51 protein-coding genes (1 of these 51 cut by a window edge) are annotated in these 56,545 nt (G+C 66.8%); 23 read left to right on the forward strand and 28 right to left on the reverse strand.

Annotation, left to right across the window (positions count from 1 at the left end):
- Positions 1–178 precede the first annotated feature (178 nt).
- The 4 genes from GH664_RS15030 to GH664_RS15045 form a co-directional block, all read right to left on the reverse strand.
- Positions 179–1,669, reverse strand: a complete 1,491-nt coding sequence (locus tag GH664_RS15030) for a DNA polymerase Y family protein (protein WP_153168903.1) — start codon at positions 1,667–1,669, stop codon at positions 179–181.
- A 3-nt stretch (positions 1,670–1,672) separates the two neighbouring features.
- Positions 1,673–2,410, reverse strand: a complete 738-nt coding sequence (gene imuA, locus GH664_RS15035; RefSeq protein WP_153168904.1) for a translesion DNA synthesis-associated protein ImuA — start codon at positions 2,408–2,410, stop codon at positions 1,673–1,675.
- Between the two features lie 46 nt (positions 2,411–2,456).
- The gene (gene lexA / locus GH664_RS15040; protein WP_153168905.1) at positions 2,457–3,065 is read right to left on the reverse strand and encodes a transcriptional repressor LexA; all 609 of its coding nucleotides are present in this window, start codon (positions 3,063–3,065) and stop codon (positions 2,457–2,459) included.
- Between the two features lie 85 nt (positions 3,066–3,150).
- Positions 3,151–4,149, reverse strand: coding sequence for a zinc-dependent alcohol dehydrogenase family protein (locus tag GH664_RS15045; RefSeq protein WP_228111548.1), 999 nt, complete (start codon positions 4,147–4,149; stop codon positions 3,151–3,153).
- Between the two features lie 210 nt (positions 4,150–4,359).
- Between GH664_RS15045 and GH664_RS15050 the strand changes: the two genes are divergently transcribed.
- The 3 genes from GH664_RS15050 (at position 4,360) to GH664_RS15060 (ending at position 7,530) form a co-directional block, all read left to right on the forward strand.
- Positions 4,360–4,842 (forward strand): peroxiredoxin, encoded by a 483-nt coding sequence (locus tag GH664_RS15050; protein WP_153168906.1) that lies wholly within the window; start codon positions 4,360–4,362, stop codon positions 4,840–4,842.
- A complete protein-coding gene (locus GH664_RS15055; RefSeq protein ID WP_153168907.1) occupies positions 4,832–5,317 on the forward strand; it encodes a peptidylprolyl isomerase in 486 nt (161 codons plus the stop codon). Before GH664_RS15050 ends, GH664_RS15055 begins: the two co-directional genes overlap by 11 nt.
- Positions 5,318–5,439: 122 nt before the next feature.
- Positions 5,440–7,530: a dipeptide ABC transporter ATP-binding protein gene (locus tag GH664_RS15060; RefSeq protein WP_153168908.1), complete on the forward strand. Its 2,091-nt coding sequence runs from the start codon at positions 5,440–5,442 to the stop codon at positions 7,528–7,530.
- Between the two features lie 84 nt (positions 7,531–7,614).
- Here GH664_RS15060 and GH664_RS15065 read toward each other — a convergent pair whose 3' ends face one another.
- The gene (locus GH664_RS15065; RefSeq protein ID WP_153168909.1) at positions 7,615–9,264 is read right to left on the reverse strand and encodes a transglycosylase SLT domain-containing protein; all 1,650 of its coding nucleotides are present in this window, start codon (positions 9,262–9,264) and stop codon (positions 7,615–7,617) included.
- A gap of 80 nt (positions 9,265–9,344) precedes the next feature.
- On the reverse strand, positions 9,345–10,118 hold the full coding sequence (gloB, locus tag GH664_RS15070) for a hydroxyacylglutathione hydrolase (RefSeq protein WP_153168910.1): 774 nt from the start codon (positions 10,116–10,118) through the stop codon (positions 9,345–9,347).
- Between the two features lie 28 nt (positions 10,119–10,146).
- Here gloB and GH664_RS15075 point away from each other — a divergent pair, with 28 nt between their 5' ends.
- The 3 genes from GH664_RS15075 to dnaQ are packed head-to-tail and all read left to right on the forward strand — an operon-like array spanning position 10,147 to position 12,111.
- A complete protein-coding gene (locus tag GH664_RS15075) occupies positions 10,147–10,884 on the forward strand; it encodes a class I SAM-dependent methyltransferase (protein ID WP_153168911.1) in 738 nt (245 codons plus the stop codon).
- Complete coding sequence (rnhA, locus tag GH664_RS15080; protein ID WP_153168912.1) at positions 10,884–11,342, forward strand: ribonuclease HI; 459 nt, start codon at positions 10,884–10,886, stop codon at positions 11,340–11,342. The genes GH664_RS15075 and rnhA overlap by 1 nt, the downstream gene beginning before the upstream one ends.
- A gap of 46 nt (positions 11,343–11,388) precedes the next feature.
- Positions 11,389–12,111 carry a DNA polymerase III subunit epsilon gene (gene dnaQ, locus GH664_RS15085; protein ID WP_153168913.1) on the forward strand — a complete coding sequence of 241 codons (723 nt, stop codon included), beginning with the start codon at positions 11,389–11,391 and terminating at the stop codon, positions 12,109–12,111.
- 6 nt (positions 12,112–12,117) lie between these two features.
- Here dnaQ and GH664_RS15090 read toward each other — a convergent pair whose 3' ends face one another.
- From GH664_RS15090 to GH664_RS15100, 3 genes are read right to left on the reverse strand one after another with little or no spacing between them, the layout of a single operon-like run.
- Positions 12,118–12,888 carry a fused MFS/spermidine synthase gene (locus GH664_RS15090; protein ID WP_153168914.1) on the reverse strand — a complete coding sequence of 257 codons (771 nt, stop codon included), beginning with the start codon at positions 12,886–12,888 and terminating at the stop codon, positions 12,118–12,120.
- A 20-nt stretch (positions 12,889–12,908) separates the two neighbouring features.
- Entirely contained in the window at positions 12,909–15,509 is a 2,601-nt protein-coding gene (gene mutS, locus GH664_RS15095; protein ID WP_228111549.1) for a DNA mismatch repair protein MutS, read from the reverse strand.
- A gap of 25 nt (positions 15,510–15,534) precedes the next feature.
- Positions 15,535–16,335, reverse strand: a complete 801-nt coding sequence (locus GH664_RS15100; protein ID WP_153168915.1) for an inositol monophosphatase family protein — start codon at positions 16,333–16,335, stop codon at positions 15,535–15,537.
- Between the two features lie 109 nt (positions 16,336–16,444).
- Here GH664_RS15100 and GH664_RS15105 point away from each other — a divergent pair, with 109 nt between their 5' ends.
- The 12 genes from GH664_RS15105 to GH664_RS15160 all read left to right on the forward strand — a co-directional run bounded on the left by GH664_RS15105 (position 16,445) and on the right by GH664_RS15160 (position 25,414).
- Positions 16,445–17,176 carry an RNA methyltransferase gene (locus GH664_RS15105; RefSeq protein ID WP_153168916.1) on the forward strand — a complete coding sequence of 244 codons (732 nt, stop codon included), beginning with the start codon at positions 16,445–16,447 and terminating at the stop codon, positions 17,174–17,176.
- A gap of 157 nt (positions 17,177–17,333) precedes the next feature.
- Positions 17,334–18,089 (forward strand): serine O-acetyltransferase, encoded by a 756-nt coding sequence (cysE, locus tag GH664_RS15110; RefSeq protein ID WP_153168917.1) that lies wholly within the window; start codon positions 17,334–17,336, stop codon positions 18,087–18,089.
- 116 nt (positions 18,090–18,205) lie between these two features.
- Positions 18,206–18,688, forward strand: coding sequence for a Fe-S cluster assembly transcriptional regulator IscR (iscR, locus tag GH664_RS15115; protein WP_194270421.1), 483 nt, complete (start codon positions 18,206–18,208; stop codon positions 18,686–18,688).
- 13 nt (positions 18,689–18,701) lie between these two features.
- The gene (locus GH664_RS15120; protein ID WP_153168918.1) at positions 18,702–19,850 is read left to right on the forward strand and encodes a cysteine desulfurase family protein; all 1,149 of its coding nucleotides are present in this window, start codon (positions 18,702–18,704) and stop codon (positions 19,848–19,850) included.
- Positions 19,851–19,897: 47 nt separating this feature from the next.
- Positions 19,898–21,106, forward strand: coding sequence for an IscS subfamily cysteine desulfurase (locus tag GH664_RS15125; RefSeq protein WP_228111555.1), 1,209 nt, complete (start codon positions 19,898–19,900; stop codon positions 21,104–21,106).
- Positions 21,107–21,162: 56 nt separating this feature from the next.
- Positions 21,163–21,546, forward strand: a complete 384-nt coding sequence (gene iscU / locus GH664_RS15130; protein ID WP_153168920.1) for a Fe-S cluster assembly scaffold IscU — start codon at positions 21,163–21,165, stop codon at positions 21,544–21,546.
- 14 nt (positions 21,547–21,560) lie between these two features.
- Positions 21,561–21,884: an iron-sulfur cluster assembly protein IscA gene (iscA, locus tag GH664_RS15135; protein ID WP_153168921.1), complete on the forward strand. Its 324-nt coding sequence runs from the start codon at positions 21,561–21,563 to the stop codon at positions 21,882–21,884.
- Positions 21,885–21,899: 15 nt separating this feature from the next.
- The gene (hscB, locus tag GH664_RS15140; protein ID WP_153168922.1) at positions 21,900–22,433 is read left to right on the forward strand and encodes a Fe-S protein assembly co-chaperone HscB; all 534 of its coding nucleotides are present in this window, start codon (positions 21,900–21,902) and stop codon (positions 22,431–22,433) included.
- Positions 22,434–22,455: 22 nt separating this feature from the next.
- On the forward strand, positions 22,456–24,324 hold the full coding sequence (hscA, locus tag GH664_RS15145) for a Fe-S protein assembly chaperone HscA (protein WP_153168923.1): 1,869 nt from the start codon (positions 22,456–22,458) through the stop codon (positions 24,322–24,324).
- A gap of 25 nt (positions 24,325–24,349) precedes the next feature.
- Complete coding sequence (gene fdx / locus GH664_RS15150; protein ID WP_153168924.1) at positions 24,350–24,691, forward strand: ISC system 2Fe-2S type ferredoxin; 342 nt, start codon at positions 24,350–24,352, stop codon at positions 24,689–24,691.
- Complete coding sequence (gene iscX / locus GH664_RS15155; RefSeq protein WP_153168925.1) at positions 24,691–24,885, forward strand: Fe-S cluster assembly protein IscX; 195 nt, start codon at positions 24,691–24,693, stop codon at positions 24,883–24,885. The genes fdx and iscX overlap by 1 nt, the downstream gene beginning before the upstream one ends.
- Positions 24,886–24,919: 34 nt before the next feature.
- Positions 24,920–25,414 (forward strand): glutathione peroxidase, encoded by a 495-nt coding sequence (locus GH664_RS15160; RefSeq protein WP_153168985.1) that lies wholly within the window; start codon positions 24,920–24,922, stop codon positions 25,412–25,414.
- Here GH664_RS15160 and GH664_RS15165 read toward each other — a convergent pair.
- From GH664_RS15165 to dapC, 6 genes are all read right to left on the reverse strand, one after another.
- Positions 25,408–25,866, reverse strand: coding sequence for a response regulator (locus GH664_RS15165; RefSeq protein WP_153168926.1), 459 nt, complete (start codon positions 25,864–25,866; stop codon positions 25,408–25,410). The genes GH664_RS15160 and GH664_RS15165 overlap by 7 nt on opposite strands.
- 83 nt (positions 25,867–25,949) lie before the next feature.
- Positions 25,950–26,918 (reverse strand): 50S ribosomal protein L3 N(5)-glutamine methyltransferase, encoded by a 969-nt coding sequence (gene prmB / locus GH664_RS15170; protein ID WP_153168927.1) that lies wholly within the window; start codon positions 26,916–26,918, stop codon positions 25,950–25,952.
- A gap of 83 nt (positions 26,919–27,001) precedes the next feature.
- The gene (gene dapE / locus GH664_RS15175) at positions 27,002–28,141 is read right to left on the reverse strand and encodes a succinyl-diaminopimelate desuccinylase (protein ID WP_153168928.1); all 1,140 of its coding nucleotides are present in this window, start codon (positions 28,139–28,141) and stop codon (positions 27,002–27,004) included.
- Between the two features lie 39 nt (positions 28,142–28,180).
- Positions 28,181–29,365, reverse strand: coding sequence for a PilT/PilU family type 4a pilus ATPase (locus GH664_RS15180; RefSeq protein ID WP_153168929.1), 1,185 nt, complete (start codon positions 29,363–29,365; stop codon positions 28,181–28,183).
- 105 nt (positions 29,366–29,470) lie between these two features.
- Positions 29,471–30,292 (reverse strand): 2,3,4,5-tetrahydropyridine-2,6-dicarboxylate N-succinyltransferase, encoded by an 822-nt coding sequence (gene dapD, locus GH664_RS15185; RefSeq protein WP_153168930.1) that lies wholly within the window; start codon positions 30,290–30,292, stop codon positions 29,471–29,473.
- Positions 30,293–30,303: 11 nt separating this feature from the next.
- The gene (gene dapC, locus GH664_RS15190) at positions 30,304–31,503 is read right to left on the reverse strand and encodes a succinyldiaminopimelate transaminase (protein WP_153168931.1); all 1,200 of its coding nucleotides are present in this window, start codon (positions 31,501–31,503) and stop codon (positions 30,304–30,306) included.
- A gap of 101 nt (positions 31,504–31,604) precedes the next feature.
- Here dapC and smc point away from each other — a divergent pair, with 101 nt between their 5' ends.
- The 4 genes from smc to galU are packed head-to-tail and all read left to right on the forward strand — an operon-like array spanning position 31,605 to position 39,337.
- The gene (gene smc, locus GH664_RS15195; protein WP_153168986.1) at positions 31,605–35,216 is read left to right on the forward strand and encodes a chromosome segregation protein SMC; all 3,612 of its coding nucleotides are present in this window, start codon (positions 31,605–31,607) and stop codon (positions 35,214–35,216) included.
- A 31-nt stretch (positions 35,217–35,247) separates the two neighbouring features.
- Positions 35,248–36,345, forward strand: a complete 1,098-nt coding sequence (locus GH664_RS15200; protein WP_153168932.1) for a cell division protein ZipA C-terminal FtsZ-binding domain-containing protein — start codon at positions 35,248–35,250, stop codon at positions 36,343–36,345.
- A gap of 11 nt (positions 36,346–36,356) precedes the next feature.
- Positions 36,357–38,384 carry an NAD-dependent DNA ligase LigA gene (ligA, locus tag GH664_RS15205; protein WP_228111550.1) on the forward strand — a complete coding sequence of 676 codons (2,028 nt, stop codon included), beginning with the start codon at positions 36,357–36,359 and terminating at the stop codon, positions 38,382–38,384.
- Positions 38,385–38,431: 47 nt separating this feature from the next.
- Complete coding sequence (gene galU / locus GH664_RS15210; RefSeq protein WP_153168934.1) at positions 38,432–39,337, forward strand: UTP--glucose-1-phosphate uridylyltransferase GalU; 906 nt, start codon at positions 38,432–38,434, stop codon at positions 39,335–39,337.
- 151 nt (positions 39,338–39,488) lie between these two features.
- Here galU and typA read toward each other — a convergent pair whose 3' ends face one another.
- Positions 39,489–41,306 (reverse strand): translational GTPase TypA, encoded by a 1,818-nt coding sequence (gene typA / locus GH664_RS15215; RefSeq protein ID WP_153168935.1) that lies wholly within the window; start codon positions 41,304–41,306, stop codon positions 39,489–39,491.
- Between the two features lie 228 nt (positions 41,307–41,534).
- Between typA and GH664_RS15220 the strand changes: the two genes are divergently transcribed.
- Complete coding sequence (locus GH664_RS15220; protein WP_153168936.1) at positions 41,535–42,275, forward strand: S-methyl-5'-thioinosine phosphorylase; 741 nt, start codon at positions 41,535–41,537, stop codon at positions 42,273–42,275.
- Positions 42,276–42,293: 18 nt separating this feature from the next.
- Here the strand turns inward: GH664_RS15220 and GH664_RS15225 are convergent, their stop codons facing one another.
- From GH664_RS15225 to GH664_RS15280, 12 genes are all read right to left on the reverse strand, one after another.
- The gene (locus tag GH664_RS15225) at positions 42,294–42,836 is read right to left on the reverse strand and encodes a hypothetical protein (protein ID WP_153168937.1); all 543 of its coding nucleotides are present in this window, start codon (positions 42,834–42,836) and stop codon (positions 42,294–42,296) included.
- Positions 42,837–42,846: 10 nt separating this feature from the next.
- On the reverse strand, positions 42,847–47,907 hold the full coding sequence (locus GH664_RS15230; RefSeq protein WP_194270422.1) for a DUF2235 domain-containing protein: 5,061 nt from the start codon (positions 47,905–47,907) through the stop codon (positions 42,847–42,849).
- A gap of 86 nt (positions 47,908–47,993) precedes the next feature.
- Positions 47,994–48,926, reverse strand: coding sequence for a TadE family protein (locus tag GH664_RS15235; protein ID WP_153168939.1), 933 nt, complete (start codon positions 48,924–48,926; stop codon positions 47,994–47,996).
- The gene (locus tag GH664_RS15240) at positions 48,923–49,282 is read right to left on the reverse strand and encodes a DUF192 domain-containing protein (RefSeq protein ID WP_153168987.1); all 360 of its coding nucleotides are present in this window, start codon (positions 49,280–49,282) and stop codon (positions 48,923–48,925) included. The genes GH664_RS15235 and GH664_RS15240 overlap by 4 nt, the downstream gene beginning before the upstream one ends.
- Positions 49,283–49,284: 2 nt before the next feature.
- Positions 49,285–50,175: a type II secretion system F family protein gene (locus GH664_RS15245; RefSeq protein WP_153168940.1), complete on the reverse strand. Its 891-nt coding sequence runs from the start codon at positions 50,173–50,175 to the stop codon at positions 49,285–49,287.
- Between the two features lie 12 nt (positions 50,176–50,187).
- Positions 50,188–51,042 carry a type II secretion system F family protein gene (locus GH664_RS15250; RefSeq protein WP_228111551.1) on the reverse strand — a complete coding sequence of 285 codons (855 nt, stop codon included), beginning with the start codon at positions 51,040–51,042 and terminating at the stop codon, positions 50,188–50,190.
- Complete coding sequence (locus GH664_RS15255; RefSeq protein WP_153168941.1) at positions 51,039–52,712, reverse strand: ATPase, T2SS/T4P/T4SS family; 1,674 nt, start codon at positions 52,710–52,712, stop codon at positions 51,039–51,041. Before GH664_RS15255 ends, GH664_RS15250 begins: the two co-directional genes overlap by 4 nt.
- A 5-nt stretch (positions 52,713–52,717) precedes the next feature.
- Positions 52,718–54,109, reverse strand: coding sequence for a type II and III secretion system protein family protein (locus GH664_RS15260; RefSeq protein WP_153168942.1), 1,392 nt, complete (start codon positions 54,107–54,109; stop codon positions 52,718–52,720).
- A 61-nt stretch (positions 54,110–54,170) separates the two neighbouring features.
- Complete coding sequence (gene cpaB / locus GH664_RS15265; RefSeq protein ID WP_153168943.1) at positions 54,171–55,091, reverse strand: Flp pilus assembly protein CpaB; 921 nt, start codon at positions 55,089–55,091, stop codon at positions 54,171–54,173.
- 14 nt (positions 55,092–55,105) lie between these two features.
- Entirely contained in the window at positions 55,106–55,303 is a 198-nt protein-coding gene (locus GH664_RS15270; protein ID WP_153168944.1) for a hypothetical protein, read from the reverse strand.
- Positions 55,304–56,029 carry a hypothetical protein gene (locus GH664_RS15275; RefSeq protein WP_153168945.1) on the reverse strand — a complete coding sequence of 242 codons (726 nt, stop codon included), beginning with the start codon at positions 56,027–56,029 and terminating at the stop codon, positions 55,304–55,306.
- On the reverse strand, positions 56,023–56,545 hold the 3' portion of the coding sequence (locus GH664_RS15280) for a hypothetical protein (RefSeq protein WP_228111556.1). It continues 164 nt past the right edge of the window; only the last 523 of its 687 coding nucleotides appear in the window; its start codon lies off the right edge, out of view; it ends in the stop codon at positions 56,023–56,025. Before GH664_RS15280 ends, GH664_RS15275 begins: the two co-directional genes overlap by 7 nt.

The raw sequence follows: 56,545 nt of genomic DNA on the forward strand, positions 1-56,545 counted from the left end.
CTTGCCGGCGTGAAGCCGCCCGCGCCTGCTTCGCCGCGATCACCTGTTGTTCCTCGACAGCCGGCAGGTCATCGAACAGGCTGGCCGGCGATCCGTTATGACCTTCGGTCTCGTTCATGTCTCGGAGCATGCCAGTCCCAGCACAACCTGGCGAGATTGGAGAAAAACTCTCACGCTCTCAGCCGAAATAGCCATGCACATACCAGGCGCCGGGAGGGTCCAGATCCTCAAAGATCCACCACAGGGCATCATCCGGGCCGCGGGCAAGATAGTAGTCGCGCCGGATGTCGGCCTGATCCCACCAGCCGCCTTCGATGCGCTCCGGGCCCTCGAGCAGGGTGACGACGCCGGGCGCAAGTGGACGTGGGTCGGGTAGCAACCACAAGGGCCGCTTCGGATGAGCCCGCTTTGCTCCGGCGCTTGCGGTGCGGGTGGGGGATGGCGAGGGCAATGGGGAAGGAAATGGGGAAGGAAATGGCGACGCCGATGGCAATGTCGCTGTTTTCCGGGCCCAGGCGACCTCCGGGCGATGGTCGGCGCGAGTGTCGAGCAGATGGATGGCGTCGGCACCCAGGCGGGCACGCAGGCGATCGAGCAACAGCATGGCGCTGTCCCGCGCCTGCCCGGGGCGGCCGAAAAGATCGTCCGGCTGGGGCGCGAACGCTTGCGGCGCGTCGGCGAGCAGGCGCAGTTCCTCGACCGGGGCAACGAGTTCCAGGCGGGCGAGATGTTCGCGGGCGAGCAGGACAAGGCGGCTGTCGTCGCGGCAGGGGTCGCCGCTGACGATGGTCACGCGGGTTGCCGGGTGCCGCTCATGGACCAGCTCGAGCACACACTGGTCGACTGCCGCATGGCGACGGGCCAGCCACGCCGCGAGGCCGGCGAACAGCCGCCGGGCAGCGAAGGCGAGCGCCTCGGTCTCGCACACCGGCGCAGGCAGTGCGAGGCGGTGGGCGTACTGCACAGGCGGCTGGAACCAGGGTTGCGGGTCGGGGATGTCGCCGCGGGCGCGTGACAGGGTCTCGATGACGGCGGTGGCCTGCCTGCGCGCAAGGGCCGCGCGGGGCAGCAGGGCGATTTCGCCGAGCGTTCGCACGCCGACGCCGGCGAGCAGTTCCAGGGTCGCAGGGGCCACCCCGGTGCCGTCAGCAAGCACGGTGAGGGGGAGCGAATCGAGATCGGCTTGCCAGCCCGGGAGGAGCGCGTCGTTCATTCCCGGGCGGGTGCGCGCAAACCAGCGCGCAGCGAGGGGGGTCGGCGCCGTCGCGAGGCTGGCCTGTAGCCCCAGTCGTGCAAGGCCTTCATGGATTGCGTCAGCGATGGCGCAGGCACCGCCAAAGAGCTTCAGGCTGGACTCGATCTCCAGCAGCACCGCATCCGGCGGGACGAGGCTGATGCGCGGGCTGTAGGCGCCCGCCCAGCAAGCCACTTCGGCCAGGGTCTCGGTCTCCAGCGCCGGTGTGCGTGCCTGCAACTGCAGCGCCGGTGCGATGGCCAGCGCTGCGGCGACACCCTGACCAGGCTCGACACCCAGCGCGCGGGCCTGGGGGCTCGTCGCGATCACGCACGGGTGCGGGTGACCAGCCACAACCGCGAGCGGAGCATCGATCCCGCTCCGGGTGTAGACCTGCAGGGGCAGCTCGGGCAGCAGCAGGGCGAGCCACAGCATGGCTCAACTCACGAGTTGCAGCGGCGCAGGTCTTGAAGAAGGGGCCTCGCCGATCGCGTTGCAAGCGATCAGTTCGGTGTCGTCCGCCTGCAGGCGGCGCACGGGCAGGTGCAGGGCCCTGGATGCGGGCGGCCCCCGCCGCTTCAGGATGCTGATCTGCAGCGTCTCGCCTGCGCCGGCAAGGATCAGCCGTAGCGGTGCCGGTGAGGCCTGGCGTGCGGCTGCGCGCGGACGGAACAGGAACAGGGGCGTGGCCGCCTCTTCGGCCGCGAGCTGGAGCCGGCGCAGGCCGGCGGTGTCGATGTGCTGCAACCAGGCGAGGACGGCCGAACAGCCTCCCGAGGCAAGGGCCTGGCGGGTTGCCCAGAGCGCGCGGGTCGCATCGGGCCGGATCAGCAACAGACGGGAAAGCGGCACCCCCGCCGCCGCCAGGGCCGGCGCATAAGGCAGGAAGGGCGGGGACACCCAGGCGAACCAGCGCTCGAACGGCGGGCGACTCAGCACCGGCAGCAGCAGCGACAGCTCGCCCACGCCGGGATGGTCGACCAGCAGTTCGATCAGCGCGTCCGCCGGCCAGCCGCCGCCGGGCAGCTCGGCGTCCAGCGCGTCGAAGCCGCTGGAAAGCACCGGCCCTTTGCCATGAGCCAGTCGGCTGGCCTGCCACACCGAGCCGGGCGGCAAAGCCGCGAGGGTGCTGCGCAGTTCTGCTGCGGAGGAAAGGGCGGTGGCTGCAGCGCTCATAGTGACCTCCCCGGCCATGTGCCGCCGGGGCAAATCCTTGCCGGGTTCAGTGATCCTTGCGGATCAGGCCGACCATCACCCCTTCGATCACCAGCGGCTCGCGGCGGGTATCGACGACGATGGGCTGGAAATCCGGGTTCGCCGGCAGCAGCTCGACCAGCGGGCCCTTGCGCTGCAAGGTCTTCACGGTGACGTCATCGTCGACCCGGGCGACCACGATCTGGCCGTTGCGCGCTTCGGCGCTGCGGTGAACGGCGATCAGATCGCCGTCGAGGATACCGGCGTCGCGCATGCTCAGGCCGCGTACCCGCAGCAGGTAGTCGGCACGCGGCGAGAAGAGCGAAGGATCGAGCTGGTAACGTGCCTCGACATGCTCGGCGGCAAGAATGGGGCTGCCGGCAGCGACGCGGCCGACCAGCGGCAGGCCGAGCGCCTCGGCGAGGCGAATGCCGCGCGCGCGGCCTTCCTCGAGCAGGATCGCGCCCTTGGCGGCAAGCGCGCGCAGGTGGGTTTCGGCAGCATTGGGCGAACGGAAGCCGAAGGCCGAGCAGACTTCTGCGCGGGTCGGAGGACGGCCTTCGGCCTCGACGGTGTCGCGGATGAAGTCGAGGATTTCCTGCTGGCGTGTGGTCAGGCTGTCGCTGCGGGGTGGCATGGCGGTCTCCGATGGGTGCTGTAATTTTAAACAGTCTTCAGCGTGGAGCAAGCCCTGCTGGTGATTTTGGCGGTGCAGTACCCTGTCAGGGCAGCAACACCGCCGCCCCTTGCAACTCGCCGTGGCGCAGACGCTGGAGCGCGAGGTTGGCGTCGACGAGCGGAAAGCGGGTGACTTCGGTGCGCACCGGCACCTGCGAGGCCAGGGCGAGGAATTCGTCGCCGTCGCGGCGGGTCAGGTTGGCCACCGACACGATGCGGCGCTCGCCCCACAGGATGCGGTAGGGGAAAGCCGGGATGTCGCTCATGTGGATGCCGGCGCACACCACCGTCCCGCCCTTGGCCATCGCTTGCAGCGCGGCAGGGACCAGCTCGCCGGCCGGCGCGAAGATCAGCGCGGCGTCGAGCGGCACCGGCGGCGTTTCGTCCGAGGCACCGACCCAGCTCGCGCCGAGCTGACGGGCGAAAGCCTGGCTTGCCGTGTCGCCGTGCCGGGTGAAGGCGAGCACTTCGCGCTGCTGCCAGACGGCCACCTGGGCGATGATGTGGGCGGCCGCGCCGAAGCCGTAGATGCCCAGGCGGCGGGCGTTGCCCGCCATCACGAGGGCGCGGTAGCCGATCAGGCCGGCGCACAGCAGCGGCGCGGCTTCCGCGGCATCGATGGCATCGGGCAGCGGGAAGCAGTAGCGCGCATCGGCGACGGTGTATTCGGCATAGCCGCCATGGATCTGGTAGCCGGTGAAGCGGGCGTGGTCGCACAGGTTTTCACGCTGGCTGGCGCAGAAGTCGCAGGTACCGCAGGTCCAGCCAAGCCAGGGCACGCCCATGCGCTGTCCGACGCGTACGCCGGCCACACCGCTGCCGGTGGCCACGACGCGACCGACGATCTCATGGCCGGGAACCATCGGCAGCACCGGGTCGGGCAACTCGCCGTCGATCAGGTGCAGGTCGGTGCGGCATACGCCGCAGGCTTCCACCCGCAACAGGAGCTGGCCTCGTGCAGGTGACGGCACCGGCAGTTCGGCCATGCGCAGTGCCTGGCCGGTACGTTCGAACAGCATGGCACGCATGGTCCTGGGCGACATCCCGCATCTCCTTTGCTTGCGTTCATGATGCGCTGCGACTTGAGCCGGCGGCGCATCTGGGCTATTGATTCTCATGTGCCGCCCGCGATCGCATGGGCGTCCTCGATCCGGGAGAAAGCCGAATTGATCATTCCTCCCCAACCTGCCGCCGGCTCCGGTAGAGTTCGACCGAGCACTCGGCTAGAATCCGCCACACGTCAGGGAGAGCCCATGCTGCAAAGCGGAGACCTTGCACCCTCGTTTTCCTTGCCGGACGCGGACATGGAGATTTTCGATCTCGCTTGCACGCGCGGCAAGCAGCACGTGGTTCTCTACTTTTACCCACGCGACAACACGCCCGGATGCACGCTTCAGGCCGCGGACTTCAGCGACCATGAAGATGAATTCGCCCGCCACGGCTGCATCGTGGTCGGCGTCAGTCCCGACGATTGCCTCACGCACGCCGAATTCCGCGACCATCAGGGACTTTCGGTCCGTCTGCTCTCCGATGCCGACACCGAAGTGTGCCGGCTCTACGGCGTGTGGCAACAGAAGGAAGTCGACGGTGTGAAGAAGATGTGCGTGCGGCGATCGACCTTCGTCATCGACAAGCAGGGGAAGATCCGCCACGCGCTGTACGACGTGACGCCCCGTGGGCATGCAGCCGCGGTATTCGAACTGGTCAAGAAACTGGAATCACACAATGCAAGCTGAAATCGTCAAGAACACCGTGGTGACGCTGAACTACACGGTGCGCGACCCTGATGGCGCCGTCATCGACGACGGTCACCACCCTCTTGTCTACCTGCACGGCGGCTACGACGGCATCTTCCCTAAGCTGGAGGAAACGCTGCACGGCAAGCACCAGGGCGACACGCTGCAGGTCAAGCTGCTGCCTGACGATGCTTTCGGCGAATACGACGAATCCCTGATCATGATCGAGGACGCCAAGCTGTTCCCGGAGAACATCGAGGTCGGCATGAGCTTCGAGCGCGTGTCCGATGACGGGGCCGAGGAACTGATCTACCGCGTGACCGACATCGCCGACGGCAAGGTCGTCGTCGACGGCAATCATCCGCTGGCTGGTGTGTCGCTGGTGTTCGACATCACCGTCGCCGAAGTGCGCAAGGCGACGGCAGAGGAGATCAGCCACGGCCACGTTCACGGAGCGGGCGGCCACCATCACTGATCGCTGGCGGGCCGTTCCGTGCGGCCCCGATGCGCAACCCGGAAGGGGCATGACCTGAGGCAGACCGGAGCGGTTTCCGGCTGCCTCTCGTCGTTTTGTCTTCCCGCATCGCTGCGACGACCATGAGCTTCGATCCACCGACCAAGCCTGCCTCTCACTCAACGGACCAGCCGGTGCCGCTGCTCGAAGTCACCGGCCTGAGGGTGGCCATCGACACGCCGCGCGGCACGATCCGTCCCGTCGACGGCGTCGATCTGTCGCTCGCCGCCGGTGAAACCTTCGCCCTGTTGGGCGAGTCCGGCTGTGGGAAGTCGATGACGGCGCTGGCGCTTGCCAGGCTGCTGCCCGATGCCGGTCGCGTCGAGCATGGCGGAGTGCGACTGGGCGGGACCGATCTGTTGCGACTGCCGGAAGCGGCAATGCGCCAGGTGCGGGGCGGGCGCATCGGCATGATCTTCCAGGAGCCGGGGACCAGCCTGAACCCGGTCATGACGGTCGGCGAGCAGATCGGCGAAGTCCTGCTGCAGCATCGGAAGGACGATGAGCGCGCGGCCGCGGTGAAGCTGCTTGAAAGCGTGGGCATCCCCGATGCGGCGCGACGGCTGAACGACTACCCTTTCCAGTTCTCCGGCGGCATGAAGCAGCGGGTGATGATCGCGATGGCCCTTGCCGGCTGCCCCGAGCTGCTGATCGCCGACGAGCCCACCACGGCGCTCGACGTCACGATCCAGGCCCAGGTGCTGGACTTGCTGGCGCACATCCAGGCAGAGCGCGCCATGGGCATGCTGCTGATCACGCACGATCTCGGCGTGGTGGCGCGCATGGCGCACCGGGTCGGTGTGATGTACGCAGGCGAGGTGGTGGAGACGGGGCCGCGCGAGGCCTTCTTCGCGATGCCGCTGCATCCGTATTCGCGCAAGCTGTTCGCGGCCCTGCCGAGTGCCGCGCACCGCGGCCGCGTGCTCGATGCCCCGCTCGGCAGCGTGCCGCCGCTGGACCGCGCGTTCGTGGGTTGCCGCTTTGCGGAGCGCTGCCCGGCCGCCTTTGATCGCTGCGACGACGAGGCCCCCGGCTGGCATCGTGTCGGCGCCCAATCGGTGCGCTGCCATCTTTACGAAGGCGTTCAGGTCCCACGCCCGTTTGAACGTGTCGCCGCCGGTCGGATCGAGGGAGCCTCCCCGCGGCAGTCCGGCGCTACGGTGCTCGAGGTGCGCGGTCTCACGGTGCATTTCCCGGTGCGCAAGGGCTTGTTGCGCCGTGTCGTCGGCCACGTACGGGCGGTCGATGGGGTGGACCTGAGCCTCGCTGCCGGTCGCACGCTGGCGCTCGTCGGCGAGTCTGGCTGCGGCAAGACGACCGTCGGCAAGGCCTTGCTGCAGCTCGTGCCGCCCACGGCGGGTAGCGTGCAGCTCGATGGCGTCGACATGGTGGGGCAGGGCGGCAATGCTTTGCAGGGCATGCGCCGCGCGGTGCAGATGGTGTTCCAGGATCCGTTTGCCTCGCTCAATCCGCGCATGCGCGTGGGCGAGATCATCGAGGAGGGCATGGCCAGCCTCGGCGTGGAGCCCGACCCGGCGGCACGACGTCGCGCCGCGGACACGCTGCTCGAGCGCATCGGCCTTTCGCCTGCAATGCGCTGGCGATATCCGCACGAGTTCTCCGGCGGCCAGCGCCAGCGCATCGCGATTGCGCGGGCGCTGGCAGTGTCGCCGCGCCTCATCGTCTGCGACGAGCCCACGAGCGCGCTCGACGTCTCGGTACAGGCGCAGTTGCTGAACCTGATGCGGGAACTGCAGCGCGAGCGCGGACTGGCCTATCTGTTCATCACCCACAATCTGGCGGTGGTCGAATACCTCGCTGACGAGGTGGCGGTGATGTACCTCGGGCGCATCGTCGAGCAGGGACCGGTGGAGCGCATGCTGTCGGCACCGGCGCATCCTTACACCCGGGCTTTGCTGGACGCCGTGCCGGAAATCGACGGCGCCGGGGGGGGACCGTCAGGAGCAATGAATGCGGACAGGGGCGGCGCCACCGCCGTGCAGCCGGCACAGGCTGCGGTGGTCGATGTGCCCTCGCCCCTGGATCCGCCCGCCGGATGTCATTTCCATCCGCGTTGCCCGCACGCGAGCGACATCTGCCGGTTGACCTATCCGCGTGAAACCGAACTCGGCGGCGGGCACGTGGTGCGCTGCCACTGGCCGCAAGGGCGCTGACGAAACAGCATGTTCGGCCAGGCCTGCCAGGCGTCAAGGAGGGACTGCGCAGCGCAACCAGGCGGGCAGCGCCCGCCCGGACTTTCAGCGGGAAGACTTGGCGGGCTTGTTTTTCGGTGCGGGTGCCGCGCCCTTCTTCTGCGCCGGCGCAGCGCTCTTCGCGCTTGAACTTGCTGCCGGAGCGGCGCTTTTCGAGGTGGACCTGGCCGCCCTGGGCTGTGCCGCGGCGGCCGGAGACGACGCCTTGGCTCCCTGTCGCGCTGTACGACCGGCAGGTTCTGCGCGGCCCTTGGCCGCTGCCTGGCTGCCAGCGTGCTTGCCCTTCACCTCCTTCACGATCTTGCCCGGCTTCTCGCGCGTCGACGTCCGCTTCGCTTCCTCCTGGCGCCCCGCGCTGGCCCGACCGAGTCGCGGCGAAGAGAGCCCGATGGATGGCTCCTTTTCGCCTTTGAAGCGCAATTGCGGGTCGCGGCCTGAGGAATTGGCAGGAGCGTCCGCACTGCCGCTGAGCTTCAAGCCCTGCTGTCGCGCCACGACCCCGGCAAAGGGCAGCAGGCGGCTGGCCTCGAGCGCACCGGACGGGTCGATGCCGTCCGGCACGAGCAGGGACTGGCCCGCCGAAACGCCGCCCTGCGCGCCCAGCCCGTTGAGCTGGCGCAACTGGGCGATCGTCAGGCCGTATTGCTCTGCGATGGTGTCGAGCTTCTCTCCGGGTTCAACGGTATGCGTGCGCCAGGCCGAGCCGCTGCGCAGGGTTTCGGCGAGGCGTGCCTCGAAACGGCCGGCGCGGTCGGCGGGGACGACGAAGGTGTGCCCGGGGGTCGTGATCGCGGGGCGATTGAAGCCCGGGTTCAGCGCTAGGAATTCATCGAGCGGCATGTCGGCGTGACGTGCCGCGGTGCCAAGATCGATGCCGGGCGGGGCGCTGACGGTGACGAACTGCATCTCGTTGGCCACATAAGGCAGTTCGATGTGGAACAGCTCCGGCTGGCTGACGATGTTCTTGATTGCCTGCAGCTTGGGGACGTAGTTGCGCGTCTCTTCAGGCATGCGCAGGGCAGAATATTCGCCCGGCTTGCCCTCGTCGAGATTGCGTTGCAGCGCACGCTTGACGGCGCCTTCGCCCCAGTTGTAGGAGGCCAGCGCCAGATGCCAGTCACCATGCATCTCGTAGATCGTCTGCAGGTAGTCGAGCGCGGCATTGGTCGATGTGATGACGTTGCGGCGCTCGTCCACCCAGTTGTCCTGGGTCAGGTTGTAGTGCTTGCCGGTGGAGGGGATGAACTGCCACAGGCCGGACGCGTGCGCGCGCGAATAGGCCAGTGGGTTGTAGCTGCTTTCCACCATCGGCAGCAGCGCCAGCTCGGTGGGCATCCCGCGGCGCTCGAGCTCGTCGACGATGTAGTAGAGGTAGCGCCCGCCGCGCGCAAAGACCTGCTTCAGGAAACCCGGCCGGTTCAGATAGAAGAGCTGCTGCTCCGCCACCAGCGGGCTGTCCAGATCGGGCATCCCAAAGCCGCGGCGGATGCGGTCCCAGATGTCGTTGGCGTCCCGCGTCAGGTCGAGGGTCAGGACTCGCGGGCCGTCGCCGCCGGACAGCGCTGCTCTCGTCGCCGGCAGCGGATCGCCGGTCGCCGGGCCGCGTGCGAAGGCGGGCGAGGCCAGGGCGACGGCGGCCAGCGCGAGGGGTAGGAGCAGCGCTGCGAATCGCCGCGGTGTAAAGCGTGTAGCCATGGACGGAAGTCCGCTGGAGCCTGGCAGCAAAGCGCGCAAGTCTAGCCAGCGGGTCCGGGTGCGTCAAAAGAAAATTGCGTTCAGAAGACGTCCTTCCAGGCCCTCAAGGCGGCCAGGCAACCGACCGCATCAACAGGCCGTACGCCGCCGTGCACCGTCACCGCATCGATGACGCCTGGTTGGCTGCAGCGCAGGAACGGATTCACGGCCTTCTCGATGGCGATCGAGCTCGGCAAGGTCGGTTCGCCCGCCGCCCGTAGTGCTTCACAACGTTTAGCGTAGGCGTCGCGCTGCGCATTGCCCGGTTCTGCAGCGCGCGCAAAGGCCAGGTTCGACAGGGTGTATTCGTGCGTGCAGTACACGCGCGTCGCCTCGGGCAAGGCGGCGAACTTTGCCAGCGACGAGGCCAGTTGCGCCGGCGTGCCCTCGAACAGGCGACCGCAACCGGCCGAGAACAGGGTGTCGCCGCAGAACAGGCTGCCCGGAGCCGGCGTCGCCGCGTGGTAGGCCACATGCCCGGCGGTGTGCCCGGGCACATCGAGCACGTCCAGCGCGAGCCCGAGCGCGTCGATGAACACCGTGTCGCCCTCGCGGACCGGATGGTCGACGCCGGCGATGGACTCGCGCGCTGGTCCGTAAACCGGCACCCTTTGGCGCGCAAGCAGTGATGGCAGGCCGCCGACGTGGTCCGGGTGGTGATGGGTGATCAGCACGGCAGCCAGGCTCAGGCCTTGCGCTGCCAGGAATTTCTCCACCGGGGCGGCGTCGCCCGGATCCACCACCGCCGCATGGCGGCCGTCGTGGATCAGCCAGATGTAGTTATCGCGAAAGGCGGGAAGAGGGATAATGTTCATCCCGCGAATTCTGAGTCCTTGTGCGAGCATGTCAATCCCGGGACTATCGGACTGGCTGGATACGCCGCAGGGCCGTTACCTGCTCGACTGGGAGCAGACCGCGTTCGACCAGATGGTGGCGGACGTATTCGGCTACAACGCCTTGCAGGTGGGCATGGGTGAGCTGGACTTCCTGCGCGCCAACCGGATGGCGTTCCGTTTTCGTTGCGGGGCGTGCGCTCCGGCGGAGGTGCTGGGGCACGAGTTCGAGCTGCCGTTTGCCACCGCGAGCCTCGATCTCGTGCTTCTGCCGCATGTGCTCGAGTTCTCGGCCCAGCCGCACCAGGTGCTGCGCGAAGTGGAGCGCGTGCTGGTGCCGGAGGGCAGCGTGGTCATCTCGGGCTTCAATCCCTTGAGCCTGTGGGGGGCATGGCGCGTCGGCGCGCGCCGCTGCGGACGTTTCCCATGGACGGGGCAATTCCGCACGGCGATGCGCATCAAGGACTGGCTCGCGCTGCTTGGCTTCGAGGTGCAGCCGGCGCGCTTCGGATGTTACGTACCGGCCGCCGCATCGGCCGCATGGCTGGAGCGCTGGCGAGTGCTCGATCGGGCCGGTCCGCGCTGGTGGTCGGGATGCGGGGCCGATTACATGCTTCACGGTGTCAAGCGGGTGCAGGGCATGCGCCTGATCACGCCGAAGTGGCGCGAGGAGCGGCGAGGCGCGAAAGCCTTGTCACCGGTCGCGCAGCGCAACGGCGGGGGCGAAATCAACAAAAGCGAAGAGTGATGGAAGAAGTCGATATCTATACCGATGGTGCCTGCAGTGGCAATCCCGGCCCCGGTGGCTGGGGGGCGATCCTGCGTGCTGGCACCCACGAGAAGGAAATCTGGGGCGGCGAGCCGGACACCACCAACAACCGGATGGAACTGCTGGCGGTGATCCGCGCGCTCGGCGCGCTGAAGCGCCCGGTGACCGCGCGGGTGCACACCGACAGCCAGTACGTGCAGAAGGGCATTTCCGAGTGGATCCACAACTGGAAGGCGCGCGGCTGGAAAACGGCGTCCAAGGAGCCGGTCAAGAATGCCGACCTGTGGCGTGCCCTCGACGAGGCGGCCTCCCGTCATCAGGTGAAATGGCTATGGGTGCGCGGGCACGCCGGCCACCCGGAAAACGAGCGCGCCGATGCGCTCGCGCGGCGTGGGGTTGAGGCCACGCGTAAATCGGGAAGCGTCGTGGAAGGCTGAGGGCCTCGCCACGGCGATTAAAATTGCAACAGATCCAGGATTCCTCATGCGACAAATCGTGCTCGACACCGAAACCACCGGCCTTGACTGGCGCAATGGCGACCGGGTGATCGAGATCGGCTGCGTTGAGCTGCTCAACCGCGGCCTCACCGGACGGCACTACCACGTCTTCATCAATCCCGAGCGCGGCATCGATGCGGAAGCGGTGGCGGTGCACGGCATCACCGAGGATTTTCTCGCCGACAAGCCGAAATTCGGCGAGATCGCAGCCGAGTTCGAGGACTTCGTACGCGATGCCGAGCTCATCATCCATAACGCCAGCTTCGACGTCGGCTTCCTCGACCATGAGCTCAAGCTGCTGGGCCGGTCCGGCCTGAACCAGCTCTGCGGCGGCGTGATCGACACGCTGAAGATGGCGAAGGAGCAGAACCCGGGCAAGAAGGCCTCGCTGGATGCGCTGTGCGATCGCTACGAGATCGACAATGCGCACCGCACCCTGCACGGCGCGCTGCTTGACGCCGAACTGCTCGCCGAAGTCTATCTGGCGATGACGCGTGGCCAGGAGAGCCTGATCATGGCGCTCGAGGATGAGACGCCGCGCGGCGATGTCGAGCTTGCTGGCGGACCGCGCGAGCGCAAGCCGATCAAGGTGCTGCGAGCAACCGATAGCGAGCTCGCCGCGCACGACGAGGTCCTCGCCGGTATCGCCAAGGCGAACAAGGGTTTGTGCCTGTGGATTCCTCCGGCGCCGGAGAGCGCTCCAGCCTGAGGCAGATCAGAGCATCAGCACGCCGCCGGGCACGGTGCCGGCCTGCTCGAGGCGGGTCACAGTCGGCAGCAGGTCCAGACCGGTGCCCCACTTCAGCAGCGCGGCACGCTCGCGCAACTCGGCCAGGCTGCGCTCGATGGGCTCTCCCGCCGCGGCGAAGGCCACGACGTTGCCGCTATCGACTGACGGGAAGGCCAACGCGCGGTCGTCGAAGGCGGTGATGATGCGTTCCAGGCTGGCCTTGTAGCCCCGCGAGCGGCCGAACAGGTTAACCGCCATCAGCCCGCGATCCGACAGCCGGCTGCGCACCGCCTGGTAGAACGGCAGGGTGTCGAGTGCGCCGGCGCGGGCGTTGCGGTCGAAGCCATCCACCAGCACGTAGTCGAAGTGGCGATCGTGCTCGAGCACGTACTGGGCGCCGCAGCCGACGTGAATGGAGAAGCGCGCGTCTTCCGCCGGCAGCTTGAAGAACTGGCGCGCGGCTGCGACGACCTGCGGGGCGATCTCGACCACCTTGATGCGCGCCTGCGGGCAGTTGTGATAGACGAACTTCGCCAGCGACGCCGCGCCCAGACCGATGATCAGCACGTCCTCGGGCCATTCACCGGGGTCATCGACAAGGCCGTCGCGCAACAGCAGGCCGGCCATCATCTCGCGCGTGTAGGCGAGCTCCAGCGCATTGGGTTTGCGGATCCGCATCGCTCCCTGCACCCAGTCGGAGCCGAAATGCAGGTAGCGGACGCCGCCTTCCTCTGAAATGTCGATCGGGGTGCTCATGGGTGTGGGCCTGCTCGCACTCAGGATGCAAGGCGCTTGAGGGCGTAAAGCCTTTCCAGCGCCTCCCGCGGGCTCAGTGCATCGGGGTCGATGTCGGCGAGCGCGGTGAGCACCGGATGCGACAGCGGTGCGATGTCCGGCTCCGGTAGCGTGATGAAGAGATCGGCCTGCGGCCCGGCGTCGATCTCTCGATTCTCCAGTGCCCGCAGGCGCCGCTTGGCGTCACGGATCACCGGCGCCGGAATGCCGGCCAGCGCAGCGACCTCGATGCCATAGCTCTGGCTCGCCGGCCCTTCCTCCAGCGCATGCAGGAAGACGATGCGGTGGCCGTGCTCGACCGCGTCCAGATGCACGTTGGCGCACTCCGGGTAGTCGGTGTTGAGCCGGGTCAGCTCGAAGTAGTGGGTGGCGAACAGCGTCAGGCTGCGGTTCTTCTCCAGCAACTGGCGTGCAATCGCGAAAGCCAGCGCAAGGCCGTCGAAGGTCGAGGTGCCGCGGCCGATCTCGTCCATCAGCACCAGGCTGTGCTCGGTGGCGCCGTGCAGGATGGCCGCAGCCTCGGTCATCTCCACCATGAAGGTGGAGCGCCCGGAGGCGAGATCGTCGGAGGCGCCGATGCGGGTGTAGATCGCATCCAGCGGGCCGAGCTCGGTGGCGTCGGCCGGCACGAAGCTGCCGACGTGCGCCAGCAGGCAGATCAGCGCCACCTGGCGCATGAAGGTCGATTTGCCACCCATGTTGGGCCCGGTAATCATCAGCATGCGGCGCGTGGGGGCGAGGCGGGCGTCGTTGCGGATGAAGTTGTCGACCTGGCGCTCGACCACCGGATGGCGTCCGCCGTCGATGCGGATGCCGGGCCGGCTGGCGAAGGTGGGGCGCACATAGCCGTGGCGCAGCGCGGCTTCCGCGAACGCGGCGAGGCCGTCGAGCGTGGCGAGCGCACGCGCGATGCGCTGCAGTGCGGGGATGTGCTCGGCGAGGTCGTCGAGGATGGCGTCGTACAGCAGTTTCTCGCGCGCCAGCGCGCGCTCGTTGGCCGACAGCGCCTTGTCCTCGAAGGCTTTCAGCTCGGGTGTGATGTAGCGCTCGGCGTTCTTCAGCGTCTGGCGCCGGCGATAGTCGTCGGGCACCTTGTCGGCATTGGCGCGGCTGACCTCGATGTAGAAGCCATGCACCCTGTTGAACTCGACCTTCAGGTTGGCGATGCCGCTGCGTTCGCGTTCGCGGGCCTCGAGCGCCAGCAGGAACTCGCCGCAGTTGGTCTGGATGCTGCGCAGTTCGTCGAGTTCAAAGTCATAGCCGGGGGCGATCACGCCGCCGTCGCGGATCATCGCCGCCGGCTCGGTGGCGATCGCGGCCTGCAGCAGGGCGAGAGCATCGGGTGCGATGTCGAGCGCACGCAAAAGGTCGAGCAGCAGCGCGGCCGAGCTGCCCTGAAGTGCGGATCCGAGCTCAGGCAGGCGCGCAAGGCTCTCGCGCAACGCAGACAGGTCGCGCGGGCGGGCGCTGCGCAGGGCGATGCGGGCGGTGATGCGATCGACGTCGGCAACGCCGCGCAACGCCGTGCGCACGGCAGACGCGCCGCGTCCATCGCCGTCGCCGACCAGCTCCGCCACCGCCTCATGGCGCAGGGCGGGCACACCGGGATCGCGCAGCGGATGGTGCAGCGCGTGGCGCAACCAGCGCGAGCCCATGCTGGTGACGCAGGTGTCGAGAAGCGAGAGCAACGTGGGTGCCGGCTCGCCGCGCAGCGTCTCGGTCAGTTCGAGGTTGCGGCGCGTGGCCGCGTCCAGCCGCAGGTATTCGGACTCGCGCTCAACGACCAGGCCAGTCACGTGAGCGAGGCTTTGCTGCTGGGTGGCGCGCGCATAGTCGTAGAGCGCCGCGGCGGCGCCCAAGGCAACGGGGAGACTCTCCACGCCGAAACCGGCGAGGTCGCGCGTGCCGAAATGGCCGGTGAGCAGGCGTTCGCCCGCTTCCGCGTCGAACTGCCAGTCGGCCAGCCGCCGCAGGGCAGGCGAGAGGGCCTCGATCAGCGGCAGCGACAAACCATCGGGCACCAGCACCTCGGCGGGACGCAGGCGTTCGAACTGCGCCTGCAGCCCCTCGGCCGGGCACTCCATCAGCCGCAGATCGCCATTGGCGAGGTTCAGCCATGCCAGACCCAGCGTGCCGCGGTGCAGGCTTGCGGCCAGCAGCAGCGAATCGCGCCGGTCGTCGAGCAGGGCAGCGTCGGTGAGGGTGCCGGGCGTGACGATGCGGCTGACCGCCCGCTCCATCGGCCCCTTGGTGGCGCCCGGTTCGCCGACCTGCTCGGCGATCACCACCGATTCGCCGAGCTTGACCAGCCGTGCCAGGTATTGCTCGACTGCATGGAAGGGTACGCCTGCCATGCGGATCGGCTCGCCATTGGACTGGCCGCGGGTGGTCAGCGTGATGTCGAGCAGGCGGGCCGCCTTCTCGGCGTCCTCAAAGAACAGCTCGTAGAAGTCGCCCATGCGGTAGAACAGCAGCGTGTCCGGGTGCTGCGCCTTCAGGCGCAGGTACTGCTGCATCATGGGAGTGTGCCCGTCGAGCGCCCGCACGGGCGCGACCGACGGGCCGGTGGCTTGTCTGCTCATCGACCGAACCGGAGGAAGCGCGGGCTCAAGCCTGCATGCTGGCCGGGCGGTAGGACTGGATGATGGGCAGGAGCTGGCCGAAGATCTTGGGCGAGCCGGCCACCACATTACCGGTGGTCATGAAGTTGCCTTCGCCCGACAGGTCGGACACTAGGCCGCCGGCTTCCTGGATCAGCAGCACGCCGGCTGCCATGTCCCACGGCGACAAGCCCATTTCCCAGAAACCATCGAGGCGGCCGGCAGCGACATAGGCGAGATCCAGCGAGGCCGCGCCCGGCCGACGGATGCCCGCGGTCTTCTGCGTCAGCTCGCGGAACATTCCCAGGTAGGCATCGACGTTGTCGAACTGGCGGAACGGGAAGCCTGTACCCAGCAGCGCTTCATTCAGGCGGGTACGGCGCGACACGCGGATGCGGCGGTCGTTGAGGAAGGCGCCGCTACCACGGCTGGCGGTGAACATCTCGTTGGAGGTCGGATCGTAGACCACCGCATGCTCCAGCACGCCGTTCCTGGTCTGCGCGATGGAAACGGCGTATTGCGGGAAGCCGTGGATGAAGTTGGTGGTGCCGTCGAGCGGATCGATGATCCAGTTGAATTCGCTCTCCGGACCAGTCTCGCCGGACTCCTCTGCTAGAATCCCGTGCCCCGGGAAGGCGTCTCGCAGGACTTCGATGATCGCCTTTTCGGCCGCGTGATCCACCTCGGTGACGAAATCGTTAGGCGACTTCGACTGCACGGTAAGCAGATCGAGCTGCGTCGAGGCGCGGTTGATCACGGTGGCTGCGCGGCGCGCGGCCTTGATGGCGATGTTCAGGGTGGGATGCATGCGGTGCGGTCTCGGTTAAAGAAGCGGGACGCTGCGCCCGCTCCGGCCTCGTGGGCAGCGAAAGTCGGCGATGGCGTCCGGCAAAATTCTTAAAGCGGTGAATTTTAATATGAATCGCCCCCTCGCGCTTGAGCGCGTCCGAATCGTGCTCTCGCGGACGAGCCATCCGGGCAACATCGGCGCAGCCGCGCGCGCGATGAAGACCATGGGACTGCGCCAGCTCTGGCTCGTGGCGCCCGACAGTTTCCCTGATCCGGTTGCCGATGCGCGGGCCTCCGGGGCGGGAGACATCCTTGCCGCGGCGCGCGTGGTGCCTACGCTGCAGGATGCGCTGGCCGGCACGGTTTTCGCGGCGGCGCTGACCGCGCGGCGGCGGGAGCTGTCACTGCCGCGCATGCATGCCCGCGAGGCGGCCGCTGCCACCGTGGCGCGCACCCGCGACGGTGAGGTCGCGCTGGTGTTCGGCAACGAGACGAGCGGCCTCACCAACGAGGAGGTAGGGCTGTGCAGCTTGCCGGTGAGCATTCCGACGAGCCCGGATTTTTCCTCGCTGAACCTTGGCGCAGCGGTGCAACTGCTGTGCTACGAGATGCGCATGGCGGCGCTGCAGCCTCCTCCGCCCGATGATCCGCGTCCCGAGTTCGCGACGCACAAGCAGATCGAGGGGTTGATGGCGCATCTGGAGCAGGCCGTGACCGCGAGCGGCTTCCACGATCCAGCCAACCCGCGACGCCTCCTGCCGCGGCTGCGGCGCCTGTTCAGCCGCGTCCAGTTGGAGAAGGAGGAAGTGGCCATCCTGCGCGGCATGCTCACCACCTTCGAGCAGCCTAAGCGGCGGTGAACCTTGCCCCGTACCCCGATCCGGGCGCGGCGTGCGTCCGTGTCCATGCGGCTGCGGGGCTGCGGGTGTTTCGCGTGCGGCGCTAAGTCGATTAAAATAGTCGGGAATTCGTGTCGTCGCGTTTTCTTCGTTCTACCGTTTCCGTCAAGGGAGTCCCATGTTCAGCCGCCTCCGTGAAGACCTGGCCAGCGTTCGCGAGCGCGATCCCGCAGCCCGTTCCACGCTCGAGGTGCTGACCTGTTACCCGGGTGTCCATGCGCTGATCTTCCACCGGCTGGCACATTCGGCTTGGACCAACGGCTTCTACTGGCTCGGCCGCTTCATCAGCCACATCAGCCGCTTCCTGACGGGCATCGAGATCCACCCGGGCGCAGTCATCGGCCGGCGCGTGTTCATCGACCACGGCATGGGAACCGTGATCGGCGAGACGGCGGAAATCGGCGACGACTGCACCATCTACCAGGCCGTCACGCTCGGCGGCACATCGCTCTATCGTGGCGCCAAACGCCATCCGACCCTGGGGAAGGGGGTCGTCGTGGGGGCGGGCGCGAAGGTGCTGGGTGGTTTCACCGTCGGCGACGGCGCCAAGATCGGATCCAACGCGGTGGTGGTGAAGCCGGTGCCGGCTGGCGCAACTGCGGTGGGCAACCCCGCGCGCCTGATCGACCCCGAACGCGATGCTGCGCGCGCACAGAAGGCCGAAGAGATGGGCTTCTCTGCCTACGGTGTGACGCGCGACATGGACGACCCGATGTCCAAGGCGGTGCATGGCCTGCTCGACCACGCGGTCGAGACTGACCGGCGCCTGCAGGCCATGCTTGCACGGCTGGAGGCTGCAGGCATCAAGCTCGACGACACCTGCGCGCCGGGAGACGAGTTCGATGCGTCCCGGCTGTCCAAGATGGTCGATTGACAGCCTTGATTGCAAAGCGCAATTCCTCGATTAGTTGACCGTTTTTGTCGGGATCCGTATAGTTGAGCGAATTGTTCAGGTATTAGCCTGGCAAGTGCAGACTTCGAGGGTTCACCATGAGATTGACGACCAAGGGGCGTTTCGCCGTCACCGCGATGATCGATCTGGCCGCGCGCCAGGCCGAGGGGCCGGTGACGCTGGCAGGTATCGCCGAGCGGCAGAAGATCTCCCTGTCGTATCTCGAGCAGCTTTTCGGCAAGTTGCGCCGGCACAAGCTGGTTTCGAGCGTGCGCGGGCCGGGCGGAGGGTATCGTCTGGCGCGCGAAATGGACGCGATCACCGTCGCCGACATCATCATCGCAGTGGATGAACCGCTGGATGCCACCCAGTGCGGCGGCAAGCAGAACTGCCACGACGAGCATCGCTGCGCGACCCACGACCTGTGGGCCAATCTGAACAAGCGCATGTACGCCTATCTCGACTCGGTGACGCTCAGCGCGCTGGTGAATCGCGAAGTGAAGGCCGATGCCGACATGGCGGTGCTGAAGAACATTCGTCGCCGCGCAGGCCTCGTGGTGCGCGAGGTTGCGGCTGTCTGAGGCTGTCCGACCGATGTTCGCCCCGACCTACCTCGACTGGAACGCCACCACGCCGCTCGATCCGGTGGTGCGTGAGGCCATGCTCCCCTGGCTCGATGCGCGCTACGGCAACGCATCGAGCCGGCATGAGTATGGCCGGCAGGCGAGGGCGGCAATTGACGAAGCCCGCGCCAGGGTTGCTGCGGCAGTCGGCGCGCATCCGACCGAGATCCTCTTCACCAGCGGCGGTTCCGAGGCGAACAACCTCTTCGTGAAGGGGGCTGCAGCGGTGATGAAGCCCGGTGTGGTGGCCGTCAGTTCGATCGAGCACCCGTGCGTGCGCGAGCCTGCGCGGCAGTTGCGCCGCAGCGGGTGGACGATGCGCGAGATCGCGGTCGACGCCGAGGGGCGCATCGATGCCGACGACTGGCGAGCCGCCCTGGCCGATCGACCGCGCCTGGTGTCGGTGATGGCCGCGAACAACGAGACCGGCGTTCTGCAGGACAGCGCTGCGCTGGCGCGCGAGGCGCGCGCTGCCGGCGCCTGGTTTCACACCGACGCGGTGCAGGCGCTGGGCAAGATCGAACTGGATTTCCGTGCGCTGGGCGTCAATGCCATGACCCTGTCCGCGCACAAGGTCGGCGGCCCGCTGGGCGCCGGTGCGCTGGTCATCGACAAGCGTGTCGAGCTGGCGCCGCTGATCGCCGGTGGTGGGCAGGAGCGCGGTCTGCGCTCCGGCACGGAGAACGTCGCGGCCATCGTCGGCTTCGGCGTGGCCTGTGAGCGCGCGCTGAGTCGCCGCGCTTTCGAGGCGACGCGCCTGACGGTCTTGCGCGACCGCATCGAGGCGGCCGCACCGCTGTGGGGCGCACGCGTTTTTTCCGCGGCGGCGTCGCGCCTGCCGAACACCACGTTCTTCGCCATCGAAGGCATCGACGGCGAGACGCTGGTCGGCAAGCTGGACCGTGCGGGCTTCGCCTGCGCCAGCGGATCGGCGTGTTCCAGCGCCAATCCCGAGCCGTCGCACGTGCTGCTGGCGATGGGCGTGGCGCCCGAGTTGGCGCGTGGCGCGGTGAGGGTGAGCCTGGGCCGCGACACGACGACGGACGAGGTCGAGCGCTTCATCGTCACCTTTGGCCGCATCGTCGGCGAATTGAAGAACCTGGCTGCGATGGCGGCCTGACATTTGAACAACATCTGCACAACACATCCCTGCGGAGAGACGCAATGCTGAAGTTCCCGATCTACCTCGACTACTCGGCCACCACCCCGGTGGACCCGAGGGTTGCCGCGAAGATGATTCCCTGGCTGACCGAGCACTTCGGCAACCCGGCGAGTCGCTCGCACGCCTACGGCTGGGAAGCCGAGAAGGCGGTCGAGGAGGCGCGCGAGGAGGTCGCGAAGCTGGTGAACGCCGACGCGAAGGAGATCATCTGGACGTCGGGTGCCACGGAGTCGAACAACCTGGCGATCAAGGGCGCGGCGCATTTCTACCAGGGCAAGGGCAAGCACATCATCACGCTCAAGACCGAGCACAAGGCGGTGCTCGATACCTTCCGCGAGCTCGAACGCGAGGGCTTCGAGGCGACCTATCTCGACGTGCAGGAAAACGGCCTGCTCGATCTGGAAGCCTTCAAGGCCGCGCTGCGCCCCGACACCATCCTGGTGTCGGTGATGTTCGTGAATAACGAGATCGGGGTGATCCAGCCGATCGCCGAGATCGGCGAGATCTGCCGTTCGAAGGGCATCATCTTCCACGTGGATTCGGCCCAGGCGACCGGCAAGGTCGACATCGACCTCGACAAGCTCAAGGTCGACCTGATGAGCTTCTGTGCGCACAAGACCTACGGCCCCAAGGGTGTCGGTGCGCTGTACGTTCGTCGCAAGCCGCGCGTGCGCCTGGAGGCGCAGATGCACGGTGGCGGCCATGAGCGCGGCCTGCGCTCCGGCACCTTGCCCACGCACCAGATCGTCGGCATGGGCGAGAGCTTCCGCCTCGCGCGCGAGGAGATGGCCGAGGAAAACGTCCGCATCAAGCGCCTGCGCGACAAGCTGCTCAAGGGCCTGACCGACATCGAGGCCACGTACGTGAACGGCGACATGGAACACCGCGTGCCGCACAACCTGAACATTTCGTTCGCCTACGTGGAGGGTGAATCGCTGATCATGGCGATCAAGGACATCGCGGTGTCCTCGGGCTCGGCCTGTACGTCCGCCAGCCTGGAGCCGTCCTACGTGCTGCGCGCACTGGGGCGCAACGATGAGCTGGCGCACAGCTCGATCCGCTTCACGCTCGGCCGCTTCACCACCGAGGAAGAGGTCGACTACACGATCGACCTTCTGCACAAGAAGATCGGCAAGCTGCGCGAACTTTCGCCGCTGTGGGAGATGGTCAACGAAGGCGTTGACCTGGACACCGTCCAGTGGGCCGCCCACTGATCCTCCCACCGTACCGAACGACGAAACCCTGACACAGAGATCACTGGAGAAATGAAATGGCCTACAGCGAAAAGGTTCTGGACCATTACGAGAATCCCCGTAACGTCGGCTCCTTCGGCAAGGACGAGGAAGGCGTTGCCACCGGCATGGTGGGCGCGCCGGCCTGTGGTGATGTGATGAAGCTGCAGATCAAGGTCGGCAAGGACGGCGTGATCGAAGATGCCAAGTTCAAGACCTATGGCTGCGGCTCGGCCATCGCTTCGAGCTCGCTCGTCACCGAGTGGGTGAAGGGCAAGACGCTGGATCAGGCACTGGATATCAAGAACACGCAGATCGCCGAAGAGCTGGCGCTGCCTCCGGTGAAGATCCACTGTTCCATCCTCGCCGAGGATGCGATCAAGGCGGCCGTCGCCGACTACAAGAAGAAGCACGAGGCCTGAAGCAGGAGAGCGCCATGAGTGTCACCCTTTCGGAAAGCGCAGCACAGCACGTATCCAATTTCATCGCCAAGCGCGGCAAGGGCGTCGGTATCCGCCTGGGCGTCAAGACCTCGGGTTGTTCGGGCATGGCCTACAAGCTCGAATTCGTTGACGAGACGCAGGGCGAGGATCTGGTGTTCGAGAGCCACGGCGTCAAGATCATCGTCGATCCGAAGAGCCTGGCTTATCTGGATGGCACCGAGCTCGACTTCGTGCGTGAGGGTCTCAACGAAGGGTTCAAGTTCAACAACCCGAACGTCAAGGATCAGTGCGGCTGTGGCGAAAGCTTCAACGTCTGACGCAACGCCAAAGGCATGAGCATCGATCCGACGCAGGACTACTTCACCCTTTTCGGCCTGCCGCGCCAGTACGCCCTCGACGAAAGCGTGCTCGAGGCGGCGTGGCACGAGCTGCAATCGCAGGTCCACCCTGACCGGTACGCCCATCTGCCCGACGTGGACAAGCGTCGGTCGATGCAGTGGGCGACACGTGTCAACGAGGGCTTCCGCACCCTGAAGAAGCCGCTTGCGCGCGCGCAATACCTGCTCGAGCTGGCCGGCGTGGATACTGCACTGGAAACCAACACGGTCATGTCGCCCGAGTTCCTGATGGAGCAGATGGAGTGGCGCGAGGCCGTCGAGGAAGCACGTGCGGCCGGCGAGGTGGACGAGCTGGAACAACTCCATCACCGCCTGCAGACCCATGCCCGCGAGGTCAGGAGCGATCTCGCCCTGCAACTCGACGAGGCGCACGACTACACGGCGGCGGCCGACACCGTGCGTCGGCTGATGTTCATCGACAAACTGCAACAAGAGATCGACGAGGCCCTGCTGGCTCTCGAAGAATAAAGACACGGCACGGAAATCCCTCATGGCCCTGCTGCAAATCGCCGAACCCGGCATGTCCGCCGAGCCGCACAAGCACCGGCTTGCGGTGGGCATCGACCTGGGCACCACGAATTCCCTTGTCGCGACGGTCCGTAACGGGATCGCGGTCTGCCTCGCCGACGAAACCGGCCGTACCATGCTGCCGTCCGTCGTGCGCTACCGCGCCGACGGCAGCATCGAGGTCGGCCACAAGCCCATGGCCGCGCAGGCGACCGACGCGCGAAACACGATCGTCTCGGTCAAGCGCTTCATGGGTCGCGGGTTGAAGGATGTCGCCCACGTCGAGGCCATGCCCTACGACTTCGAGGACACGGCAGGCATGGTGCGCCTGCGCACGGTGCAGGGCGTGAAGAGTCCGGTGGAAGTGTCGGCGGAGATCCTGCGCACCCTGCGCAAGCGCGCCGAGGCTAGCCTCGGCGGCGAGCTCGTGGGCGCGGTGATCACGGTGCCGGCCTATTTCGACGATGCGCAACGCCAGGCCACCAAGGACGCAGCCAGGCTCGCCGGCCTGCCCGTGCTGCGCCTGCTCAACGAGCCGACGGCGGCGGCGGTCGCCTACGGCCTGGACAACGCGGCAGAGGGCGTCTACGCGGTCTACGACCTGGGCGGCGGCACCTTCGATCTCTCCATCCTGAAACTGTCGCGCGGCGTGTTCGAGGTGCTGTCGACCAACGGCGACGCGGCTCTGGGCGGCGACGACTTCGATCACCGCCTGTTCTGCTGGATCCTCGACAAGTCCGGCGTCGCTCCGCTGTCGCTGGAGGACGCACGGCGCCTGCAGATGAAGGCGCGCGAGGCGAAGGAACTGCTCAGCGTCTGCGAGGAAGCGACCATCCACGTGCACCTGGGCTCGGGCGAGGAGGTCGACCTCGTTGTCACGCGTGACGAATTCGCCGACATGACGCGCCATCTGGTGCAGAAGACGCTCGGTCCGGTGCGCAAGGCGCTGCGGGACGCCGGCCTCGCGGCTGACGAGATCAAGGGTGTGGTGATGGTGGGGGGCGCCACGCGCATGCCCCACATCCAGCACGCCGTCGCCGAGTTCTTCGGTCAGGAGCCGTTGACCAATCTCGACCCCGACAAGGTCGTCGCCCTCGGCGCGGCGATGCAGGCCAACGTCCTTGCCGGGAACCGCCGGGACGAGGACGACTGGCTGCTGCTCGATGTGATTCCGCTGTCGCTCGGTCTGGAGACGATGGGCGGCTTGACCGAGAAGGTCATCCCGCGCAACTCCACGCTGCCGATCGCGCGCGCGCAGGAATTCACCACCTTCAAGGACGGCCAGACCGCCATGGCTTTCCATGTGGTGCAGGGCGAGCGTGAGCTGGTGACCGACTGCCGTTCGCTCGCCCGCTTCGAGCTGCGCGGCATTCCACCGATGGTGGCGGGTGCGGCGCGCATCCGCGTGAGTTTCCAGGTCGACGCGGACGGACTACTGTCGGTGGCGGCGCGCGAGATGTCGTCGGGCGTCGAGGCCAGCGTGCTGGTGAAGCCGTCCTACGGGCTCACCGATGACGAGATCGCGGGCATGCTCAAGTCCGGCGTGGAGCATGCCGGCGACGACATGATGGCGCGCGCCTTGCGTGAGCAGCAGGTCGAGGGCGAACGCGTCATCGAGGCGACCGAGCAGGCCATCGCGAAGGACGCGGCGCTGCTCTCCGCCGAGGAGCGGGTCACGATCGAGCAGTCGATCGCGACCCTGCGCGAACTGTGCAGCGGCAAGGATCACCGCGCGATCAAGAGCGGCATCGAAGCGCTGGCGCGTGCCACCGACGGCTTCGCCGCGCGGCGCATGGACAACAGCATCCGCAGCGCACTCGCCGGCCACAAGGTGGATGAATTCGAGGTCTGACCTCGCAACCCGATCGAACACAAGAATGACCCAGATCATCGTTCTTCCCCACGTCGAGCTCTGTCCGGACGGCGCCGTCATCGACGCCGAGGCGGGCAAGTCGGTGTGCGAGAGCCTGCTCGCCAACGGCATCGATATCGAACACGCCTGCGAGATGTCCTGCGCCTGCACCACCTGTCACGTCATCGTGCGCGAGGGCTTCAACACTCTCGAGCCGGCCGAGGACGAGGAGGAAGACCTTCTCGACAAGGCCTGGGGTCTGGAGCCGCAGTCACGCCTGTCGTGCCAGGTGGCGGTCGGAGATGCCCCGCTGGTGATCGAGATTCCGCGCTACACCATCAACATGGCCCGGGAGGGCAAGCACTGATGAAGTGGACCGAAGTACAGGAAATTGCCATTCAGCTCGCGGATGCCCACCCCGAGGTGGACCCGACGCGGGTGAATTTCGTCGACCTGATGAACTGGGTGCTGGCATTGCCTGAATTCGACGATGACCCCAAGCATTGCGGCGAGCGCATCCTCGAAGGGATCCAGCAGGCCTGGATCGACGAGGTGGCCTGAAGAGCGTCTTTTGCGGAGCAGCATGATGAGCGACATGACTGTATTCGATTTCGAAACGCGGCGCCTCGACGGCTCGCCGATGCCATTGGCGGCCTTTCGCGGAAAGGTGCTGCTGATCGTGAACACCGCGAGCCAGTGCGGTTTCACTCCACAATACGCCGGGCTCGAGGCCTTGCAGCAACGCTTCGCGGTGCGCGGCTTCAGCGTCATCGGCTTTCCATGCAACCAGTTCGGTGCGCAGGAGCCGGGCAACTCGGCGGAAATCCAGTCCTTCTGCCAGCGCAATTACGGCGTAAGTTTTCCCTTATCGGAAAAGATCGAGGTCAATGGCGAGCAGGCCCATCCGCTCTATCGCCATCTGACGAGCGTCGCACCGGGGGTGCTGGGCACCGAAGCCATCAAGTGGAACTTCACCAAGTTCCTGGTCGATGCGCAGGGCAGGGTGGCAAGGCGCTATGCGCCGACCACGACGCCCGAGGCGATTGCCGAGGATATCGAGGCCGCCCTGAGCGCCTCGCAGGCTCAGTAAGCGCCGCCTGCCTGCGCATGGACGGTTTCATTGAGCGTCAGCCAGTATTGGCCGATGAGATGCACTGCGTGCAGGAAGCGCTCGTAGTCCACCGGTTTGCGGATGTAGCTGTTCGCGCCCAGGCGCAGCGACTGCTGCACATCGAGATCCTCGCGTGAGGTGGTGAGGACCACGACCGGCAACAGCGCGGTGCGCTCGTCGGCGCGGATGCGGCGCAGCACCTCGAGCCCGTCCATGCGCGGCAGTTTCAAGTCAAGCAGCACGACCGCCGGCAACTCGGACGCGTCGCGCCCGACATGGCTGCCGGTACCGAAGAGGTAATCGAGCGCCTCGACGCCATCGTGCGCCACCACCATCGGGTTCTTCACGCCTGCCTTGCCGAAGGCGCGCAACGTCAGCGCTTCGTCGTCGGGATTGTCCTCGACGATGAGGACGGGCTGATTGTTCGGCATCTCGCTTCTCCCCGGCGACGGCCTTGCATGGGCCGCCGCGATTCAGTTTAGCCCTTGCCGCGGCGAGGTGAAGCGATCCCGGTTCAGCGCTTGCCGCCGGGCAGGTCTTCACGACGAAGCACGAAGACCATGTCGTCGCCTCCGCGCGTCGACAACCAGTTGAACGGAAGGTCGGGAAAGGCGTTTTCGACGAGCATCCGATTATGTCCGACCTCGACCGCAAGTATGCCATCAGAATTGAGGTGACGTGCCCCCTCGGCGATCAGCCGGCGCACGATGTCGAGTCCGTCGTCGCCTGCAGCGAGCGCAAGCTGCGGCTCATGGTGATATTCCGCCGGCAGCGTATCCATCGCCTCCGCAGTGACGTAGGGCGGATTGCTCAGGATCAGGTCGAAGCGGCGGTCGCCGAGGGCATCGAACACGTCGCTCCTGACGAGTTCGATACGATCCTCGAGACCGTAGTCGGCCACGTTCTGACGTGCGACGTCGAGTGCATCCTCGGATAGATCGACGGCGGTGATGTCGGCATTCGGAAACGCATGCGCCATCAGGATCGCCAGGCAGCCTGAGCCGGTGCACAGGTCGAGGGCAGAACCGATCTCGTCCGGGTCATCCAGCAGCGGCGCGAGCCCGTCTTCCAGCAGTTCGGCGAAGAAGGAGCGTGGCACGATGACCCGCTCGTCGACGGCAAAGCGGAAATCGCCTAGCCAGGCCTCGCCGAGCAGATAGGCGGTGGGGACGCGATCGACCGCGCGCCGCTCGATGGCTTCGAGCAGCGGGCCGCGCTCATCTGCGGGAATGCAGGCATCGAGGAAGGGTTCGAGGCGGTGGAGCGGCAGGGCGAGCGAGCCCAGGATCAGCCACACCGCCTCGTCGTAGGTGTCGGCAGCGCCGTGACCACAGAAGATGTGGGCCCGATTGAAGCGGGTCACCGCATAGCGCAGCCAGTCTCGCACGGTGACGAGTTCCGCCAGGGGGCCATGTTCGTGTTCGTGATCGTGGTCGTGGTCGGCCTCGATCTCGCTGTCGTGCTGGTGGGGTGCGTCATTCATGGTGTCGTTCCCGTGGTGCCGGGCGGTGTCGCAGTCGCCGCGTGCGGATGAAGGCATTGGAGGGGGAAGAAGCAGAGCGCGGCTCAGAGCAGAAGCCGGGCCATCGTCCCCTCATACACCGTGGCGAGCGGTGCGAGCGCATCGATCGCGATGTGCTCGTTGACCTTGTGGATGGAGGCATTGACCGGCCCGAACTCCACCACTTCGTTGCAGATTTCTGCGATGAAGCGGCCATCGGACGTTCCGCCCGTGGTCGAAAGTTCGGTGTCGACCGCCAGGGTTTCACGGATCGCATCGGAGATCGCCGCGACGAGCTTGCCGCGCCCGGTGATGAACGGCTTCCCCGACAACTGCCACTCAATGTCGTAATCCAGCCCGTGCCGATCGAGCACCTCATGGGTGCGCGCCTTGAGATCCTCGGCGGTCGATACCGAGGCAAAGCGAAAGTTGAACATCACCTCGCACGCGCCGGGGATCACGTTGTTCGCACCGGTGCCGGCGTGAATGTTGGAAACCTGCCAAGTGGTGGGCGGGAAGAACTCGTTGCCGTCGTCCCATTTCGTTGCGGCCAGTTCCGCCAGCGCGGGAGCGAACTGATGGATGGGGTTGCGCGCCAGATGGGGATACGCGACATGGCCCTGCAGGCCCTTGACGCGGAGTGTTCCGGACAAGGATCCGCGACGCCCGTTCTTGATCATGTCGCCGAGCGTGGCCACCGAAGTCGGCTCGCCCACGATGCAGTAGTCCAGTCGTTCGCCTCGCGCCGCAAGCGCCTCGACCACCTTCACCGTGCCGTGCGTCGCCACGCCTTCCTCGTCCGAGGTGAGCAGCAGTGCGATGCTCCCCTTGTGTGCGGGGTGCGCAGCAACGAAGCGCTCAATGGCGACGACGAACGCGGCGAGCGACGATTTCATGTCGGCAGCGCCACGTCCGTAAAGAATTCCATCGCGCACGGTCGGCTCGAAAGGTGGCGTCGCCCAGGCCTCGATCGGACCGATGGGCACGACGTCGGTATGACCCGCGAAGCACATCACCGGGTTCGACCGGCCGCGGCGCGCCCACAGGTTGCATACGCCACCAGTGTCGATTCGCTCGCAGGCAAACCCCAGCGGCGCCAGACGCGCGGCGATGACATCGAGGCAGCCGGAATCTTCCGGGGTGACGGAGTGGCGCGCGATCAGCTCGCAAGCCAGGGAAAACGTAGGAGTGTCGGCAGCGGACATTGTCGTTGCAGGAGTATGGAAGGACGGGAGCCGGAGCGCTCAGCGCGCGGCATCCTTGTCCAGGGTGAGCGTCAGTTCGGCGAAGGAGGGCCCGCTATCATCGTGGCCAGCAAAACTGATCAAGGAGCTGTTCGTCGCTGGATCGAGCTTGTGGCCTTCGTCGTCGAACCGGGCGTTGTTGATGAGCCATTCGAGGTTGGTGGGCGAATCGGCGTTGGCCAGCGCTTCTTCCAGCGAAATCACCTTCTCGTGGTAGAGACGGAACAGATCCTGCTCGAAGGTCTGCGAGCCGGGCGCCAGGCTCTGCTCCATCGCCTCCTTGATCTCGTTGATGCTGCCGTGCTCGATCAGCTCGGCGATGTGGCGGGTGTTGAGCATGATCTCGACCGCGGGTGCGCGCTTGCTGTCCGGCTTGCGCACAAGGCGCTGCGACACGATGCAGCGCAGCGCGACCGCCAGATCGAGATAGAGCAGTTGGCGGTTCTCGAGCGGGAAGAAGTTGATGATGCGATTCAGCGCGTGATAGGCGTTGTTGGCATGCAGCGTCGCCAGGCACAGATGCCCGGTCTGCGAATAGGCCAGCGCGGCCTGCATCGTCTCGCGGTCGCGGATCTCACCGATCAGGATGCAATCCGGCGCCTGGCGCATCGCATTGCGCAGGGCCTCCTCCCAGCTCAGCGTATCGATGCCGACTTCGCGTTGATTGACGACCGATTTGCGGTGCTGGAAGAGGTATTCGATCGGATCCTCGACCGTCAGGATGTGCCCCGAGCGGCTCCGGTTGCGGTGATCCAGCATTGATGCGAGCGTCGTCGACTTGCCGGAGCCCGTCGCGCCGACCACCAGGATCAGACCACGCTTTTCAAGGACCAGCTCGGACAGGATGCGGGGGAGGCCGAGCTGCTCGATGGTCGGGATCTCGCACTGGATGAAGCGCACCACGACGGCCATCGAGTTGCGCTGCCAGAAGACATTGACACGGAAATTGCCGAGATCGCGCCGGCCGAACGACAGGTTGAGCTCACGCTCGCGCTGGAAGCGCTCCATCTGCTCCGGTGTGACCGCCTCCGCAACCATGCGCTGGACCATCCCTGGGTCCATGACCTTCTGGTTGATCGGCATCGTGTGCCCCTGGATCTTGATATGGATCGGGGCGCCGCCGGTGACGAAAAGATCGGAGGCCTGCTTGTCGGCCATGAGCTGGAACAGGCTGTCGAAGATCATTCGAGGCAGACTCCTTGACCGTGGGCGAGGTAGCCGGAACAAGCGAGGCGTACGAGACGGCCGCCGCTCGAGACGAGGCCCCGACCGTCTTGCTGCATGGAGAGATCAGGCGCCGCGCAGCAACTCGTTGATGCCTGTCTTCGCGCGCGTCTGCGCATCCACCCGCTTCACGATCACCGCGCAATACAGGCTGTACTTGCCGTCGGCCGACGGCAGGCTGCCCGGCACCACCACCGCGCCGGCCGGCACGCGGCCGTAGGTCACTTCGCCGGTCTCGCGGTCGTAGATCTTGGTGCTCATGCCGATATAGACGCCCATCGACAGCACGGCGTTCTCTTCGATGATCACGCCCTCGACCACTTCCGAGCGGGCGCCGACGAAAACGTTGTCCTCGATGATCACCGGACCGGCCTGCACCGGCTCGAGCACGCCGCCGATGCCGACGCCACCGGACAGATGCACGTTCTTGCCGATCTGCGCGCAGGAGCCGACGGTCGCCCAGGTGTCGACCATCGTGCCTTCATCCACATAGGCGCCGATATTCACGTACGAAGGCATCAGCACCACGTTCCTGCCGATGAAACTGCCCTTGCGTGCCGTGGCGGGCGGTACGACGCGGAAGCCGCCGGCGCGGAACTGCTCAGGCGTGTAGTCGCCAAACTTGGTCGCGACCTTGTCGTAGAAGTTGAGGCCGCCGGCCTGCACCACCTCGTTGTCGCGCAGGCGGAAGGAGATCAGCACCGCCTTCTTGATCCATTGGTTCACCACCCACTGGCCGTCCTTCTTCTCGGCCACGCGCAACGTGCCCGCATCCAGGCCGGCGATGACCTGTTCCACTGCATCCCGGATTTCGGCCGGGGCGGACGTGGGCGACAGGCTGGCGCGATTTTCGAAGGCGTCGTCGATGATGCTTTGCAGAGCGTGCATGAAAGGGTCTCTCAGAGTTTTTGACAGAAAGCGATGAGGCGCTCGGTCGCTTCCACGCATTCGTGCGTGTCGGCCACCAGCGCGATGCGGATGAAGCCGGCGCCAGGGTTGATGCCTTGCGCTTCGCGGGCGAGGTAACTCCCCGGCAGGACCGTCACATTATATTCAGCCAGCAGTCGGCGGGCGAACTCGGTGTCCGTCAATCCCTGCGGCACGCCGGCCCACAGGTAGAAGCCCGCATCCGGCACGTCGGTGGCCAGCCACGGCTGGAGCATGGGCGTGATGCGCGCGAACTTCTCGCGATAGAGGCGGCGGTTCTCGGCGACGTGCTCTTCGTCATTCCAGGCAGCGACGGAAGCGGCCTGCACCGCCGGATTCATGGCGCAGCCGTGATAGGTGCGGTAGCGCAGGAAGTCGGCGAGGATCTTCGCGTCTCCCGCGACGAAGCCCGAGCGCATGCCCGGAACGTTCGAGCGCTTGGACAGGCTGGAAAGCATCACGACATTGCGATAATCGGTGCGGCCCAGGCGCCACGCCGCCTCCAGGCCGCCGATGGGCCTGGCGTCGTCGTCGAAGTAGATCTCCGAGTAACACTCGTCGGCGGCGATCACGAAGCCGTAGCGGTCGGACAGCTCGAACAGGCGCTTCCATTCCGCCAGGCTCAGCACACGGCCGGTGGGGTTGCCCGGCGAGCACACGTAGATCAGTTGAACGTCGCGCCAGGTCGCCTCGTCGATCGCGTCGAAGTCGTAGGCGAATCCGTCGCCCGGCAGGGTATTCAGGAAGACCGGCTCGGCGCCGGCCAGCAGTGCCGCGCCCTCGTAGATCTGGTAGAACGGATTGGGGCTCAGCACCTTGGCGCCGGGACGGCTGCCATCGACCACGCATTGGGCGAACGCGAACAGGGCCTCGCGCGAGCCATTCACCGGGATCACCTGGGTCGCCGGATCGACCGCGGGCAGGCCGTAGCGGCGCTGCAGCCAGTGGGCGATGGCGCTGCGCAGCGCATCGCTGCCGAGTGTGGTGGGATAGGTGGACAGGCCGCCGAGATTGTCGGCCAGCGTCTGGCGGATGAAGCCGGGCGTCGGATGCTGCGGCTCGCCGATCGACAGGCGGATCGGCTTGTGGGCGGCCGACGGCGTGACGCCGTCGAACAGGGCGCGCAGCTTCTCGAACGGGTAGGGCTGGAGGCGGTCGAGGTCAGGATTCACTTTGGAACAATTTCCGCCCGCTGGCATGGACGGGCTCGGCAGTGGTGAAGGCGGACGATGTTATCATGGCGCGCCCCGCCGGCGACCGATGCGCCTGCGGCATGTCCCTTGCCCTGCAGAACGCCCCGTTCCTCCCAGAAGTGCGCCTTTCCAAGCTCAAACTCGCCGGTTTCAAGACTTTCGTCGACCCGACGACCGTGCTGACGCCGGGCAACCTGGTCGGCGTGGTGGGGCCGAACGGTTGCGGCAAGTCGAACATCATCGACGCGGTGCGCTGGGTGCTGGGCGAAACGCGTGCGTCGGCGCTGCGCGGCGAATCGATGCAGGACGTGATCTTCAACGGCTCGACGACGCGCAAACCGGTGTCTCGCGCCAGTGTCGAGCTGGTGTTCGACAACCACGAGGGGCGCGCGGCCGGCCAGTGGTCGCGCTACGCCGAGATCTCGGTCAAGCGCGTACTCGATCGCAGCGGCGAATCCACTTATTACATCAACAACGTCCATGTCCGGCGCAAGGACGTCATCGATCTCTTCCTCGGCACCGGGCTGGGGCCACGCGCCTACGCGATCATCGAGCAGGGCATGATCTCGCGCATCATCGAGGCGCGCCCGGAGGAGATCCGCGGCTTCCTGGAGGAAGCCGCGGGCGTCACCAAATACCGGGAGCGGCGCAAGGAGACCGAAGGTCGGCTTGCCGACGCACGCGACAACCTCGCTCGCCTGGACGACATCCGCATGGAGCTGGGCGAACGCATCGGCCACCTCGAGGCACAGGCGGAGGTCGCAGCGCGCTACCACGCGCTCAATGCTGCGCACGTGCAGAAGCAGCAACTGCTCTGGCTGCTCAAGCGCAATGAGGCGCGGGCGGAGCACGACAGGCTGGCAGACGAACTCAACCGCAACACTTCCCGCATCGAGGCCGACAACGCCCGGGTGCAGGAGCTGGAGTCGGCAGTCGAACTCGCGCGCGAAGCGCACTTCGCTGCGTCCGAAGCGGTGCATGTCGCCCAGAGCGGCCTTTTTTCAGCGAGTGCCGAGGTCACCCGGCTCGAAACCGAGCTGCAGCACCTGGGCGAGGCGCGCAAGCGGCTCGAGGCACGGCTCATGCAGCTCGAGGTCGATCGGGCGCACTGGACGACGCGGCGCGACGCGCTCGCAGCCGAGCGCGAGCGGTGGAGCGAGCTTGCCGGGAACTCGGCGATGCGGGTCGAACAGGCCGAAGCACGCCACGAGGAAATCGCCGGCCGCCTGCCGGACGCGGAAGCGGATCACCATGCGGCCGAGGCGGGCATGAGCACCGCGCGGCGGGAGCTTGCGCAGACCGAGCAACACCTGCGGGTCGAGGAGGCCAACCGTGCCAGTGCGCTACGTGCGCTCGACGCGCTGCAGCAGCGTCGCGGCAGGCTGGATGCCGAGCGTGGCAACATCGTCGGACCCGACGCGCACGCAATCATCGAGCGCGAGGCGCGCCTCGAAGCCCTGCAGGAGATGCTGGAATCCCGTCAGCAGGAACTCGCCCATCTGCAGGGCCGCCTTCCCGGTGCGCAGGCGGCGCTGAAATCCGCCGTGGAGCGCGAACGGGCCACCCAGCAACGCCTCACCGAACTGCGCGCGCGACGAGAAGCGCTGGTTCAACTGCAGGCGCGCGTGCAGTCCCAGGGCAAGCTCGGCGACTGGCTCAAGCGCCACGGTTTCGACACGCTGCCTCCGCTGTGGCGCAGCCTGAGGGTGGAGCAGGGCTGGGAGACCGGCGTGCAGGCCGTGCTGCGCGAGCGCCTCGCCGCACTGGTGACGCCTGACGCAGGCCGTGCGCAGGCGGTGGCGAGCAGCGTGATCGACGAGGCGCCGCCGGAGTCCCTTGCGGTGGCGCTGCCACGAGAAGCTCGTGTGGCATCTGGCGATGCGGCTGCCCCGGTCGGGAGCCTGGCGCTCGGCGTGCCCGTCTTGCCTCATCGCCCGCTCCTAGACCATGTGTCGGTCACCGATCCGGCGCTGCAGTTTCTCATCGGTGAATTTCTCCACGGCGTATACGCGGTGGACCGCATCGAGGACTGGCTGCCGCAGCATGCAAGCCTGCCGGCCGGCGTGCTGCTGGCAGGGCCTCGCGGCCAGCTCCTCACACGCGACGCCCTGACCCATCTCGCACCGGACAACCGCACCCATGGCGTCATGGAACGCGAGCGCGAGATCGACGCGCTGAGCTCGCAGCAGCAGGCGCTGGAGGACGAGGCCGCCGAGACGCGCGAGGCCTTGCTGGCGGCCGAAGGCGAGGCGGCGTCGATGCAGGACGGCGTCAATACCCTGCGCCGCGAGATCCAGTCCGCGCAGGGGCAGGTACACGCCGAACAGGTCGAGCTGCTCAAGCTCACGCAGGCACGCAGTCGTGCGGAGGAGCGCCACACGCAGTTGCAGCGCGACCTCGATGACCTGATCCACCTCGAGGAAACCGAGCGCGAGCATCTTGCCCGCGCCGAGCTCGAGCATGCGCGCGCCGATGAACTCGCGATGCTTCAGCGCGAGCGCCTGGATGCCGCCTCGGAGGTGCTGCGCGAGCGCGAACAGCAGGTTCGGGAATTGCGCGTCCACGAACAGGCCGCGGCGCGCGACCTGCAGGAGGCGCGCTTCTCCGCGCGCGAATGCGCCGCCAAGCTCGAGGACATCGACCGTAACCTGCAGCTTGCCGTCGAGCAGATCGAGCGCATCGCGAGCGAGCACGCAGCGCGCCTGGACGAGCTCGCGGCGACCGACGACGGCCGCAGCCGGCAGGCCCTGCAGACAGCGCTCGAGCTGCGCACCGGACGCGAATCGGCCCTTGCCGCCCAGCGTGACGGGCTGGAACAAGCCGCGGCAACCCTGCGCCAGACCGAGGAGATGCGCCTGCGCACCGAGCAGGAGGCGGCGCCGATCCGTCAGCGCGTTGCCGAACTACGGCTGGCGGTGCAGGCAGCGCAGCTTGCCACCGGCCAGTTCGACGAGCGGCTGGCGGAGGCACAGGCCGACGAGTCCGCCCTCGCGCCGCTGCTCACGCCCGAGCTGAAGGAGACCAGCCTGCAGCGGGAAGTGGCGCGCCTCGCCCGCGAGATCGCGGAGCTGGGGGCCGTGAACCTGGCGGCGCTGGACGAGCTCCGCACGGCGGCCGAGCGCAAGTCCTACCTCGACGCACAGACGGACGACCTGCTGCAGGCGATCGACACGCTCGAGGATGCGATCCGACGGATCGATCGCGAGACGCGCGAGCAACTGCAGGAAACCTACAATACGGTCAATCGGCAGTTCGGCACGCTGTTTCCGCAGCTTTTCGGCGGCGGCCGCGCCGAGCTGGTACTGACTGGCGACGAGATTCTCGATGCGGGCATCCAGATCGTCGCCCAGCCGCCGGGGAAGAAGAACAGCTCCATTCAGCTCCTTTCAGGCGGGGAGAAGGCATTGACCGCGATTGCGCTGGTGTTTTCAATGTTCCAGCTCAATCCGGCGCCATTCTGCATGCTTGACGAGGTGGATGCGCCACTGGACGATACGAACACCGAACGCTACGCGAACATGGTCAAGCGCATGTCATCGCAGACGCAATTCATCTTCATCAGCCACAGCAAGATCACGATGGAGTTCGCGCAGCAGCTCGTTGGCGTCACCATGCAGGAGCAGGGTGTGTCCCGGGTTGTGGAAGTGGACATCGAAGAAGCGTTGCGCCTGGCCGAGCCGGCAGCAGCGTAAAAGAACTCAAGGCCTCGATTCGGAACAGCTCATGGATAGCGAACTACAGATTGCATTGGCCGGCGCGGGGGTTGCGGCGGTCGTGCTCATCGTCGGCTACAACAAATGGCAGGAGCGCAAGCACCGCCGGCGTGCCGAAGAGGCCTTCAAGTCCGAACACCGCGACGTGCTGCTCGAGCCGCGTGCCGCGGGCGCCGACACTGAGCGAACGGAACCGAGCTTCGACACGCCGCCGGTCAGTGTCGCCGATGAGCCGCGCCGCGTCCGTGAGGCGCCGGTCAAGCGCGTCGCGCCACAGCCGCCGGAATTGCTCAGTGCCCAGAGCGACTGCATCATCCAGCTCGAAGCGATCGAGCCGCTCGATGTCCAGCGCATCTGGTCGGCGCAGCGCGAGCAGCTCAGCGGCCTGAACAAGGCGGTGCGCTGGTTCGGATTCGATGACACCGAGAACCTGTGGCGTCCGCTGGGCGATCACAGCGCCGGCAAGTGCCACTGGTTCTGTGCGGCGATGCAACTGGTCGATCGTCGCGGCCCGATCGGCGAGGTGGACTTCATGCGCTTCTCCGGCGGCATGCAGCGCATTGCCGACCAGTTCATGGCGTTGCCTGCCGGCCTGCCGGCGCGCGCGGAGGTGCTTCGCGCTGCCACCGAACTCGACCGTTTCTGTGCCGATGTCGATGTGCAGATCGGCGTCAATGTGGTGGCCGCCAGCGCCCCGTTCGCGGGCGACCGAATCGAGTCCGTCGCCACACAGCAAGGTCTCCGCATCGCGAGTGACGGCACTTTCCACGCGCAGGATGGACAGGGCGAAACGCTGTTCACCCTCGGCAACCTCGAGCCGGGGCTCTTCGCGTCGGGCGGGATGAGCGGCGTGGTGACCAAGGGGCTGACACTCGTCATCGACGTTCCGCGCGTGGCCAACGGGCCCGAGGCCTTCGACCGCATGATGAGAACCGCGAGCGGGATCGCTGCGGGCCTGTCTGGCGTCGTCGTCGACGATAATCGCGCGCCCTTCGGCGCCGAGGCCGCCAGCATGATCCGCACGCAGATCGCGCAATTCCAGGAGCGCATGGCGAGCTACGGGATCCCCGCCGGCGGAGATCTGGCCAAGCGACTGTTCGCCGTCTGATGGACGAGCCGATGGACGCAGTGGCGCGGGCCGCTGCGCTGCGCGCAGAGATCGCGCGGCATGACCATGCTTATTACGTGCTCGACGCGCCCACGGTGCCTGACGCCGAGTACGACCGCTTGTTCCGTGAACTCCAGGCGTTGGAAACCGCGCATCCCGAGTTGCGTACCGCCGATTCGCCGACGCAACGGGTCGGTGGCAGGCCATTGTCGCAGTTCGCGCCGGTACGCCACCGTGTTCCGATGCTGTCGATCCGCACCGAGACCGACACCGAAGCGAGCGGCGCCGACGCTTTCGATGCCCGCGTGCGGCGCGAGCTCGGTCTTGCCGACGCCGATGCACGAGTCGAATACGCGGCCGAACTCAAGTTCGACGGGCTGGCGATCAACCTGCGCTATGAGGACGGCGTGCTCGTCCAGGCGGCCACGCGGGGCGATGGGGAAACCGGCGAAGACGTCACGCAGAACATCCGCACCGTGCGGGCGATTCCGCTGCGACTGAAAGGCACGGCACCCGCGGTGCTGGAGGTGCGCGGCGAAGTCTACATGCGCCGTGACGACTTCGAGCAGCTCAACGCGCGCCAGCTCGCGGCCGGCGAAAAAACGTTCGTCAATCCGCGCAACGCGGCCGCCGGCAGCATCCGGCAGCTCGATCCCGCAGTCGCGGCGAAGCGACCGCTGTCCTTCTTCGCCTACGGCCTGGGCGAGACGATCGGCTGGCCGGTGCCGGCCACCCACGCCGAAGTGCTCGACGCGCTTCAGGCGCATGGTTTTCCGGTGTGCGAACACCGCGCAGTGTTGAGCGGCGCAGCCGGCCTGGCCGACTTTCACGCGCGTATCGCTGCGTTGCGCGATGCGCTGCCCTTCGACATCGACGGCGTCGTGTACAAGGTCAATTCGCTCGCGCTGCAGCAGCAACTGGGTTTCGTCACGCGCGAGCCGCGCTGGGCGGTCGCGCACAAATACCCGGCGCAGGAGGCGGTCACGCTGCTGCGCGACATCGAAGTCCAGGTCGGCCGCACTGGCGCCCTCACGCCGGTCGCCAGGCTGGAGCCAGTCTTTGTCGGCGGCGTCACCGTCACCAACGCGACGCTGCACAACCAGGACGAGATCGATCGCAAGGACGTGCGCATCGGCGACTGGGTGATCGTGCGGCGTGCCGGCGACGTCATTCCGGAAGTTGTGGCACCGGTGCCGGAGCGGCGTGCCGGAGAGCTTCCCCGCTTCGACCTGCTTGCGCGTTTTCCGCGCTGCCCTGTGTGCGGCTCGCACGTGGTGCGCGGCATGGACGAGGCGGTCGCACGCTGCACAGGCGGCCTGTTCTGCCCGGCGCAACGCAAGCAGGCGTTGCTGCATTTTGCCGGCCGCCGCGCGATGGACATCGACGGCCTGGGCGAAAAGCTCGTCGATCAGCTCGTCGATGCCGCCATCGTCAAGACGCCGGTCGACATCTATCGCCTCGGCATCCTGGCGCTGGCGAACCTCGAGCGCATGGGAGAGAAGTCGGCGCAGAACCTGCTCGCCGCCATCGAGAAGAGCCGCCATACGACGCTGGCCCGCTTCATCTTCGCGCTCGGCATCCGCAACGTCGGCGAGGCGACCGCGCGCGACCTGGCACGCCATTTCGGCAAGCTGGATGCGCTGCTCGCCGCGGACGAGGCGGCATTGCAGCAGGTGCCCGACGTCGGCCCGATTGTGGCGAAATCCATCGTGGAGTTTCTGGGCGAGCCGCACAATCGCGAAGTCATCGAGCAGTTGCGCGCCGCAGGCGTGAGCTGGCAAGAAGGCGAGCCCAAGGATGCCGTCAGCGGACGCCTCGCCGGCAGGACGCTGGTGCTGACCGGAACGCTGCCGACGCTCAGCCGTGAAGAAGCCAAGGCGATGATCGAAGGGCAGGGCGGCAAGGTCGCCGGCTCGGTATCGAAGAAGACCGATTACGTGGTGGCCGGCGAAGAGGCCGGCTCCAAGCTCGCGAAGGCGCAGGAACTGGGCATCACGATACTCGACGAGCCAGGCCTGATGGCCTTGCTCGGCAACTAGTCAGAATCATTGCTGCACGAACCAGCAACAACCCGGAGTGGAACAACATGAAGAAAGTCACCAAGGCCGTCTTCCCCGTCGCCGGCATGGGCACGCGCTTCCTGCCTGCCACCAAGGCAAGCCCGAAGGAAATGCTGCCCATCGTGGACAAGCCGCTGATCCAGTACGCAGTGGAAGAGGCGGTGGCCGCAGGGATCACCGACATGATCTTCATCACCGGCCGCACCAAGCGCTCGATCGAAGACCATTTCGACAAGGCTTACGAACTCGAGACCGAACTCGAGGCCCGCGGCAAGAAGGAACTGCTCGAGATGGTGCGCAAGACGGTGCCGAAGGGCGTGAACTGCATCTACACGCGCCAGTCTGAAGCGCTCGGCCTCGGGCATGCGGTGATGTGCGCGGAACACATCGTGGGCGACGAGCCGTTTGCGGTCATCCTCGCCGATGACCTGCTCGACAACCCGACCGGTCTGTCGGTGATGAAGCAGATGGTCGACGTCTATAACTACAACCGCTGCTCGGTGCTCGGCACGATGAACGTGCCGCGCCAGGAGACGCGCCAGTACGGCATCGTCAGCACCGATGCCCAGAGCGGCAACGTGCAGCGCGTCACCGGCATCGTCGAGAAGCCGAAGCCCGAGGAGGCGCCCACCACCCAGGCCGTCGTTGGCCGTTACATCCTGACGCCGCGCATCTTCGAGCACCTTCACTCCATCAAGCCTGGCGCCGGCGGCGAGATCCAGCTCACCGACGCGATCGCCTCGCTGCTCAAGGAAGAGGCGGTGCTGTCCTACCAGTTCGACGGCGTGCGCTACGACTGCGGCTCCAAGCTCGGCTATCTCAAGGCGACGGTCGAACTCGGCCTGCGCCACCCGGAGACCGGCGCGGCCTTCGCGGCCTACCTGGCGGATCGCGCCAGCGCCGAAGCAGCCAGCAAGAAGAAGGAAAAGTGAGTCCGTGCGGTCCGCGTCAAGCGGACCCGTCGCGCAGGGCATGAAAATGGCGTCGGTCGTTCCGACGCCATTTTCTTTCAGCCACACATGAAAAAGGCCCTGCCGCTTCCGCTCGGCAGGGCCTTGAGCCTCTTCAGTCGGTGCTATCGCCTCAAGCGGCGTCGGCCTTCGCCGCGCGCTTGCGGTCAGTCTCCTTCAGGTGGCGCTTGCGCAGGCGGATGTTCTTCGGCGTGATCTCGACCAGCTCGTCATCGGCGATGAACTCGATGGCGGACTCGAGCGTGAGCTGAATCGGCGGGATAAGGCGCACGGCTTCGTCGGTACCGGAGGCACGCACGTTGGTGAGCTGCTTGCCCTTGATCGGGTTCACCACGAGGTCGTTGTCGCGCGTATGGATGCCGATGATCATGCCTTCATACAGTGCATCCCCCGGGCTGACGAACATGCGGCCGCGGTCCTGAAGGTTCCACAGCGCGTAGGCCACGGCGTCACCGTCGTTCTGCGAGATCAGGACCCCGTTGCGGCGCTCGGCCATCAAGCCGGCCATCGGGCTGTAATCGTCGAACACATGGCTGGCGAGGCCGGTGCCACGCGTCATGGTCAGGAACTCGCCCTGGAATCCGATCAGGCCACGCGCCGGGATGCGGTATTCGAGACGTACGCGGCCCTTGCCGTCGGGCTGCATGTCCTGCAGCTCGCCGCGGCGGCGGCCGAGCTCTTCCATCACGCTGCCCTGGTGGTCTTCCTCGACGTCGACGGTGAGCATTTCGTACGGCTCGCACTTCACGCCGTCGATCTCCTTGAACACCACGCGCGGACGGCCCACTGCCAGCTCGAAGCCTTCGCGGCGCATGTTCTCGAGCAGGATGGTGAGGTGCAGTTCGCCGCGGCCCGAGACCTCGAACACATCGGAGTCGCCGGTGTAGTTCACGCGCAACGCCACGTTCTTCAGCAGTTCCTTTTCAAGGCGCTCGCGGATCTGGCGGCTGGTGACGAACTTGCCTTCGCGGCCTGCCAGCGGCGAGGTGTTGACCATGAAGTTCATCGTCAGTGTCGGCTCGTCGACCGCGATCGGCGTCATGCCCTCGAGGCACTCGGGGTCGCACAGCGTGACGCCGATGTTCACCTGCTGGATGCCGGCCACCAGCACGATGTCGCCGGCTTCCGCGAATTCCGACGGTTTGCGCTCCAGTCCCTCGAAGGTAAGGACCTGGCTGACCTTGCCCTTGCCGCGGTTCTCGTCGCCATACATCACGACCAGTTCCTGGTTCGGGCGGATGCGGCCGCGCTTGATGCGGCCGATGCCGAGCTGCCCCATGTACGTCGAGTAGTCGAGCGAGCACACCTGAAGCTGCAGCGGGCCATCGACGTCGACTTCGGGGGCAGGCACGTGCTTGAGGATGGCCTCGAACAGCGGACGCATGTCGGTGCGCTCATCCTCGAGGTTTTCCACCGCGAAGCCGTTCAGGCCCGACGCGTAGATCACCGGGAAGTCGAGCTGTTCGTCGGTGGCGCCGAGCTTGTCGAAGAGATCGAAGGTGTGGTTGATCACCCAGTCCGGACGGGCACCCGGACGGTCGATCTTGTTGATGACGACGATGGGCTTGAGGCCCAGCGCGAGCGCCTTGCGGGTGACGAAGCGCGTCTGCGGCATCGGGCCCTCGACCGCATCGACCAGCAGCAGCACGCTGTCGACCATCGACAGCACGCGCTCGACCTCGCCGCCGAAGTCGGCGTGGCCCGGGGTGTCGACGATGTTGATGTGGGTGTCGCCGTACTGGATGGCGCAGTTCTTCGACAGGATCGTGATGCCACGTTCCTTCTCGATGTCGTTGGAGTCCATGACCCGTTCGGCCACCTGCTGGTTTTCACGGAAGGTGCCGGACTGGCGCAGCAGTTGGTCAACCAGCGTGGTCTTGCCGTGGTCAACGTGGGCGATGATGGCGATGTTGCGGATGGCGCGGGACATGGATGCGGGAAGTCTTTGAAAGGGCGTGGATTTTAACACGCCGCTGTGGCGCCGCAGCATCAATTTTCGGCCGCTGTCGGCGGGCAATCAGGGCAGGGGAGTGGCTGCCTCGCGGCGGCAGACCTGGCGCTCCTCTTGGGCACTGGCTGGCGCGTGCTCCAGAGCACCGCGCGGGCAGCGTGGTACAGCGTGGTAGACTCCCCGCCCTCGTTCATTGGAGCGCATCACATGCTCGCGATCATCGGCGGCAGCGGACTCACTCAGCTTTCCAACATGGAGACGAACCGTCGCGAGGTCGCACGCACGCCCTTCGGCGAGCCTTCCGGCGCCCTGACCTACGGCACCATGTGCGATCAGCCGGTGGTTTTCCTCGCGCGTCATGGTTACGGGCACACGATCCCTCCCCATCTGGTGAACTACCGAGCCAACATCTGGGCGTTGAAGGAAGCAAAGGTCACGGCCATCGTGTCGGTCGCGTCGGTCGGCAGCATCCGTCCGGATTTCCCGCCGGGCACGCTCGTCGTGCCGCACCAGATCATCGATTACACCTGGGGCCGCAAGAGCACCTACTTCGAGGGCGGTGAGGGGCTGGTCAGGCACATCGACTTCACTCATCCCTATGACGAGGCCCTGCGCCAGCGCCTGATCGCCGCCGCGCGCGCGGCGGGCGACAGCGCCTACGATGGTGCCGTGTATGCGGCCACCCAGGGGCCACGCCTGGAAACCGCAGCAGAAATCAACCGCCTGGAGCGCGACGGCGCCGACGTCGTCGGCATGACCGGCATGCCCGAGGCCGCGCTGGCGCGCGAGCTGGAAATCCCCTACGCCGCCATCAACGTCGTCGCCAACTACGCCGCGGGGCGGGTCAGCAGCGAACAGGGCATCCATTTCGGCGACATCGAGATGGTGCTGCAGGAATCGATGCTGCGCGTTCGGCACCTGCTGGAGCATCTGTGCAAGGTGTGCTGAGCCACGCGGCTGGCGATCTCATTTGAACGAGTCGCCGCCGAAGGCTATTTCCTTTGATCCTCCGCGTCCCCCTTCGCTGAATCGTCGCAGCATCCAGTCGAATTTGATGGGCTCTACCCCCGCGGAGAACTCGACCGAGAGTGCGTGAAGCGGCTCGCGCGCCATGCGCAGAATGTCGGCGGGAATCCGGCTGCGGATGCCGGTGATCAGGAAAGGCCCCTTCAACTCCCCGGTGTAGGGCTTCGCCCCGGGTGGCGGCATTTCTCTCCACTGGACCGTCACTGCATCGGGAATGCGGCCGCTTCGACGATCACCGCCGAAGCTGGGGCGCAGCGGGAATTTGGTATCGGGTCGGATGGGACGGGGAGGCTGCCCCAATTGCGAGAACCACCATTTTTCCGGATTCCGCGCATCCTTTACCCGGACCTGCTCCAGTTCCCGGTCGCAGGCATTCCAGGCGCCGATGATGAACTCCTCGTCCGCAATTAGCAGGCTTTCTGCATGGGTGCAGCCGACCAGTAATGAAGTGCTGGACAGGCTCAGGAATTGGCGTCGATTCATTGCGGAGCTCCTATTCGAAACTCAAACCGTAGGTTCGGGCCAGCCAGTCGCGGTAACGACTGATATCCACCAGCCCGGCGCGCTTGCTGGACTGCTGCACGGACGGCACGTTGCCGTCCTGATAAGGATTGGGAAGAGGTGGCTCGTCCTGGTAGGGAAGGATGTACTCGAGGGCTTCAGCATGGTTCATGCCTTCGAAGTCCGAAGACCGTTCCTTGCGCACCTCGTCCGGGTAGTGGACCTTGCGATCGTCGTCGAATCCGTTCAACGGCGGGACGTTCCAAGGTGAGACACGTGACTCGTCGTGAACCACCGGATCGGAGATGGATCGCTGCGCTACTTCCAGCGGCTTCATCCGAACTCCCGCGGCGAGGGCTTGTTGATACATCCAGTTCAGCGCGACGTCGGACAGATCGCTACCATCTTCGACCAGGTAGCCGCCGCCGATGTCCGCATGTGCCCCGACGAACCCGCGCTCCACGACGTTGGCGCCGAGGCCACGGCCCGCGTAGGACGATTCCGCGGATTCCAGCGGGAACAGCGCCCGATGTTCATTCGCGGCCACTGCATGCGCGACATGGCCGATCTCCGACGCGGGTATGCCGAGCGAAATCACGCCGTTGATCTGCTTGCTCAACACGGTGTCGAACAGGCCGAGGAAGCGGATCTGCAGGCCGACGCAGGCTCCCCCGACCAGATCGCGGTAGTAGGACTGGTTCCTGCGTGCGATGACTTCATTGACGAAATCACGCGCGGCGGAGGCGCCGCGGCTGAAGCCGATCACGTCGAGCGTGATCAGCAGCGGAGATTCGGGAGCGAGAGTTGTTCCCCTTTCCCTGACCTCGCTATCGAACTTTGCCTTGACGTAGTCGTCGAGGGTGTTCAGTTGTTCTTCCACTTTCGACTTCAGGGTGTAAGCCAGCGCGCGATCACCCAGTTGATACCATTTCGTTCCGACTCCCTCGACGTAGTAGGGGCGGTCGGAGTTGGCAATCGACGCACTGTCGTTGTCCTGGTAGGCCTCCTTCAGCCAGTAGATGTTCGTCCGGCTGGATTCGTCGTTCCCTGTCCCATCGAATGCGAAGAGGATGAGGCCCAGCGGGTCGGCAAAGCGCAGCGGGTCGCGTGCCGCGTAGGCGTAGGGCTGCGTCAGCGGGTGCGGACCGAGCGGATCGGGCTCCAGGTAATCGCCGCGGCGGGGATCGTAGGTGCGCAGCACGTTGTCGTGCCAGCCGGTTTCGGCGTCGTGATACTGGCCGGGCAGGCGCAGGTTGAGGTTGAAGCCGGGGTCGATGTCCGCGGCAGTCAGGACGCGCGCTTCTCCAAAAACGGAGTGCCGGGCGCGCCAGATCACGCGGCTGCGCTCGTCGGTCAACGCAACCGGCGTGCCGATTTCGTTGGCGTGGATGTAGCGCACCTGCGGCGTGGTTCTGGTGATGAACTCGCGTATGGTGCGCAGGACATCCGTCAGGGCGGTGACCTTGCTCCCCAGGGGCCTGCCGGCGGGGTAGTCGAGGAGGGCGACGGGGACGCCGTGCGCATAGACGTAACGGCGCTTGAGCCGGGGCATGCCGTCCTCATCCAGCGCTTCGCCGGCGAGGCGGTAGGAATTCCACAGGAAGAGCGTGCTGCTCGATCTCGTCGCCGGCACCGCGCGGGGGTCAAACACCGTCTTGCGGATACGGCGGCCAAGCGCGTCATGTTCATAGCGGGCAACAAGGTGGTCTCCGTTCCCGTTCCCGCTGTCTTCCGCCCCCCGACGGACTTCGACCAGTCGCCGGTCGGGGCTGTAGCGAAGACGGAACTCACCCACCCGCTCGGGCAGCCCGCCGGCGTCCCGGTCGATCTTCTGTCGGAAATCGTCGGTCACGCCGTGCAGGCGCCGGCCTATGACTTCGCCCGCCGCGTCGTAGGCTTGGTATTCGGCACCTGCCGCGTCATTGCCCGCCTGCGCGGCGATCAGGCGTGCCTCACGGTCGTAGGCGAAGCCGACGGGAAGGGCGCGACGGCGGTCGAAGCGCTGGGCGATCCTGCCGGCGGCGTCATAGCTGTAGCGCCAGCCATCGATCAGTTCGCCATGGCCCGCACCGAAGTCTGCGGCGGGCGCAAGGCCGGGGATGGATTCACCCGCGTGTGCAGACGCGATCCAGTCTGGCCAGCTCCCAGCGGGTGGTGTCGGCGGCAGGTGATGCGCGAGATCGCGCAGGCGGCCGTCCGCACCGAGGCCGAAGCGAACCTCGACGCCATTGCCGAGACGGTAACCGCCGCGTGCAATCGCATCATCGGGCTGACGCCGAGGCGATTCACTTCGGGCCAGTCGCGCCGCAGCTTGGACGGTGGAAGGGGCCGTGGAGGGGACTGTGGAGGGGACTGGCAAGGGCGAGAGCAGGCGGGTGAGCTGCAGCGCGCCGTCCATCCACGCAATCCCGCGTAACTGGCGTCCCTTGCCCCACTCGTACCTGAGCTCGCCGCCCTCGGGTAGGAAATGCCGGATCACGCGGTCCGCAGCGTCGAAGGCGTAGCTTTCCCGATAGTGCAGGCCGGGATTGCCGGCTCGCATCGGCGGACGGTCGACAATGTGCGTGCGGATACGTCCCGCATCGTCATGAGTGAAGGTTTCGATTTCCGTCGGATGTTCGATCCTTACCAGCCGGGCGCCGGCATGGTGCAAGGTGGTGGTGACGATGTCGCCCTCCGCGGTGCCCTGCACCGTGTGCGCGACGATGCGGCCGGCCGCATCGCGCGACCAGCGCCACACCCTTCCATCGGCGAAGCGCCGCTCGATGATCCGGCCTGCGGCGTCGTGACGGTAGTGCTCCCGCCCGGTCGCATCGGTGCGCATGGCCTGCACGCGTCCGAAATCGTCGAGCCAGCGCTGCAAGCCTGGCCAGTGGCGAGTGGCACCCGGCGTTTCGGATGTCGACTCGGCGTCTTGTGGGACAAGGCCGGCGCGGGAAGATCCAGGGCTCAGGTGCTCGCGCGGCAACCACGCGCCACCGCCGAGATTGGACACCATTGCGCCGAGGCCATTGGAGCCCTCGTAGCCGACATGCTGGATTTCGCCATCGGGCAACTCGATGCGGATCGGCCTGCCCAGTGCATCACGCTCGATGTGCACGACGGCATCCGCACGCTGCCAGCGCACAGGAAAACCACCGTGGTCGAGCAGGAACCGGATGCGCACGCCGTCGACCGGCGTGTGGGCGATCACACGGCCCACCTCGTCGCGCTCGAAATGCTCGACGAGGGCCATGGGATGCGTGACCGACTGGAGCCAGTTGCCGCCGGCGTCGTACTGAAGTCGCGTGATGTCCGAGTCTGCGGGCGAGGCCCCCGGGCCATTGGGCAAGGGGCCGTCGATCTCCGCCAGCAGGCTGCGCCCGTTGACACGGGTGTAACGCAACACGGTGCTGCGCTCGATCGGTCGGCCTGCCGCAACGGTCCTTCCCTGTTCGTCAACGGTTTCGAAACCGGCCTCGTGCATCTGCACCAACTGGCCGTGGGCGTTGTACGTGAGGGAGATGCGGTGCTCCTGGCCCTCGACCACGCTTGGTCGTGCGATGAGCACGGGCCGGCCATCGTCGCCTGCGTATTCGTAGCGCTGCACCAGACGCGGCGCGCGGCGTGAGCCGGCACCGTGATCCAGCGCGGTCACCTGCAGGATGCGGCCCAGCGCGTCGCGCATGAAGGTCAAGGTCTGTCGCGGCTGGCCGCTCGCGGCATCGAGCATGGTGGTTTGCATGAGCCGTCCGAGCGCGTCGTAGCCATACCGCCGATTGGCAAGCGGGCAGCCGCTGCAGCCGGCACCACGGGATTCGAGCAGGCGATAGCCGCCGCCGACCAGCCCGATGCGATAGGTCGTCGTCGCCCCATTGTCGTCGGTCAGCTGAACCGTCCCGGCCGCGCCGGGCCGAGGGGCGGACTGGAAGGTCAGACGGATGCCGCGACCGGAACCACGCGGACTCGCGGTACCCGTGCGGATCGGACCCGTCGCCGAGAGAACGGCCCGCCCGTCCTCGTCGTACGCATAGGTCGACAGCCGTGTCGTCACGCGCTGGCCACCGACCTCGGGTGCGTCCAGACTGATGCCCGTCAGCAGCGTCGGATGCCGGAGATCCTCGTGGTGGTAGAGGCGCACCGCGGAAGACTCGTCCGGCCCCGGCCCAATCACGGCCACGAGCAGGCTTCGCCGCGCCCGGCGCGTCACAGCGTCTTCGTCGGCAGGACTGGCGGCTGGCGCATCGACACCGTAGCGGTAGCGGAAGCTACCGACCGGCGAAGCGATGCGCGCCACCATCGGCAGAGGAGTCGCGGCCTCCCCTGCAGTGCGCTCGTGATAGTGCAGGTCGAGCGCGCGCCCCTGGGGATCGATGACCCTGCGCAGGCTGCCGCGGGTGTCGTACAGCAGGCTCACGAACTCGCCGGTCGGGGCGAGGATCCGGGTCAGGCGGCCCTTGCCGTCGAAATCCAGGATGCGTCCAGCCCCTTCGCCGTGAGTCCAGCGCCAGCGGTACGTCTCGCCACGCGCTGATTGGCGGCGCTCCACGAGGCCCCTGGCAGGGTCGGCCGCGAGGCAGGTCGCGGGCGCGCCGCCCTTGCAGGTAAAAGTCGTCCGGTTGCCATCGGCCTGGACAATGCGGATTGCATCCCGATCCGCACGCAGGGTCGTCTCGTAGCTCAGGCGCCAGCCACGTCCGAGCAGGCCCTCGCGGCTGCGGACCGTGCTCGAGGCGCTGTTGTAGTGACGCACGATCTCCAGCCCGAGGACGCCGGGCAGGGCAGCGAGGTCCACTTCGCGCTGATACTTGTTGCCGTTGGTGATGTTGATCGGATTGCCGGCGCCAACATCGACGCCGCCGTTGCCGACGTCCGACTGGCTGGCAGGCCCGCCGCCGCCACAGGTTGCCCCGCTCGGAGCGGGCAGGCACATCGTCCCCCCGACAGCAGGATTCTCCACCCCGGCAATGAATGAAGCTTGCCCGCTGGCGGTCGAGGTCTCGCCAACGCCGAACGCTGGCATGACGGCGATGCCAAGCAATAGCAGCGCGAGCCGGCCGAGCAGGCCGGACATTGACCTTGCGCTGCCAGGGCTGCCAGGACTGCCACGGCTGGCGGAGCGCGGTCGCGCCGCGGCGCGCGGCATGGCCCTAGGCCTGCTCACGGGCGTGAACATTGCAGAGGCTCCTCGTCGTCCAGCGCGTGCGGCACTTCCTCGTCCATTCCGGTGCCGTTGCCCGCTGCGCTCTCGTGAGCACTGGAAGGCGTGCACAGTGGGTCGCTCCACGGGCAGGAAGGGAGCGCCCGGCCTTGGGCATCTGCGCCCGCGCCGGCGTCCACCGGAACGCCGGCATTCCCTGGCCCCGGCAGCGACAGCAGGGCGCCGTTCTCGATCGCATCGGACTGCATGCGCACCGTCACATGGGAGACCAGCGGAATGCGGCCCGCAGCGAGAAGGGCACGGCGAAACGGGTCGGGATGATCCGGGTACAACGTGGCGACCGCCCAGTTGAAGAAGCGGCCGGCGAGGGGAATCTGCTTCGCACGGGGAATTCCGTAGGTCACCCGGATCTTCAGCAGGTTGGCGTCCTGGAGTGTCTGCCCGGAGCGATTCGATGCGGGGTCACTCGCGCAGGAGGGGCGGTCGGCGGGGCAGGTGAGCCGGTCGAGATGGGTGCTGGGAATGACCCGCGCGCCGACGCGCAGGGCCTCGGCTGCGCGTGGGCTGTGGAAATCGTCGAAGCTCTCCCGCGTCGGCGACAGGATCTCGATGCGCAGCGCCCCCGCCAGGTCTGCGAGGGCGCGCCCATGCGAGCGCGCGAGCTCGACGGTGGTGCGTCCTCCGCCGTAGTAGGGAACCATGGCCCGCGCGAAAGCGGCATGAAGGTTGGACGGCAGGGCGTTCTGCAATGCCCCGGCGCGGGCAGCCTCGAAAGTCGCGTAGTTCAGGATGTTCTTGGCGTGAAAGACGAGACCGGTCTGCATCATCGCCAGGGCGAGCATCATCAGGGTTGGCGCGATGACGACGAACTCGACCAGCGTGGCGCCGTCATGGACTGCACGACCGGATCGCTGCGCGAGCAACGGTCTCATAGGAGGACGCTCTCCAGTCCGGCCAGGCGGGTGCCGCGGTACAAGCCTGCTTCCGCCGCACCGCCAGCGGCCATCTCGAGGACGGCGCATGCGGCGGGAACAGCGGCGATTCTCCAGGGCTGCAGCCGCTCTATGACACCGACGATGTTTGCGCCGCGGTCGATAAAGACCGCGTCGATTGCATCGCGCATGCCGAAGGTGTGGATGCGGCAGCACGGCAGGATGAGCAACGCTTCCGCCGGCGGCAGCGGCGCGGAGAAGAGCAGTCCGCATGCGCGCGCCATGAAGTCAGCCGCGATGCGAATTCTGAGAGGCCCGCGCTGGGTGCGGATGTGGATGATTTTCGCACGGAGCATCTTCACAAGCCCATGCGCATGAACTGCACCGCGATCGGGAAGCCGATGACGAGGAAGGTGCAGGGGAAGATGAAGGCGATGAGCGGGAACAGCATCTTTACCGGCGCCTCCATCGCCGCCTTCTCCGCGCGGGCGAAGCGCTCGACGCGCCGCTGCTCGGCTTGTGCCCGCAGGAGGGGTCCGAGGTTCATGCCGAGGTTTTCGGCCTGGATGATGGCCGTGACGAGGTGTGTGATTGGCGGTTCGTTGAGGCGGTCGCCGAAGGTCCGCAGGGCATCGGCGCGGGATTTGCCCGCCCTCACATCGCGCAGCACGCGCTGGAGTTCGTCCCGCAGCGGTCCGGCCGGCCCCTTGGCTGCGGCCTGCTGCAACGCGCCGGTAAGATTGAGCCCGGCCTCGACACAGACCGTGATCAGATCGAGGAAGAAGGGCAGCGTCTTCAGCAGGTGCCGCCGGCGGGCGGTCACACGGTCGACAAACCACGCGCGTGCGAAGAGCCAGCCCGCGACCGCTCCTGCCGCCACGAAGAGCCGCGGCTGCGGACTTTGCCAGGCATGGGCGAGCAAGCCCCCGAATCCGCCGGACACGGCCGCGACCACGACGCGATGCGCGATGAGTTGCGCCGGCGAGACGGCGTAGTCGAGTCCGGCAACACGCATCCGGGCAAGAAGGCGTTGGCGCAAGCCAATGGGCAGCGCACCGCCCGCCCAGTGCGCCAGCACCAGTGTCGGCCACCACAGCCAGCGGATGAAGGCGGGCGGGCGATCGCGCCAGGTACGGTCCTCACGTGGAACCGCCACGATCGCGCGCATTCCTACCCAGGTGAGGAGCGCGGCCGCGGCACCGGCGAGGCCGGCGATCAGGGCGGGGAGATATCGAGGGTCGATGGCCATGGTCGGTCCTCCTCAAACGTCGATCGCGACCACACGCCTGATCAACAGCACGCCGAACAGCTCGAGCAAGGCAATCGTGCCCAGCGTCGCCCAGCCGAGCGGCGTGCTCCACATCAGGCCCATCGCCTGCGGCTCCATGCGTCCAAGGACCAGCAACAAGCCGATCGGGAGAAAGCCGACGACGACGGCCTGCAGTTTTCCCTGCGCAGTCAGCGCGCGGATCTTCGCCTCCATCGCAAGCTGGCTGCGGATCGTCATCGCGGCGCGATCGAGCGCCTCTGCGAGGCTGCCGCCGGTCTCGCTGGCGATGCGCATCGCGGAAACCACCAGGGTCACCGACTGCAAGGGCACGCGGCGCGCGAGATTTTCGAGCGCAGCGTCGACGGCGACGCCGAGTCGCTGTTCGCGCAGCAGCAGCTCGAACTCCTGCGACACCGGCGGGCGGGATTCGCGCACGACCTGCTGCACGACCAGCATGAGCGACAGCCCTGCGCGCAAACCCCCGGCGATCATCAGCAGGACGTCGGGCAACTGCTCCTGAAGGCGGGCGAGGCGCTGCCGCTTGAGCAGAGCGAACACCGCTCGCGGCGCGACCGCTGCGCCGATCGCACCTGCTGCACCCCAGGCCGGCACGCCACTGAGCAGCCACAAACCGGCGCCGATCAGCACCCCGGCCACCAGGTTCGCCACGAAGAGGTGACGCGGGTCGATGAAGAGAAACAGCTCGCGCAGGCTGAAGCCGGCCTGCGCGGTGAAGCGCTCGCGATAGTGCGCAAGAGCGCGGCTTCCCAGCTCGATCGCCATCCACGCGAGCAGGCTTGCGGACAGGCCGATTGCCAGCAGCCCGACGAGCATCGCCTTCGTCATGTTGCGGCCCTCGCGAAGAGACCCAGGTCCACGACCACGCCGCTGCGCCGGAGCTCGTCGTAAAAGCCCGGGATGGCGTCGCAGGCGACGAACTGGCCCGTTGCCCCTTCACTGGCAAAACCGCCGCGCTCGAAGCGGAACAACTCCTGAAGCTGGATACGACCTGCTTCCATGCCGGTCACCTCCGAGATGCTCGTGATCCGGCGCGTGCCACACGGGAACCGCGTCTGCTGCACGACGATGTCGATCGCGCTCGCGATCTGTTCGCGGATGGCTGCAAGCGGCAGCTCCATCCCGGCCATCAACACCAGCGTCTCGAGCCGGGCGAGGGCGTCGCGTGGGCTGTTCGCGTGCAGGGTGGTCAACGAGCCCTCATGCCCGGTGTTCATGGCCTGCAGCATGTCGAGCGCTTCGCCACCGCGGCATTCGCCGACGATGATGCGATCGGGGCGCATGCGAAGCGCGTTTCGCACCAGATCGCGGATGGACACCGCACCCCGCCCCTCGAGGTTCGCCGGCCTCGACTCCAGCGCGACCAGATGGCCATGATTGAGCTTCAGTTCGGCGGCGTCCTCGATGGTGATGATGCGTTCGCCGGCCGGGATGAAATTCGACAGCACGTTCAGGCAGGTAGTCTTGCCCGATCCGGTGCCGCCGGCGACGACGATGTTGCGGCGCTGCTCGACGCAGATGCGCAGGAACTCCGCCATGCCGGAGGACAAGGTGCCGAAGCCGACCATGTCGGACACGTCCAGGTGACGCCGAGAGAATTTGCGGATGGTCAGCGTCGGGCCTTTCAGCGCGAGCGGTGCGATGACTGCGTTGACTCGCGAGCCATCCTTCAGGCGCGCGTCGACCATCGGCGAGGAATCGTCGATGCGCCGCCCGAGGGGCGCAACGATGCGCTCGATGACCCCCAGCACCGCACGCTCGCTGGTAAAGCCGACCGGATGCGGTTCGATGCGGCCGGCGCGCTCGACGAAGATCTCGTCATGCCGATTGACCATGATCTCGGTGATGCGGTCGTCCGCGAGCAGCGCCTCTAGGGGCCCCAGGCCGATCGCCTCGTCGAGCACCTCCTGCTGCAGGGCGGCACGGTCGAGCCCCGGTGGGAGCGCGGGCTCGGACTCTATGATGTCGGTGATCAGGTGCGAGGTTTCGTCGCGCAACTCTGCGTCGGACATGTGCGTGAGATCACGGCGGCGCAGGTCTATGGTTTCCAGCAGCCGCTCGTGGATGCGCTTGCGCCACTCGAAGCGCGAGGCACAGCACGCCTGGGCCATCATCGGCGGAGATGCTGTTGCGCCATGTCCTTCGGTCGGGGCGGCGTCGCGTTCTGCGGCAGAGTGGGGGAGGACGGGCTCGACCTGTGCGGCACCGGCGAGATCCCGCACCCGCAGTCGATACGCGCCGACGACGATTTCGTCGGCGAATTCCAGCGGGCCGTGGCGGACGATGCGGGTGCCATTCACCCAGGTGCCCGAAAAATGCCCCAGGTCTTCCAGAATGAGGCCGCGATCACCGCGGCGGATGCGGGCATGCTCCCGCCCAAGGCGCCAGCCGCCCAGCCGCACCGCAGACGTGGCTGCCTTTCCGATCACCGCGTGACCGGCGTCGATGAGGACCTCGCGGCTTTCGCCATTGCCATCGCTGATCGTGACCGAAAACATGGCGCTCACTCTCCGGCCGGGACGACCTGCGACTGCGGCGCGGATGCGCTCGCCGGCTCGGACTGCGAAGGCACAAGGCTGCGGCCGGCGCGTCGCTCGAGTTCGAGCGCGGCGGATCCGACCAGCCCCGGATCGCTGCGCAGCACACGCGGCGTGAGGAACACCACCAGTTCGCTCTCGCGATTCTGGAATCGCGTGGAGCGGAACAGGTTGCCCAGCACCGGCACTTCACCCAGATACGGCACTGCGCTGACGTCCTTGGCCTGGTCACGGCTGATCACGCCGGACAGGGCCAGCGTCTCGCCTTCGCGCAGGTTGAATTCGGTCTCGGTGCGGCGCGACAGCAGGCCGGGCACGCCCATCACGGCCACGCTGCGGTCCAGCGAGCTGACCTCGGTCTTGATGCGCGCGCGGATGGCGCCCGAGTCGTCGGCGACAGGAGCGAGGATCTCGAGGCGGATGCCGTACTCCTTGAAGCTGACGCTGGGCGTTCCTGTGGCCGATGCCGTGGCGACCGGGATCTCGCCGCCGGCAAGGAAGCTGGCGGTGCCGCGATTGCGGGCGGCCAGGCGCGGCTGGGCGAGGATGACCGCGTCGCCCTTCTGCGCCAGCAGGTTGAGCCGGCCGAACAGCGAGCCCACCACGCTCACCCGGGTGGTGAAGCGTCGCAGGCGATCGGCGGCGATCTCCACCTCGCTGCGCTGGTTGCCATCGTCGAGTGCAGCGGAGACCGCCCGACCCTCGCGATTGTTGTGGTAGAGATCCCCTGCAATCTCGAAGCCAAGCAGCGGCTTGCCCTGCGTCGTCCAGTCGATGCCGAGATCCTCAAGCCCGCTGCGGGAGATCTCGACGAAGCGTACGTCGAACTCGAACATCCGGTCGAAGCCCACGCGGCTGGTGAAGTCGATGACCTGCGGGAAGCGCTTGACGATCTCCGAGATGCGATCACGGTCCGCGTCGGCGATGTCGGCGCCCTCGATCAGGATGTTGTCGCCGATGCTGCGCGACCTGACATTGGGGATGTCGCGGAAGAAGGACTGCAGATCACGTGCAACGCGGGCCATGTCGTTACCCTGCACGACGACCTTCAACCGATGACTGCGCCCGCCGCGGGACCACACATGCAGGGTGGTCTCGCCTGGTGCGTTTGCCATCAACAGGATTTCCCGGTCGTCGAGCACCGCTGCAGACAACACCTTGCCGTCACCCACGGCAAGCCGGCTGGCATTGCGCTGCGGGAGCACACGGCTTTCGCCGGCAAAGAGCTTCAATTCGGTGAACGTCGCCGCATCCGCCGCCGCCTCGCCATCGGTGGGCACTGCGCGGGTTGCGTGCGCGCATGGATGGAGGGCGAGCAGGGCGCACAGGCTGAGGAGGCAGAACGTTTTGCAGGACATGGTTGCATGAAGGCGAGCGTGGAAAGGAAGGCGGAGGGGATGCGAACGGCGTGTGACCGCGTCATCGCGGGGCTGGACCGGCAGGCGGGCGCGAAGTCGGGCCGGAATTGACGGCGAGGGGGGGATCCGCTGTTGTCGTCGGGGAAAAAGCCGTGTTCCTGCCCGGTCGCGGAAAATCCTCGGGCATAGGGGCGGGCATCGCCGCCGCCCCATTGCCACCGTAGATCACCGGCACGGGCGGAGCCGTCCGCATGAGCGGCTGTTCGAGCCCGAGCAGCGCGAAGGCATCGCGCCGCAGCGGCGGCAGCTTCGCGCGATCGCCCTGACCACGCAGGACGGCGGTGATCGTCCCGACGGTTCGCGCGGCGACGATGCGCTGCGCTTCCTCGGCGCTCGCGTCCAGTGTGACGGTCGAATAGCGGCGCTCGGTGCCCTCGTGCCCCGCAGCCGCGACGGTACGCGCTCCCGCAGCGAGCACCCCGACATCCTGCAGGAGCAGGACGCTGAGATTTTCCTGGTTGCGGCGCACGGTGAGCAGCAGGTCGACGACGTCCCCCGGCTCGAGCAGCCCGGCAATCGAGCTGATCTCATCCACCGCAAGGGTCACAGCCCGGCGGCCAGGCGCCAGGCGCGCAGATAGCGTGGGCGGGCGCCGGTCCTGCAGTTGCGACCACAGCAGCGGTTCCCCGCGGCGCGCCGGGAAACCCAGCACTGCACCGGTTGCGCGGTCGAACTGTTCGGGCGAGATTGCGCTGGAATGCAGCCACTCCACCGGGACCTCGCGCACCGCGACGCGGCCGTGGTCCAATGCCTCGCCGGCTGCCATGTCCTCCTTCGCGACGACCGCGCGCGCGGTGCGCTGCTCGACCCGGCGCTCGATGTCTGCGACGCGGTCATCCAGGTAACGCATGGCGGTCAGCGCAGCGCCGGCACCGATCACCAGGGCAGCAGTGAGGATGAGCCAGTTGCGATGCAATCTCATGGGCGGATTCCGGCTTATTGGGGGAGTGAGAGTGCGGCGAGGAAGCGATCGAACCCGATCCCGATCGCGTCGGTGAACACCTGCGCCAGGGACGCACTTCCGCCGTAGGGGAGCGCGAAGAGGCCAACCACGATGCCGAGGAGCACCAGCAACTCGACGGCCGACTGGCCGCGGGCCGACGCAGGCAGGATGCGGGCGCGATGTCGTTGCATTCAGCGACCTCCCGGCTCGCCCGAGAGCAGGTTGAGCGTGATTGCCGTCGTGCCCGGCTGCCCCGCGTCGCTGCCAAGCCGGGTGACGATCAACAGGGCATCGCCCCCGTTTCTGCTGAACCAGAGGCTCCGCCCTGCGGCCAGCCCGTTGCCGCCGCCGGTGTGATGCATGAGGCGATAGCCGCGCGCGTGCAGGACGGAACGAAAATGGTCGACGTTCGCGCCGATCGACTGGCTGTTGAGAAAGGTATGCAGGTGCGAATGCCTGCCCGCATCGACGGTCAAGACCGTGCTTGCGACCCGGGTGCCGGTCGGCAGGGCAAATTCGTCGAAGGGCCGGTGCCGAATCGGCGACAGGGGAGCTTCGGAGAGTGTGCCGGTGGTACCCGATGTGCCATCGGGCCGCAAGCGCAGGGTGATCAGGCTGTCTCCCTGTTTCCGGGCGAGCACCTTCCAACCCTGCACATCCTGCTCCACCCGCTGCGAGCCGAGCCAGTGCCTGCTATGGGCAAGCACCTCGGCATAGGGGCGCGACACCTGCAACACCCGGATGCGCATCGGTGTGCCGTTGAACCTCAGCTCCGGGGCGATCTCGGTTAATTCGGTTGCGGCGAACGGCATGCGTTCGTGGGGTGCAGCTTCGACAGCGCCGAACTGCGCGAGGAGCGCTGCCAGCGCGGCGGCGTGACCACGCAGACGCGAGGGGGGTAAGGCGGCGGTCAGCATCCGCCCTCCAGCCTGTCGCATGGCACCACGTCCGGCTTGATGTCTCCGACCCGCATGGCCGGATCGAGGACGAGCGGCGGCAGGCGCCCGACCGTTTCACCGAGCAATTTCAGCGGCGCAATCGGATAGACGAGCGCGCGTCCGCCCGCGATGCGATCTGCCAGATCGTCGGCGCCCGCCGCTGCCCAGCCGTGTGCAAGCAGTACCTGATGGCGGCGGATTTCGAGACCGAGAGCATCGAATGGCGGCAGGTTGGCGATGTCTCGCGGCCTGACCGTGACGACGCCCTCGTGCAGCTCGCTGTCGGGGAGGCCGAAGCCACTCGTGCCCAGGATCAGGGCGGCCGGCTGCGACCCCGATCGCAGGGATCGAGTGCGCACAGCGACATCGGTCTCGACGTGCTCCAGCAGCGGCCGACCGCTGTGATCGACCCACAAGGGGTTGCGGTGGGTGGCGAAATCTCCTGCCACGTCGCCCGTCTTGATGGCCGCATCGCTGTTGCCGAAGAAGCGCCTG

This window comes from Thauera sp. 2A1 (assembly GCF_009469595.2).
Classification (GTDB): domain Bacteria; phylum Pseudomonadota; class Gammaproteobacteria; order Burkholderiales; family Rhodocyclaceae; genus Thauera.

Excerpts from the sequence above, each read along its gene's own strand:
- ligA (WP_228111550.1), top strand. The coding sequence starts at position 36,357 with ATGGACGCAGTGGCGCGGGCCGCTGCGCTGCGCGCAGAGATCGCGCGG.
- GH664_RS15105 (WP_153168916.1), top strand. The coding sequence starts at position 16,445 with ATGAATCGCCCCCTCGCGCTTGAGCGCGTCCGAATCGTGCTCTCGCGG.
- iscA (WP_153168921.1), top strand. The coding sequence starts at position 21,561 with ATGAGTGTCACCCTTTCGGAAAGCGCAGCACAGCACGTATCCAATTTC.
- lexA (WP_153168905.1), bottom strand. The coding sequence starts at position 3,065 with ATGCCACCCCGCAGCGACAGCCTGACCACACGCCAGCAGGAAATCCTC.
- GH664_RS15165 (WP_153168926.1), bottom strand. The coding sequence starts at position 25,866 with ATGCCGAACAATCAGCCCGTCCTCATCGTCGAGGACAATCCCGACGAC.
- imuA (WP_153168904.1), bottom strand. The coding sequence starts at position 2,410 with ATGAGCGCTGCAGCCACCGCCCTTTCCTCCGCAGCAGAACTGCGCAGC.
- gloB (WP_153168910.1), bottom strand. The coding sequence starts at position 10,118 with ATGAACATTATCCCTCTTCCCGCCTTTCGCGATAACTACATCTGGCTG.
- fdx (WP_153168924.1), top strand. The coding sequence starts at position 24,350 with ATGACCCAGATCATCGTTCTTCCCCACGTCGAGCTCTGTCCGGACGGC.
- GH664_RS15260 (WP_153168942.1), bottom strand. The coding sequence starts at position 54,109 with ATGTCCTGCAAAACGTTCTGCCTCCTCAGCCTGTGCGCCCTGCTCGCC.
- GH664_RS15075 (WP_153168911.1), top strand. The coding sequence starts at position 10,147 with ATGTCAATCCCGGGACTATCGGACTGGCTGGATACGCCGCAGGGCCGT.
- hscA (WP_153168923.1), top strand. The coding sequence starts at position 22,456 with ATGGCCCTGCTGCAAATCGCCGAACCCGGCATGTCCGCCGAGCCGCAC.
- GH664_RS15200 (WP_153168932.1), top strand. The coding sequence starts at position 35,248 with ATGGATAGCGAACTACAGATTGCATTGGCCGGCGCGGGGGTTGCGGCG.
- hscB (WP_153168922.1), top strand. The coding sequence starts at position 21,900 with ATGAGCATCGATCCGACGCAGGACTACTTCACCCTTTTCGGCCTGCCG.
- cpaB (WP_153168943.1), bottom strand. The coding sequence starts at position 55,091 with ATGAGATTGCATCGCAACTGGCTCATCCTCACTGCTGCCCTGGTGATC.
- GH664_RS15235 (WP_153168939.1), bottom strand. The coding sequence starts at position 48,926 with ATGAGACCGTTGCTCGCGCAGCGATCCGGTCGTGCAGTCCATGACGGC.
- dnaQ (WP_153168913.1), top strand. The coding sequence starts at position 11,389 with ATGCGACAAATCGTGCTCGACACCGAAACCACCGGCCTTGACTGGCGC.
- GH664_RS15160 (WP_153168985.1), top strand. The coding sequence starts at position 24,920 with ATGACTGTATTCGATTTCGAAACGCGGCGCCTCGACGGCTCGCCGATG.
- GH664_RS15100 (WP_153168915.1), bottom strand. The coding sequence starts at position 16,335 with ATGCATCCCACCCTGAACATCGCCATCAAGGCCGCGCGCCGCGCAGCC.
- rnhA (WP_153168912.1), top strand. The coding sequence starts at position 10,884 with ATGGAAGAAGTCGATATCTATACCGATGGTGCCTGCAGTGGCAATCCC.
- GH664_RS15225 (WP_153168937.1), bottom strand. The coding sequence starts at position 42,836 with ATGAATCGACGCCAATTCCTGAGCCTGTCCAGCACTTCATTACTGGTC.
- GH664_RS15030 (WP_153168903.1), bottom strand. The coding sequence starts at position 1,669 with ATGCTGTGGCTCGCCCTGCTGCTGCCCGAGCTGCCCCTGCAGGTCTAC.
- GH664_RS15270 (WP_153168944.1), bottom strand. The coding sequence starts at position 55,303 with ATGCAACGACATCGCGCCCGCATCCTGCCTGCGTCGGCCCGCGGCCAG.
- dapD (WP_153168930.1), bottom strand. The coding sequence starts at position 30,292 with ATGCACGCTCTGCAAAGCATCATCGACGACGCCTTCGAAAATCGCGCC.
- smc (WP_153168986.1), top strand. The coding sequence starts at position 31,605 with ATGTCCCTTGCCCTGCAGAACGCCCCGTTCCTCCCAGAAGTGCGCCTT.
- GH664_RS15275 (WP_153168945.1), bottom strand. The coding sequence starts at position 56,029 with ATGCTGACCGCCGCCTTACCCCCCTCGCGTCTGCGTGGTCACGCCGCC.
- GH664_RS15230 (WP_194270422.1), bottom strand. The coding sequence starts at position 47,907 with ATGTCCGGCCTGCTCGGCCGGCTCGCGCTGCTATTGCTTGGCATCGCC.
- GH664_RS15065 (WP_153168909.1), bottom strand. The coding sequence starts at position 9,264 with ATGGCTACACGCTTTACACCGCGGCGATTCGCAGCGCTGCTCCTACCC.
- mutS (WP_228111549.1), bottom strand. The coding sequence starts at position 15,509 with ATGAGCAGACAAGCCACCGGCCCGTCGGTCGCGCCCGTGCGGGCGCTC.
- GH664_RS15055 (WP_153168907.1), top strand. The coding sequence starts at position 4,832 with ATGCAAGCTGAAATCGTCAAGAACACCGTGGTGACGCTGAACTACACG.
- GH664_RS15180 (WP_153168929.1), bottom strand. The coding sequence starts at position 29,365 with ATGATCTTCGACAGCCTGTTCCAGCTCATGGCCGACAAGCAGGCCTCC.
- galU (WP_153168934.1), top strand. The coding sequence starts at position 38,432 with ATGAAGAAAGTCACCAAGGCCGTCTTCCCCGTCGCCGGCATGGGCACG.
- GH664_RS15220 (WP_153168936.1), top strand. The coding sequence starts at position 41,535 with ATGCTCGCGATCATCGGCGGCAGCGGACTCACTCAGCTTTCCAACATG.
- GH664_RS15120 (WP_153168918.1), top strand. The coding sequence starts at position 18,702 with ATGTTCGCCCCGACCTACCTCGACTGGAACGCCACCACGCCGCTCGAT.
- iscX (WP_153168925.1), top strand. The coding sequence starts at position 24,691 with ATGAAGTGGACCGAAGTACAGGAAATTGCCATTCAGCTCGCGGATGCC.
- iscR (WP_194270421.1), top strand. The coding sequence starts at position 18,206 with ATGAGATTGACGACCAAGGGGCGTTTCGCCGTCACCGCGATGATCGAT.
- dapE (WP_153168928.1), bottom strand. The coding sequence starts at position 28,141 with ATGTCCGCTGCCGACACTCCTACGTTTTCCCTGGCTTGCGAGCTGATC.
- GH664_RS15045 (WP_228111548.1), bottom strand. The coding sequence starts at position 4,149 with ATGTCGCCCAGGACCATGCGTGCCATGCTGTTCGAACGTACCGGCCAG.
- GH664_RS15050 (WP_153168906.1), top strand. The coding sequence starts at position 4,360 with ATGCTGCAAAGCGGAGACCTTGCACCCTCGTTTTCCTTGCCGGACGCG.
- GH664_RS15060 (WP_153168908.1), top strand. The coding sequence starts at position 5,440 with ATGAGCTTCGATCCACCGACCAAGCCTGCCTCTCACTCAACGGACCAG.
- typA (WP_153168935.1), bottom strand. The coding sequence starts at position 41,306 with ATGTCCCGCGCCATCCGCAACATCGCCATCATCGCCCACGTTGACCAC.
- cysE (WP_153168917.1), top strand. The coding sequence starts at position 17,334 with ATGTTCAGCCGCCTCCGTGAAGACCTGGCCAGCGTTCGCGAGCGCGAT.
- GH664_RS15250 (WP_228111551.1), bottom strand. The coding sequence starts at position 51,042 with ATGACGAAGGCGATGCTCGTCGGGCTGCTGGCAATCGGCCTGTCCGCA.
- iscU (WP_153168920.1), top strand. The coding sequence starts at position 21,163 with ATGGCCTACAGCGAAAAGGTTCTGGACCATTACGAGAATCCCCGTAAC.
- GH664_RS15240 (WP_153168987.1), bottom strand. The coding sequence starts at position 49,282 with ATGCTCCGTGCGAAAATCATCCACATCCGCACCCAGCGCGGGCCTCTC.
- GH664_RS15090 (WP_153168914.1), bottom strand. The coding sequence starts at position 12,888 with ATGAGCACCCCGATCGACATTTCAGAGGAAGGCGGCGTCCGCTACCTG.
- prmB (WP_153168927.1), bottom strand. The coding sequence starts at position 26,918 with ATGAATGACGCACCCCACCAGCACGACAGCGAGATCGAGGCCGACCAC.
- GH664_RS15255 (WP_153168941.1), bottom strand. The coding sequence starts at position 52,712 with ATGTTTTCGGTCACGATCAGCGATGGCAATGGCGAAAGCCGCGAGGTC.
- GH664_RS15245 (WP_153168940.1), bottom strand. The coding sequence starts at position 50,175 with ATGGCCATCGACCCTCGATATCTCCCCGCCCTGATCGCCGGCCTCGCC.